Origin of the sequence: Streptomyces sp. NPDC021212, assembly GCF_044332925.1 — a bacterium.
Taxonomy (GTDB): Bacteria; Actinomycetota; Actinomycetes; order Streptomycetales; family Streptomycetaceae; genus Streptomyces.
The window spans coordinates 1-54,031 of sequence record NZ_JBIRPZ010000016.1; the positions used below are offsets into that span (position 1 = coordinate 1).

At 71.0% G+C, this 54,031-nt stretch carries 53 protein-coding genes, 5 pseudogenes and 1 riboswitch (1 of these 59 cut by a window edge); of the genes and pseudogenes, 30 read left to right on the forward strand and 28 right to left on the reverse strand.

What is annotated here, in order from left to right:
• Positions 1–420 (forward strand): annotated as a pseudogene (locus tag ACH4SI_RS34240) (transcriptional regulator); the annotation flags it as partial.
• Here the strand turns inward: ACH4SI_RS34240 and ACH4SI_RS34245 are convergent.
• Positions 401–1,060, reverse strand: coding sequence for an HAD family hydrolase (locus ACH4SI_RS34245; protein WP_398302709.1), 660 nt, complete (start codon positions 1,058–1,060; stop codon positions 401–403). The pseudogene ACH4SI_RS34240 and the gene ACH4SI_RS34245 overlap by 20 nt on opposite strands.
• Before the next feature lie 542 nt (positions 1,061–1,602).
• Between ACH4SI_RS34245 and ACH4SI_RS34250 the strand changes: the two genes are divergently transcribed.
• From ACH4SI_RS34250 to ACH4SI_RS34270, 5 genes are all read left to right on the forward strand, one after another.
• Positions 1,603–2,064 (forward strand): lactococcin 972 family bacteriocin, encoded by a 462-nt coding sequence (locus ACH4SI_RS34250; RefSeq protein WP_398302711.1) that lies wholly within the window; start codon positions 1,603–1,605, stop codon positions 2,062–2,064.
• Positions 2,065–2,240: 176 nt separating this feature from the next.
• On the forward strand, positions 2,241–2,861 hold the full coding sequence (locus tag ACH4SI_RS34255; protein ID WP_398303013.1) for a DUF6518 family protein: 621 nt from the start codon (positions 2,241–2,243) through the stop codon (positions 2,859–2,861).
• Between the two features lie 416 nt (positions 2,862–3,277).
• Positions 3,278–3,556, forward strand: a complete 279-nt coding sequence (locus ACH4SI_RS34260) for a hypothetical protein (protein WP_398303015.1) — start codon at positions 3,278–3,280, stop codon at positions 3,554–3,556.
• A complete protein-coding gene (locus ACH4SI_RS34265; RefSeq protein ID WP_398302713.1) occupies positions 3,553–3,954 on the forward strand; it encodes a type II toxin-antitoxin system VapC family toxin in 402 nt (133 codons plus the stop codon). The genes ACH4SI_RS34260 and ACH4SI_RS34265 overlap by 4 nt, the downstream gene beginning before the upstream one ends.
• Before the next feature lie 62 nt (positions 3,955–4,016).
• On the forward strand, positions 4,017–4,559 hold the full coding sequence (locus ACH4SI_RS34270; RefSeq protein ID WP_398302715.1) for an NUDIX hydrolase: 543 nt from the start codon (positions 4,017–4,019) through the stop codon (positions 4,557–4,559).
• Here the strand turns inward: ACH4SI_RS34270 and ACH4SI_RS34275 are convergent.
• Positions 4,556–5,332, reverse strand: coding sequence for a hypothetical protein (locus ACH4SI_RS34275; RefSeq protein ID WP_398302717.1), 777 nt, complete (start codon positions 5,330–5,332; stop codon positions 4,556–4,558). The genes ACH4SI_RS34270 and ACH4SI_RS34275 overlap by 4 nt on opposite strands.
• 221 nt (positions 5,333–5,553) lie before the next feature.
• Between ACH4SI_RS34275 and ACH4SI_RS34280 the strand changes: the two genes are divergently transcribed.
• Positions 5,554–6,039, forward strand: coding sequence for a MarR family winged helix-turn-helix transcriptional regulator (locus ACH4SI_RS34280; RefSeq protein WP_398302719.1), 486 nt, complete (start codon positions 5,554–5,556; stop codon positions 6,037–6,039).
• A pseudogene (locus ACH4SI_RS34285) lies at positions 5,979–6,223 on the forward strand (GNAT family N-acetyltransferase); the annotation flags it as partial. The gene ACH4SI_RS34280 and the pseudogene ACH4SI_RS34285, both read left to right, overlap by 61 nt.
• Positions 6,224–6,225: 2 nt before the next feature.
• Here the strand turns inward: ACH4SI_RS34285 and ACH4SI_RS34290 are convergent.
• Positions 6,226–6,957: an alpha/beta fold hydrolase gene (locus ACH4SI_RS34290; protein WP_398302721.1), complete on the reverse strand. Its 732-nt coding sequence runs from the start codon at positions 6,955–6,957 to the stop codon at positions 6,226–6,228.
• A 134-nt stretch (positions 6,958–7,091) separates the two neighbouring features.
• Between ACH4SI_RS34290 and ACH4SI_RS34295 the strand changes: the two genes are divergently transcribed.
• Positions 7,092–7,958: a helix-turn-helix domain-containing protein gene (locus tag ACH4SI_RS34295; protein WP_398302723.1), complete on the forward strand. Its 867-nt coding sequence runs from the start codon at positions 7,092–7,094 to the stop codon at positions 7,956–7,958.
• A 14-nt stretch (positions 7,959–7,972) separates the two neighbouring features.
• Here ACH4SI_RS34295 and ACH4SI_RS34300 read toward each other — a convergent pair whose 3' ends face one another.
• From ACH4SI_RS34300 to ACH4SI_RS34310, 3 genes and pseudogenes are all read right to left on the reverse strand, one after another.
• The gene (locus ACH4SI_RS34300; protein ID WP_398303016.1) at positions 7,973–8,683 is read right to left on the reverse strand and encodes a zinc-binding dehydrogenase; all 711 of its coding nucleotides are present in this window, start codon (positions 8,681–8,683) and stop codon (positions 7,973–7,975) included.
• Positions 8,602–8,820 (reverse strand): annotated as a pseudogene (locus ACH4SI_RS34305) (alcohol dehydrogenase catalytic domain-containing protein); the annotation flags it as partial. The gene ACH4SI_RS34300 and the pseudogene ACH4SI_RS34305, both read right to left, overlap by 82 nt.
• A 125-nt stretch (positions 8,821–8,945) precedes the next feature.
• A complete protein-coding gene (locus ACH4SI_RS34310) occupies positions 8,946–9,287 on the reverse strand; it encodes a winged helix-turn-helix transcriptional regulator (RefSeq protein WP_398302726.1) in 342 nt (113 codons plus the stop codon).
• 96 nt (positions 9,288–9,383) lie between these two features.
• Between ACH4SI_RS34310 and ACH4SI_RS34315 the strand changes: the two genes are divergently transcribed.
• A complete protein-coding gene (locus ACH4SI_RS34315) occupies positions 9,384–10,256 on the forward strand; it encodes an NAD(P)-dependent oxidoreductase (protein WP_398302728.1) in 873 nt (290 codons plus the stop codon).
• Between the two features lie 42 nt (positions 10,257–10,298).
• On the opposite strand, the gene ACH4SI_RS34320 is transcribed toward ACH4SI_RS34315, so the two are convergent.
• Positions 10,299–11,534: an acyltransferase family protein gene (locus ACH4SI_RS34320; protein WP_398302730.1), complete on the reverse strand. Its 1,236-nt coding sequence runs from the start codon at positions 11,532–11,534 to the stop codon at positions 10,299–10,301.
• Positions 11,535–11,883: 349 nt separating this feature from the next.
• Here ACH4SI_RS34320 and ACH4SI_RS34325 point away from each other — a divergent pair, with 349 nt between their 5' ends.
• Together ACH4SI_RS34325 and ACH4SI_RS34330 are read left to right on the forward strand one after the other, a co-directional pair.
• Positions 11,884–12,246, forward strand: coding sequence for a DUF6247 family protein (locus ACH4SI_RS34325; protein ID WP_398303018.1), 363 nt, complete (start codon positions 11,884–11,886; stop codon positions 12,244–12,246).
• Positions 12,247–12,384: 138 nt separating this feature from the next.
• Complete coding sequence (locus ACH4SI_RS34330; protein ID WP_398302735.1) at positions 12,385–13,074, forward strand: DUF4142 domain-containing protein; 690 nt, start codon at positions 12,385–12,387, stop codon at positions 13,072–13,074.
• 12 nt (positions 13,075–13,086) lie between these two features.
• Here the strand turns inward: ACH4SI_RS34330 and ACH4SI_RS34335 are convergent.
• The 7 genes and pseudogenes from ACH4SI_RS34335 to ACH4SI_RS34365 all read right to left on the reverse strand — a co-directional run.
• Positions 13,087–13,838: pseudogene (locus ACH4SI_RS34335) on the reverse strand (zinc-binding dehydrogenase); the annotation flags it as partial.
• Positions 13,839–13,955: 117 nt separating this feature from the next.
• A pseudogene (locus ACH4SI_RS34340) lies at positions 13,956–14,210 on the reverse strand (alcohol dehydrogenase catalytic domain-containing protein); the annotation flags it as partial.
• A 110-nt stretch (positions 14,211–14,320) separates the two neighbouring features.
• Positions 14,321–14,818: a hypothetical protein gene (locus ACH4SI_RS34345; RefSeq protein WP_398302737.1), complete on the reverse strand. Its 498-nt coding sequence runs from the start codon at positions 14,816–14,818 to the stop codon at positions 14,321–14,323.
• Between the two features lie 99 nt (positions 14,819–14,917).
• Positions 14,918–15,556: an MBL fold metallo-hydrolase gene (locus ACH4SI_RS34350; protein ID WP_398302739.1), complete on the reverse strand. Its 639-nt coding sequence runs from the start codon at positions 15,554–15,556 to the stop codon at positions 14,918–14,920.
• Between the two features lie 23 nt (positions 15,557–15,579).
• The gene (locus ACH4SI_RS34355) at positions 15,580–16,665 is read right to left on the reverse strand and encodes an S-(hydroxymethyl)mycothiol dehydrogenase (protein WP_398302741.1); all 1,086 of its coding nucleotides are present in this window, start codon (positions 16,663–16,665) and stop codon (positions 15,580–15,582) included.
• Positions 16,666–16,780: 115 nt separating this feature from the next.
• Positions 16,781–18,400, reverse strand: a complete 1,620-nt coding sequence (locus tag ACH4SI_RS34360) for a M4 family metallopeptidase (protein ID WP_398302743.1) — start codon at positions 18,398–18,400, stop codon at positions 16,781–16,783.
• Positions 18,401–18,772: 372 nt separating this feature from the next.
• Positions 18,773–19,348 (reverse strand): TerD family protein, encoded by a 576-nt coding sequence (locus ACH4SI_RS34365; protein WP_398302745.1) that lies wholly within the window; start codon positions 19,346–19,348, stop codon positions 18,773–18,775.
• A gap of 247 nt (positions 19,349–19,595) precedes the next feature.
• Between ACH4SI_RS34365 and arfB the strand changes: the two genes are divergently transcribed.
• A complete protein-coding gene (gene arfB / locus ACH4SI_RS34370) occupies positions 19,596–20,024 on the forward strand; it encodes an alternative ribosome rescue aminoacyl-tRNA hydrolase ArfB (RefSeq protein ID WP_398302747.1) in 429 nt (142 codons plus the stop codon).
• Positions 20,025–20,100: 76 nt separating this feature from the next.
• Here arfB and ACH4SI_RS34375 read toward each other — a convergent pair whose 3' ends face one another.
• Entirely contained in the window at positions 20,101–20,676 is a 576-nt protein-coding gene (locus ACH4SI_RS34375; protein ID WP_398302750.1) for a flavin reductase family protein, read from the reverse strand.
• A 290-nt stretch (positions 20,677–20,966) separates the two neighbouring features.
• Here ACH4SI_RS34375 and cdgB point away from each other — a divergent pair, with 290 nt between their 5' ends.
• Both cdgB and ACH4SI_RS34385 read left to right on the forward strand, forming a co-directional pair.
• A complete protein-coding gene (gene cdgB, locus ACH4SI_RS34380) occupies positions 20,967–22,658 on the forward strand; it encodes a diguanylate cyclase CdgB (protein WP_398302752.1) in 1,692 nt (563 codons plus the stop codon).
• Between the two features lie 221 nt (positions 22,659–22,879).
• Positions 22,880–23,878: a CBM35 domain-containing protein gene (locus ACH4SI_RS34385; protein WP_398302754.1), complete on the forward strand. Its 999-nt coding sequence runs from the start codon at positions 22,880–22,882 to the stop codon at positions 23,876–23,878.
• A 73-nt stretch (positions 23,879–23,951) separates the two neighbouring features.
• On the opposite strand, the gene ACH4SI_RS34390 is transcribed toward ACH4SI_RS34385, so the two are convergent.
• From ACH4SI_RS34390 to ACH4SI_RS34400, 3 genes are all read right to left on the reverse strand, one after another.
• Positions 23,952–24,905: a 1-phosphofructokinase family hexose kinase gene (locus tag ACH4SI_RS34390; protein WP_398302756.1), complete on the reverse strand. Its 954-nt coding sequence runs from the start codon at positions 24,903–24,905 to the stop codon at positions 23,952–23,954.
• Between the two features lie 199 nt (positions 24,906–25,104).
• Positions 25,105–26,298, reverse strand: coding sequence for an N-acetylglucosamine-6-phosphate deacetylase (gene nagA / locus ACH4SI_RS34395; RefSeq protein ID WP_398302758.1), 1,194 nt, complete (start codon positions 26,296–26,298; stop codon positions 25,105–25,107).
• Complete coding sequence (locus tag ACH4SI_RS34400; RefSeq protein ID WP_398302760.1) at positions 26,298–27,281, reverse strand: ROK family protein; 984 nt, start codon at positions 27,279–27,281, stop codon at positions 26,298–26,300. The genes nagA and ACH4SI_RS34400 overlap by 1 nt, the downstream gene beginning before the upstream one ends.
• 315 nt (positions 27,282–27,596) lie before the next feature.
• Between ACH4SI_RS34400 and ACH4SI_RS34405 the strand changes: the two genes are divergently transcribed.
• The 3 genes from ACH4SI_RS34405 (at position 27,597) to otsB (ending at position 29,955) form a co-directional block, all read left to right on the forward strand.
• Complete coding sequence (locus ACH4SI_RS34405) at positions 27,597–28,817, forward strand: extracellular solute-binding protein (protein WP_398302762.1); 1,221 nt, start codon at positions 27,597–27,599, stop codon at positions 28,815–28,817.
• Complete coding sequence (locus ACH4SI_RS34410; protein ID WP_398302764.1) at positions 28,814–29,047, forward strand: DUF3263 domain-containing protein; 234 nt, start codon at positions 28,814–28,816, stop codon at positions 29,045–29,047. Before ACH4SI_RS34405 ends, ACH4SI_RS34410 begins: the two co-directional genes overlap by 4 nt.
• Before the next feature lie 68 nt (positions 29,048–29,115).
• A complete protein-coding gene (gene otsB, locus ACH4SI_RS34415) occupies positions 29,116–29,955 on the forward strand; it encodes a trehalose-phosphatase (protein ID WP_398302766.1) in 840 nt (279 codons plus the stop codon).
• 278 nt (positions 29,956–30,233) lie between these two features.
• On the opposite strand, the gene ACH4SI_RS34420 is transcribed toward otsB, so the two are convergent.
• Both ACH4SI_RS34420 and ACH4SI_RS34425 read right to left on the reverse strand, forming a co-directional pair.
• Positions 30,234–31,700, reverse strand: a complete 1,467-nt coding sequence (locus ACH4SI_RS34420) for a trehalose-6-phosphate synthase (protein WP_398302768.1) — start codon at positions 31,698–31,700, stop codon at positions 30,234–30,236.
• Between the two features lie 74 nt (positions 31,701–31,774).
• On the reverse strand, positions 31,775–32,722 hold the full coding sequence (locus tag ACH4SI_RS34425) for a glucosyl-3-phosphoglycerate synthase (protein WP_398302770.1): 948 nt from the start codon (positions 32,720–32,722) through the stop codon (positions 31,775–31,777).
• A 175-nt stretch (positions 32,723–32,897) separates the two neighbouring features.
• Positions 32,898–33,039, forward strand: a riboswitch (SAM riboswitch).
• A gap of 17 nt (positions 33,040–33,056) precedes the next feature.
• Here ACH4SI_RS34425 and thrC point away from each other — a divergent pair.
• The 4 genes from thrC (at position 33,057) to groL (ending at position 37,218) form a co-directional block, all read left to right on the forward strand.
• A complete protein-coding gene (gene thrC / locus ACH4SI_RS34430) occupies positions 33,057–34,343 on the forward strand; it encodes a threonine synthase (RefSeq protein ID WP_398302772.1) in 1,287 nt (428 codons plus the stop codon).
• Positions 34,340–34,618 (forward strand): MoaD/ThiS family protein, encoded by a 279-nt coding sequence (locus tag ACH4SI_RS34435; protein WP_398302774.1) that lies wholly within the window; start codon positions 34,340–34,342, stop codon positions 34,616–34,618. The genes thrC and ACH4SI_RS34435 overlap by 4 nt, the downstream gene beginning before the upstream one ends.
• Before the next feature lie 408 nt (positions 34,619–35,026).
• A complete protein-coding gene (locus ACH4SI_RS34440; RefSeq protein WP_009716982.1) occupies positions 35,027–35,233 on the forward strand; it encodes a cold-shock protein in 207 nt (68 codons plus the stop codon).
• A gap of 359 nt (positions 35,234–35,592) precedes the next feature.
• The gene (gene groL / locus ACH4SI_RS34445) at positions 35,593–37,218 is read left to right on the forward strand and encodes a chaperonin GroEL (protein WP_179935138.1); all 1,626 of its coding nucleotides are present in this window, start codon (positions 35,593–35,595) and stop codon (positions 37,216–37,218) included.
• 105 nt (positions 37,219–37,323) lie between these two features.
• Here groL and murQ read toward each other — a convergent pair whose 3' ends face one another.
• Both murQ and ACH4SI_RS34455 read right to left on the reverse strand, forming a co-directional pair.
• The gene (gene murQ, locus ACH4SI_RS34450) at positions 37,324–38,274 is read right to left on the reverse strand and encodes an N-acetylmuramic acid 6-phosphate etherase (protein WP_398302777.1); all 951 of its coding nucleotides are present in this window, start codon (positions 38,272–38,274) and stop codon (positions 37,324–37,326) included.
• 98 nt (positions 38,275–38,372) lie between these two features.
• Positions 38,373–39,305 carry a MurR/RpiR family transcriptional regulator gene (locus ACH4SI_RS34455; RefSeq protein WP_361473360.1) on the reverse strand — a complete coding sequence of 311 codons (933 nt, stop codon included), beginning with the start codon at positions 39,303–39,305 and terminating at the stop codon, positions 38,373–38,375.
• 125 nt (positions 39,306–39,430) lie between these two features.
• On the opposite strand from ACH4SI_RS34455, the gene ACH4SI_RS34460 reads away from it, so the two are divergent.
• Entirely contained in the window at positions 39,431–39,787 is a 357-nt protein-coding gene (locus tag ACH4SI_RS34460) for a hypothetical protein (protein WP_123101631.1), read from the forward strand.
• Entirely contained in the window at positions 39,787–40,101 is a 315-nt protein-coding gene (locus ACH4SI_RS34465) for a DUF4031 domain-containing protein (RefSeq protein WP_398302780.1), read from the forward strand. Before ACH4SI_RS34460 ends, ACH4SI_RS34465 begins: the two co-directional genes overlap by 1 nt.
• A gap of 20 nt (positions 40,102–40,121) precedes the next feature.
• Here the strand turns inward: ACH4SI_RS34465 and ACH4SI_RS34470 are convergent, their stop codons facing one another.
• Both ACH4SI_RS34470 and ACH4SI_RS34475 read right to left on the reverse strand, forming a co-directional pair.
• Positions 40,122–41,363, reverse strand: a complete 1,242-nt coding sequence (locus tag ACH4SI_RS34470; RefSeq protein ID WP_398302782.1) for a Cmx/CmrA family chloramphenicol efflux MFS transporter — start codon at positions 41,361–41,363, stop codon at positions 40,122–40,124.
• 202 nt (positions 41,364–41,565) lie between these two features.
• The gene (locus ACH4SI_RS34475) at positions 41,566–42,327 is read right to left on the reverse strand and encodes an XRE family transcriptional regulator (protein ID WP_398302784.1); all 762 of its coding nucleotides are present in this window, start codon (positions 42,325–42,327) and stop codon (positions 41,566–41,568) included.
• A 79-nt stretch (positions 42,328–42,406) separates the two neighbouring features.
• On the opposite strand from ACH4SI_RS34475, the gene ACH4SI_RS34480 reads away from it, so the two are divergent.
• The 3 genes from ACH4SI_RS34480 (at position 42,407) to ACH4SI_RS34490 (ending at position 43,284) form a co-directional block, all read left to right on the forward strand.
• On the forward strand, positions 42,407–42,712 hold the full coding sequence (locus ACH4SI_RS34480; RefSeq protein ID WP_398302786.1) for a hypothetical protein: 306 nt from the start codon (positions 42,407–42,409) through the stop codon (positions 42,710–42,712).
• Positions 42,709–42,957, forward strand: a complete 249-nt coding sequence (locus tag ACH4SI_RS34485) for a hypothetical protein (RefSeq protein WP_398302788.1) — start codon at positions 42,709–42,711, stop codon at positions 42,955–42,957. The genes ACH4SI_RS34480 and ACH4SI_RS34485 overlap by 4 nt, the downstream gene beginning before the upstream one ends.
• Before the next feature lie 102 nt (positions 42,958–43,059).
• On the forward strand, positions 43,060–43,284 hold the full coding sequence (locus tag ACH4SI_RS34490) for a DUF397 domain-containing protein (protein ID WP_398302790.1): 225 nt from the start codon (positions 43,060–43,062) through the stop codon (positions 43,282–43,284).
• A 231-nt stretch (positions 43,285–43,515) separates the two neighbouring features.
• On the opposite strand, the gene ACH4SI_RS34495 is transcribed toward ACH4SI_RS34490, so the two are convergent.
• On the reverse strand, positions 43,516–44,163 hold the full coding sequence (locus ACH4SI_RS34495; RefSeq protein ID WP_398302792.1) for a hypothetical protein: 648 nt from the start codon (positions 44,161–44,163) through the stop codon (positions 43,516–43,518).
• Positions 44,164–44,222: 59 nt separating this feature from the next.
• Between ACH4SI_RS34495 and ACH4SI_RS34500 the strand changes: the two genes are divergently transcribed.
• Entirely contained in the window at positions 44,223–44,951 is a 729-nt protein-coding gene (locus ACH4SI_RS34500) for a copper homeostasis protein CutC (RefSeq protein ID WP_398302794.1), read from the forward strand.
• Between the two features lie 73 nt (positions 44,952–45,024).
• On the opposite strand, the gene ACH4SI_RS34505 is transcribed toward ACH4SI_RS34500, so the two are convergent.
• Complete coding sequence (locus tag ACH4SI_RS34505) at positions 45,025–47,112, reverse strand: HelD family protein (protein ID WP_398302796.1); 2,088 nt, start codon at positions 47,110–47,112, stop codon at positions 45,025–45,027.
• A 201-nt stretch (positions 47,113–47,313) separates the two neighbouring features.
• Positions 47,314–48,963 carry a DNA repair helicase XPB gene (locus ACH4SI_RS34510; protein WP_398302798.1) on the reverse strand — a complete coding sequence of 550 codons (1,650 nt, stop codon included), beginning with the start codon at positions 48,961–48,963 and terminating at the stop codon, positions 47,314–47,316.
• Positions 48,964–49,130: 167 nt separating this feature from the next.
• On the opposite strand from ACH4SI_RS34510, the gene ACH4SI_RS34515 reads away from it, so the two are divergent.
• Positions 49,131–50,003: a VanZ family protein gene (locus ACH4SI_RS34515; RefSeq protein WP_398302800.1), complete on the forward strand. Its 873-nt coding sequence runs from the start codon at positions 49,131–49,133 to the stop codon at positions 50,001–50,003.
• Positions 50,004–50,031: 28 nt separating this feature from the next.
• Here the strand turns inward: ACH4SI_RS34515 and ACH4SI_RS34520 are convergent, their stop codons facing one another.
• On the reverse strand, positions 50,032–52,824 hold the full coding sequence (locus ACH4SI_RS34520) for a helicase-associated domain-containing protein (protein WP_398302802.1): 2,793 nt from the start codon (positions 52,822–52,824) through the stop codon (positions 50,032–50,034).
• A gap of 115 nt (positions 52,825–52,939) precedes the next feature.
• Here ACH4SI_RS34520 and ACH4SI_RS34525 point away from each other — a divergent pair, with 115 nt between their 5' ends.
• Positions 52,940–54,031, forward strand: the 5' portion of a protein-coding gene (locus tag ACH4SI_RS34525) for a hypothetical protein (RefSeq protein ID WP_398302804.1). 144 nt of this gene lie beyond the right edge of the window; 1,092 of the gene's 1,236 nt are visible here — the first part of the coding sequence; its start codon is at positions 52,940–52,942; its stop codon lies off the right edge, out of view.

A 54,031-nucleotide genomic window follows, 5' to 3' on the forward strand; every position in this document is an offset into this window, starting at 1 on the left:
GAAAGCGTGCTGGCCGAGCGCGATGCGGACGAGCCACGCCCAGTGTGGATGGACTGGTTCACCCCGGTCCGCCTCGCCGCCTTCAAGGGCAACACGCAGCTGATCGCCGGACACACAGCCCAGGCCCGAGCCACGCTGCTCGGAGTGCTCGACAACCTACCCGCCGACGACGGCAAGCAGCGGACGATCATCCTCGGCGACCTGGCGGCCGTGGAGGCCGCAGCCGGTAAGCCAGAGGAAGCCTGCCGGTGGGCCAATGAAGCGCTCGATCAGCTCAGCGCTACCTGGTACGCCGCAGGCATGGACCGAATCCGCGACGTCCGCAAGCGGCTCCATGCCTGGCGCAACGAACCGTACGTCCGCGACCTGGACGACCGGATGTACGGATGGGGAACGACCGTCAGCGCTCTTCAGCGTTGAGCCCGGCGACCAGCCCCGGCAACTCGGCGAGGCTGTGCACGCGGAAGGTCGGGACCACGACGGCTTCCGGGTCGTCCCACTGGATGGTGGCCCACGGTCCGCGCCGGATGAGCGCCGTCTTCATGCCCACCTTGTCCGCCGGGCGGATGTCGTTGTCCAGACGGTCACCCACGTAAAGGATCTCCTCGGCCGGGCAGGGAGCTGCGTCCGCCGCGTGGGAGAAGAACGCCGGATCGGGCTTGGATACGCCCCAGTCGTCAGACGTGGCGATGAAGTCGGTCGGGAGGTCGAGCGAGCGCAGTATGCCCCCGGCCCGCACGGTCTGGTTGCCCGCGATACCCACCCACAGACCGGCATCCCGCAGCGCCGTCAGCGACGGCCGGACATCCGAGTACAGGTCACTGTCATCGAAGTGCTCGGGCTGGCCTGCCTGCGCCCGCTTCTCCCGCTCTTCGGACAGGTCGAATCCAGGGCGGAAGACCTGGAACGTCTCGCGGTAATCCCTGCCCTGAGCGATCACAGCACCGAACATCGCCGCGAACGTGTGCCGGGGCACCCCCAGCCAATCCGCCCACGTGCCGTACTCACGAGTCTCGTCGACCAGGCACTCACCGACATCGAAAACCACAGCTCGGATCATGATGAGCAGGGTAGGACACACGGAGCGCGCGTTGCTTGTCGAGCGGTACAGCCGAGGCGGGTACGCCGTCGCCGAGACGCTGACCACCCCGCAAGGGAGACCAATTACGCAGAGGTGCACGCGCTTGCTCCAGTGAGGGAGTGGGCTGAGGACTCATGGCTACCGGTGTGCCATGCCCGTCGGCGATCAGGCGGTCTTCGGATATTGACCGGCCTCGGTCGACCGGCCACGAGCCCGTTGCGCCCCCTTCTGGCATCAATCACGCAGAGGGACGAGTCCAGCCCGACGGCAGCACTCACCTTGTCTCGCACGCGGTGGTCAGGCCAGGACCAGCGGCGTAACAGGCAGCCACCGCTTACCCGTCCCCCAAACGGCAGTCAGTGGTGTCTAATTCGACATGTTACGCCACAGAAAATCCAATAATGTTCAAATTTACAGGCTGAATGGCCTGAAAGTGTCTCAAAAATATTTGCAAAGCGGTGATCCGATAGTGAAAGATGCTGTTGCACTTTTCGCTCGGCAAAAACAAAGGAGGCGCAGTCATGAAGACGCCCGGGAAGATGATCACTTTCGCCGTCATGTCTGTGATGGCGGCAGCTGGGACTCTGGCCACGGCGGGGTCCGCTGTTGCGGAAACTCCGCAGGTCCAGACGCACGCCGTACACAGATCCGTCGCTCCCCCGCCTGAGTTAATCGGCCCGAACGGCGAGAAGCCTACCGAGTGGGGAATGGCTTCCATTTCTCTCGACTCGTCTACGGGTTCGATGGCTCCCACGGCGACCAAGGAAGTCGGCGGCGGGACGTGGAGCTATGGAACCACGGGGACTACCACGAAGGGGTGCTACTCGAACTACATTCACCCGAGCAAGAAGCACTCGGCGAGCATAGCCATTGCCAATGCGAGCGATAAGGACATTCGGGGTAAGGATGTCTGGGCAAAGGCCTATGGCAAGGCAGGTGCTGCCCACACCTGCTACACGTACTGGGGTGTCTACGACGACTAGGAAATAGCGAGACGCCGCGCTGCCGAAGCCCTGGCTACTCCGCAGTTCCGAAGCCTGTGGCCAGGGCTTCGGCGTGTAGCGACCTCTCCTGCAAGATTGGTGACATCGGTTACCGAGGGAGTACGTCATCGCTGTTTTACTTTTCGTGCCCGGTATCACGTAAGGTTGTGTTTTTAGTGCGCTCTCCTTTTCTTGTACTCATGTCTGCCGCAGTTGCTGGTGCGATTGTGGGAATTTGCGGCCCTTTGTTTATTTCGACTGGTGGGCAGCCTGGGCATGTCGTGCATGTGGTATTGAGTGCTGGATGGAGTTGGGCTGCCCTGGCTTTTTGTGTGGGAATGTCAAGCAGGTCGAAGCGGCTATCCGCCGGTGCGGGAGTAATCTCGCTAGTTGTTGCCGTGCTCGCCTATTACCTGACAAAGGCGGGGCAGGGGGAATTTCTTTCGGCAGACCTTAGTGACCCAACTGGGCGGACGACATATTTTTCTTGGGGCGACTTTTTGTCGGGCACTGTGCTGTGGTGCTTTTTTGCCTGCCTCTTGGGGCCGATCTTGGGGGTTTCTGGAAATATTTCAATAAACGGGCCATGGCGTCTTCCTTCTCGGCTTTTGGTCCCGCTTGTGGCTATTGCTGAAACCTCTATGCGACTCACTGACGAAGCTTCGCGGCAAGCGCCGATCGTCTCAACAACGTGGAGCGTCATCCGTGTTGTAGCAGTAATCGCGATCCTAGTCCTAGTGGGTCATGCAGGACTTGACAGCTGGCGTCGACGAACCGCCAAGGTGCATCAAGGATGAAATCAGGTCATCGTTGTATGCCAACCGGGTGACTCTGGATCCTTGCTGGGCCGCGCAGCCCTCAGCGGGCAGAGAGAGTCATTGGTGCAGTTGAGAGCCATGGTCTTCGTCCCAGCTACGGCCCTCTTCATAGTCGTGGTGGCCTGACGGCAGTCGTTGACGGCAACAGGAGTGCACATCGCCGTATCGGCAGACTCGTCCGCGAACTATGCAGGCTAGAGCGAGCCGTTGGCGGGCTGATCACTGCACCAGCGTGACGAACTTGTAAAGCGAAGGTCGTCGGTTCGAACCCGACAGTCGGCTCTGTGCGCGAGCTGCGCGAACGCCCCGGACAGTGCCAGTCCGGGGCGTTTGGCTTCATATCGGACATCACCGAGGGTGCCCAGTATGGCATTGCTGATGCCATACTGGGTTCCATGGCTGATGACAGCGATTTCCTGCCCGGCGACGGTCCCAGCAGCGGGATCTCCGTCACTCTGTCCGCCGGTACGCTGCGGGCGATCCGGGATCGGGTCGGCAAGCGGGGGGTCTCCGCGTATCTGGAGCAGGCGGCGCAACGTCAGATCGAGCGCGACAACCTGGACGAGCTGATCGCGGACTTCGACGAGGCCAATGGTCCTGCCGATCCGGAGGCCGTGGCGGCCAAGCGTGCCAGGCTCATCGCTCCGGCATCCGACGCCGGCGAGGCCGCGTGAGCGGCGCCCTTGTCCTGGACAGTGAGGGGTTGGCCAAAGCGGTCCGGCGCGACCCTGAGGTACACGAGTGGTTGACGGCTGCTCGCGGCGCGGACCTTCCGGTTGTCACCTCCGCCGCGGTCCTGGTCGAGGTCATCCATCCGAAGATCAATGACGCCGCGTTGAAGTGGACCTTGTCCCGCCTCCGCGTGGAACCGGTCACTCAGGCTCTCGCTCAGTCCGCTGCCGATTTGCTGCGGGATGCCGGGCTGCACGGTCACAAGTACGCCATCGACGCGATGCTGTGCGCGACTGCGCTGGCCCAGCCGGGCGGCCGGGTCACGATCCTGACCTCTGACGTGGAAGACGTCGAGATGCTCATGGTGAAGCACCGCCGGGTGGTGGCTGAGAAGGTCTGAGCGCAGGCCGACCGGCGGCGGTGCCATGCTGGACACCGCGTCGGTGAGAGGGAGTTGGCCTCATGAGGTGGACCGTCCATGGCGAGCGGCAGATCTACAGCAACCCCTGGGTGAACCTCTGGCTCGTGGACGTCCAGCAGCCCGACGGCCACCGCTGGGAGCACCACGTCGTGCGCCTGCGCCATCTCGCCGTGGCTGCCGTGGTCGATGATCAGAAGCGGCTGCTGATGATGTGGCGGCACCGTTTTGTGACCGACACCTGGGGTTGGGAGCTGCCCATGGGGCTCATCGAACCCGATGAGACCCCGGAGCAGGCCGCCGCGCGTGAGGTCGAGGAGGAGACCGGCTGGCGGGTGGAGGCGGCGAAGCCACTGGTGTACGCCCAGCCCGCGAACGGCATCACCGACTCCGAGCACCATGTCTTCCGTGCTGACGGCGCCACGTACGTCGGCCCGCCGACCGAGCTGAACGAGTCGGACCGCATCGAGTGGATCCCGCTCTCGGAGATCCGCGGAATGATCGACCGCCGCGAGATCGTCAGCAGCGGCAGCCTGGTCGGCCTGCTGTACCTGCTCCTGGACGAGGCCAACCGGCCCACCGACTAGCGCGGCACCTCACGCATGCGCTGCTCGAACCTGATGACGGGCGTCTCGTGGGCGTATGGAGACAGCCGACGGTGAAACTCGTGGATGTGTCCCACGACCCGGGGTGAATCGATGACGGCGGTGAGGTCGAGCGCGAGCCCCGCGCTGCCGCAGGCGTCGTCGAGTTTGCCCTGCTGGAGCTGAGCGCTGGCCAGCCAGAAAGCATGGAGGGCCCGACCGCGCTGCCGGGACGCCGTCTCTCGACGCGGACCCTCGGCGATCAGAGGCTCGGCCTGGTGGGCCTCGCCGAGCCGGGCCAAAGCGATGCCCGCGTCAACGAGGAGCTTGGCTTCGTCGAAGTAGCGAACCCAGGAGGGCGCTTCGTCTTCACGGCCCCGCGCGAGTTCATATGCGTCACGGGAGCGGCCGATGGCCTCATGACAGGCGGAGCCGTCGCGCAGGGCTGCGTGGCCGAACGCTTCGCGCATGTGGAGCATGGACATCACCAACGGCTGGTCATTGACTGCTCGCGCGACATCATGAGCTTTGCAAGCCAAGGCAACCGCGTCCACTGGGTTGCCGTCATAGGTCGCGTGCAGGCTCATACAGGAGAGCACGTTCGCCATGAAGAGGCGGTCTTCCTGCCCGTGGGAGAGGGCCAGGGCCTCGGTGAAGTAGAGGCGGGCGGTACTGTGCTGGCGCGCATCGAAGTACGCCCAGCCCGCGAGCCGAGCCAGCTCAGCGGCGACGGCGTGAAGGTCTCGGCGTAGGCCGTCGTCGGACGTCCGCATCATCTGAGTGACCTACCTGAGGTGACCCAGGACAGCGGGGCGCAGGGATGTCCCGCCGTGCTCGTCGTCGTGACGCCAGTAATCCTCTACCGCGGAACGCAGCGCGGCGATGGTTGAGGGACTGATCCGTTCGTCGGTCAGAGCCAGGACCTCATCGGTGGACGGCGGCTCGTCGGCACGCGTCGGCTCGGGCTCTGGGTCAGCCGCGGGTGCACGGTGAACCGATGGATCGCGTGGCCCGCATTCAGGCCGACTGGCGCCGCGAGCGCCCCGATGTCGACATCACCCCGCAGGGCGTGATCGGCCGACTGCACCGCCTGGCCGACCGGCTCACCGAGGAACTCTGCCTCGTCTACGGCCGCTACGGCCTTGGCGAGGGAGAGTTCGACGTCCTGTGCGCCCTGCGCCGCGCCGGGGAGCCCTACGAGCGGGCGCCTGGCGAGCTTGCCGCACACACCATGGTCACCACCGGCGCGATGACGAAGAGGATCGACCGCCTGGAGCGGGCCGGATTCGTCACCCGCCGCCGTTCCGGCGACGACCAGCGCGGCCGGATCGTCGCCCTCACCGGACCCGGGCGCGAACTGATCGACCGAGCGTTCACCGACCACATGCGCAATGAGCGTCGCCTGCTGGATCTGCTGACGCACACCGAGGCCGAGCAGCCCTTGCCCTGCCAGGCGTCGATGCCGTGGTCGTGGACCGGGTGATGACGGAGGAGGCCCATCGGCGGCGCGGGCTGGGCGGCTTCGTGATGCGTACGCTCGCCGACCGCGCCCTGGACGGGGCGCGGTCCTCGGCGTGCTCGGGGCGACCGACGCCGGGCGTGCGCTGTACGAGTCGCTGGGCTGGAAGAAGCACACGACGTTGGCGGAGTGCGTCTACCGGCATTGAGGTCAGGTGGAGCCGAGCTTGAGCAGGAGCTCGGTCAGCTCGGTTGGCATGGTGATCATGCAGTCGTGGCCGGTCGGCAATTGCCATACCTGGGCCGGGGTGCCGTTGGGCTGGATCGGGGGGACGGGGCGGCGGGGCCAGCCCTTGGGCTCGTCGACTACGCAGTGGATGTGGGTCCGGGGGATGGTGTTCATGGCCGGGTTGTCCAGCCGGACCGGTTGCTGGAGGCAGCGCACCGACTGGTCCGACAGGGTGGTGCGCAGCCAGGCGGCGTCTGCCGGGTCGGTGACTCCGAACAGGCCGGTGGCTGGCGGCATTTCGAGTAGGGGTGGGACGCGCCAGCCGCTGTCGGATCGGAGGGCGCCGTCGATCAGGTCCTGGGTGATGGGCATGACATCGGCCGCGCTCTCGCCGTCCTGCGGGACCATCGCGTCGAGGTAGACCAGGTGCGCGATCCGGTCCGGGATCCGGTTGGCCGCGGAGGAGATGACCAGCCCGGCGTAGCTGTGGCCGACGAGGATCACGTCGGTGAGGTCCTCGTCGGTGATCAGCCTGACGACGTCGTCGACGTGCGTGTCGAGGCCGACGTCGCGGCTGAGCAGATGTGCCTTGTCGCCGTGGCCGGTGAGGGAGGGCGCGAGGGCCCGGTGTCCGGCCGAGGCGAGTAGCGGGGTCACTCGCTCCCAGCACTGGCCGCTGTGCCAGGCGCCGTGTACCAGCAGATACGTTGACATGGTTGTCGCTCCTCGGGGTGGATCGGCGGGCTGTCCATCACGCTGCCGCCCGGGTTCCGGGCGAGCCAGAGTCCCCGCGATCCTGGGGGTGGCAGGGCCAGGCACGTGCGCGGCGGTGTGATTACCGTCGAGACATGAGCGATGAACCGAACCTGCTGGGCGATTACGTGCGCGCCCGCCGCGAACTCGTCACCCCTGAGCAGGTCGGTATCCCCGCCGTGGGCCTCCGGCGCGTGCCGGGCCTGCGCCGGGAAGAGGTCGCGATGCTCGCGGGCATCAGCGCCGACTACTACCTGCGCCTGGAGCAGGGCCGCGACCGCAACCCCTCCGTGCAGGTCCTGGAGTCCCTCGCCCGCGTGCTGCAGCTCGACGACGAGGCAACGGCGCACCTGTTGCGCCTCGGCGCCGCGAAACCCCGACGGCGCCGGCGGCGGCCCCGGAGGGAGACCGTGCCGCCGGGCATCGCCCAGCTCGTCGCCACGCTTCCGCTCCCCGCACACGTCGAGGGCCGCTACTTCGACGTCCTCGCCGCCAACGCCCTGGCGACCGCCCTGTCACCGCGGCTCGCGGTGGGAGCCAACCGCATGCGCGACCTGTTTCTCGACCCCGCCGAGCATGCGCTGCACCCGGACTGGGAGAGCGCCACCGTGGATCTGGTCGCCGGTTTCCGTGAGTCCGTCGGCACCGATTTGGACGACCCCCGCTTCATCGAGCTCGTCGGCGAACTCTCTCTCGCCAGCCCCCGCTTCAGCCGCCTCTGGGCCCGACACGACGTACGGACGTGCACGGGGGCGTCCATGCGCCTCGAGCACCCCCAGGTCGGTGGCCTGCAACTGAAAGTGGAGCGGCTGGGTGTCAGTGCCGCGCCCGGTCAGGTGCTCGTCATCCACCACCCGGGCCCCGGCACGGACACCGCCGACAAACTGGCGCTCCTCGCCTCCGCCACCCAGCCACCGACCGCGTCCCAGGCGGCACGAAGGGATGCCCACCTCGGTGGATGAGTCCGACGGCCGCGTCAGGGGCGCAGCGTGATCTTCCCGAACACGGGGCTCGATTCGAGGCGTTCGTGCGCACGCCAGGCGTCAGTGAGAGGGATCTGTTCATCGATGATCGCCCGCAGGTCACCTCGGGCCGCCTGGCCGAAGAGCTCGGCCGCTGCCGCCCCGGCCGTGTCGGCGTCGACGGAGTTGAGACTGAGGGCGAGGAGGGTTGGCGAGTTGTGGTACGTGGTCAGGATGCTGCCGAAGGCGTCCGGCGCCGGTGCGCCTCCAGCGGCTCCGACCAGCACGTACCGGCCGTTGGGCCGCAACCTCTCGATGTAGCGGCCGAGATCCGGACCGGCGACCGGGTCGACGACGATGTCGTACGTGTCCGCGCTGCCGTCCTGGCCTGTCGTGCGGTCCTGGACGCGCGCGACGCCGAGGTCCCGGAGGCGGTCCGCTCGGGCGAGGAAGTGACCGCGGTCATTGTGGCCCCGGACAAGGTGGCCAGCTGCGCGGCCATCAGCCCGATACCCCCGCCGGCGCCCCTGACCAGCACCCGCTCGCCTTCTTTGACGCTCGCCCTCTTCAGGCCCAGGCTCGCGACCAGCGCGTTCACGCCGAGTGCGACCGCGTCGGCGGCGCTGAGGCCCTCCGGCAGGCGCACGACATCGCGGGCGTCGGCGACGACCCGCTCGGCGTAGGCCCCGCGTCCGGTCAGCGCGAAGACCCGCTGACCGAGCCACTGCTCATCCACTCCGTCACCGACAGCGGCGACGGTGCCCCCCGCCTCTATGCCGGGGACGAAGTCGGGCTCGGAGAGCGGCTGGTAGTCGCCGTTGCGGGCCATGACATCGACGTAGCCGACCCCTGCGGCTTCCACCTGGAAATGTCACTGAATAGCGAAAGCCTATAAGGGGCAGCTCGCTTTGTGGGGTGACGTGGAGGAGGCCACCAAGCCCACCGATCAGCGGTATCGGCGGAGGGGCGCGTCGGCTCGGGGCGGGGTCAGGAGTGGGGGACGTTGCCGAGGATGTTCTCGCGGCCCCAGGCGCCGAGTGGGGACAGGGCCTGGTTGAGCGAGGTGCCGAGCGGCGTCAGCGAGTACTCGACGCGGGGTGGCACCTCGTCGTACACCTCGCGGTGCACGATGCCGTCCAGCTCCAGTTCCCGTAGCTGATCGGTGAGGACCTTCTCGGTCACCCCGGGCAACTCCCTGCGCAGCTCGCCGAAGCGGTGGGGGCGGACGTGGAGCGCCCAGAGGATCAGCACCTTCCACTTGCCGCCGATCACGTCCATCGCCGCGTCGATCCCGCATACGTACGAGCCCGGTCGGCGCGTGGTCCGCATGGCTGTCCCCCTCCACCTCGTCGCTTACGAAAGGGTAACCACCCACTTCGAAGTGGGTACTTGAGCGCTCGGCGTGCGGCGACGAGCCTGGGCGGCATGAGAGAGGACACGAAGAAGATCAGCGTGCTCGGCCTCGGTGCGATGGGCACCGCGATCGCTCGGGCGTGGCGGGGCGCGGGGTATGGGGTGACGGTGTGGAACCGTACCGTGGGGCGTGCCGAGGCGCTCGTCGGCGAGGGGGCGGAGGTCGCGGGGACGGCCGGTGAGGCGGTGGCCGCGAGTGGTCTCGTGGTCGTCTGCCTGCTCGATGACGCATCGGTCGGCGAGGTTCTGGCAGACGCCGACCTGATGGGCAGGGACCTGGTCAACGTCACGACGAGCACGCCCGGCCAGGCGCGCCGGCGTGCCGACTGGGCGGGCGCGCGCGGCGCCCGTTATCTGGACGGGGGGATCATGGCCGTTCCGCCGATGATCGGGGTCCCGGATTCGGGTGCGTACGTCTTCTACAGCGGGTCGCCGGAACTGTTCGCGGACCACCGCGACGCGCTGGCCGTCCCGGCGGGCACCAGGTATGTCGGTGAGGACGCGGGCTCGGCCGCTTTGCATGATGCGGCGTTGCTGAGCGCCATGACCGGCATGTTCGCCGGGGTGTCACACGCCTTCGCGCTCATGCGCGGGTCGGAGGCCGCTCCGCGGGAGTTCGCGGCCCTGCTCGTCGAATGGCTCACCGCCATGGCCCCCTCCGCGAACGGGGTCGCCACGCACCTGGAGACCGGCGACTACACCCTCGGTGTGACGTCGAACCTCGTCATGATGGTGGAGGGCAACGGGACGCTGCTGCGGACCGCCGAGGAACAGGGCATCAGCCCGGAGTTGCTCAGCCCGTTCATGGCGCTGATGGAACGCCGTCTCGCCGGGGGACATGGAGATGAGGGCACTACGGGGGTGATCGATCTCCTGCTTCGGTGAGACGGCTGCCGGCTGCCCGACTGCCGCCCGCCGACCGCCGACTCAGGCCGCGCGGCCGAAGGAGCGGAGCCGGGTGAAGGAGGAATCCAGGCCGCGCTTCAGCAGGCGCGCCGCCGGCCGTTCCACGAAACGGTGCACCAGCCAGCTCAGGACCAGGAAGCCGGCGATGACGAGGGCGATGAGCAGCCGGGGGTCCATGGTGCCGTGCAGACGGCTGATCAGCGACGTTCCGGCGACGTAGTGCATCAGGTAGAGCGGGTACGTCAGACAGCCCGCGGTGACCAGCCACTTCCAGCGGATGCGGTCGGTGTAGCCGAGCGCGACGGCCACCATGACGAGCAGGAACACCGTGAAGATCAGAACGGAACCGCGCCAGCTGGAGACGTCTTCGTACGCGACCCGCATCGCCAGCTCGCGCTGGCCCATCAGCCACGCCATGGCGAGGATGCCCCAGAGCAGCAGGTCCTGGCCGAAGCGGTGCATGAGGTAGAGGGCGAGGCCGGCGATGAAGTACCAGGCGCCGCTCGGGTCGGCCGCCAGGACCAGCAGCGGGAACTTGGACACGGGGGCGAGCATCGCGGCCGCGCCCCATACACAGCAGAAGACGACGACCCTGCGGTAGGTCAGGCCCATGGCGACCACGACCATGAAGAGCAGGTAGAACCGCAGCTCCGACCAGAGGGTCCAGTAGACGATGTCGACGTCCGGCACGTCGGAGCCCGACTGGAGCATGGTGAAGTTGAGCAGGATGTCCCGCCCCTGGGGCCGTTCCCATACGCCCGGCAGGGCGATCATGGCGGCGGTGGTGAAGGCCACGCCGACCCAGTACGCGGGGTAGAGGCGGATCACGCGGGAGACGAAGAAGTCCTTCGGGGTGCGGCCCCAGCACGACATACAGATGACGAAGCCGCTGATCACGAAGAAGATCTCCACGCCGATCCAGCCGAAGGAGGCGAAGTGGAACAGCGTGGGCATGATCTCGGATGAGGGACGGTCCCAGATCGCGTTGCCCGGCTGGTTGGCGCGGTTGGTGCCGACGTAGTGGTGCACGGCCACCATGAGCGCGGCGACGAGGCGGATGCCGTCGATGACGTACAGCCGGGGCCGGGCCCGCCCGACGGTGACGACCTTACGTGCCGGGGCCGCGGGGGCCGTGGGGGCTGTCGGGACCGTCGGAGCGCCGGAGGCCGCTCGCGGCGGCGGTTCGACTACGGCGACGCCGCCGCGTCCGAGCGAGTCGACGGCCGGGGGAAGCGGCTGCTGAAACCTGCCCTGCATCAGACCTGCGTCATCCTCACGAGGGGGAAACGGCGGAACCTTGTGCGCGTGCGCGGCCTTGGCACAACGGCCACGGGCGGCTCACGCTACGTCCCTTGGAGCCTGCTCAGCCCGGACAGACGACAGCAAATCGGACAGCGCGGAGGCGTCGTTCCGGAAACGCTCCTGGATGTGCCGTGCACTGTTCTCCATCACTTCACCCACAAAGGCCGTCCGGGGCGTTCAACTTCGGCCGCTCGAGCGTGGGGAAACGATCAATAGGGGTCAGGGCCGGGTGGTGGGTGAGACGCGGGTTTAGGCTCGCGGCGGCGTTCGTGCGAGGTGTTCAGGAGGTGCAGTGATGACCGAGCTGACCGAGCAGTCCTCCGCCCAGGACGGGCCCCTGATCCCGATGCCGGTCCTCACCCCGTCTGCGTTGCGGGCGGCGGTCGCCAGCATCGCTCCCGGGGAGTTGCCCGCCTTCGTCGAGCATCTGGACCGGGCGGTCGAGCAGGCCGCCCGTAACGGCACGATCGCTCCGTTGCGTACCTTCCTCCAGTGGTGGGGCGAGTTCGTCGCGATTCAGCGGTATCCGGCGCGGGCCGCGCGGCTGCGGGAGTTGGAGGTCGTGGCGGAGGAGGCGACGGACCGGAAGGCGCTGGGGTCGGCGCTGGCCGAGATGCGGCAGATCATGGACGCGGCGCATCGGGAGACGCCCGCGGTAGGGCGATAGCCGCGTCGTGTCGGCGGGAGTGTAGGGGGAATCCGGGGGCGGGGCAGGGGCTTTTGTGCACTCCTGACGAACGCAGTTTTTTGCAGCAGGCAAAGTTTAGTGTTTCGCGTACTCCAGCACCCCCCACCAGGAGGCACGATGACCACTCATGGGCGCGGCAGTCGCGCAGCATCGAACCGCAGCCGCATGATCGCCGTCGGTGTCGCCTTCGCGGCGGTGGTCGCGGGAGCGGGGATCTGGGTCTCCCAGGCGGATGACGGGGGGAGCCAGTCGGTGACGGACAGCGGCATGCCGTCCGCGCACGGTGGCGCCGGGGCGGCGGCCGCGTCGGGGGCGGGGGCCGCCAACTCCGGGCCGTTGAGCGAGCTGGACAAAACGTTTCTGGTCAAGGTCCGGCAGGCCGGGCTGTGGGAGATCCCCGCCGGGCGGATGGCGCAGAGCCAGGCGTCGAGCGAGGCGATCAAGCGGGCCGGGACGCATCTGCTCGACGGGCACAGCAAGCTCGACCAGCTGGTGCGCGAGGACGCGAAGGCGTTGTCGGCGCCGATACCGGACGATGCCTCGGCCGAACAGCATCAGTGGGTGGAGCAGTTGAAGGCTGCCGACGGCGAGAAGTTCGACCAGCTCTTCGTGGATCTGCTGCGCGCCTCGCACGGGAAGATCTTCATCACCATCGGCGAGGTCCGCGCCGCCACCAAGAACCATATGATCCGGCGGCTGGCCCAGGTGACCAACGACACCGTGATGGACCACATGACGGTGTTGGAGGACACCGGGTTGGTGACGGACGCGGTGCTGGATGACGTCGGCGCCAGCGTGCCGAAGTAGTCCAGAAGTGGTTCAGGGGATCAGTACGACCTTCCCCATCGTCGCCCGCGTCTCCAGCGCCCGGTGCGCCGCGGCCGCCTCGGCGAGGGGGAAGCGGTGGACGGACGGTACGAGACGGCCGGATGCCGCCTCCGCCATCGAGCGCTCCTCCAGGGTGCGCATCGGGTCCGGACCGCCCGCCTTCTCCAGCATCGGCGGGCCGAGGACGGACCGCGAGGTGATGCCGCGCGCCGCGAGCTGCGCCTCGGTGAACTCCAGCGGTCCGCCGCTGTGCGGCCCGCCCGACGACCAGCCGAAGACGGGATGGCGGCCGCCGGGGGCGAGCAGGTCCACGGCCGCGCGGGCCGGTTCTCCGCCCACCCCGTCGAAGACGACGGTGGCCGGACGGTCCGCTCCGAGTGCGGCGCGGACCCGCTGTGGCCAGGCCGGGTCGTCGTAGTCGACGGCGAGATCCGCGCCCAGTTCGCCTGACGCGCCAGCTTCGCCGGGCCGCCCGCGAGACCCACGACGGTGGCGCCCGCGTGCTTCGCGTACTGGACCAGGAGCTGGCCGATGCCGCCCGCCGCCGAGGTCACCAGGGCGACGTCGTCGGCCGTCAGCTCCGCGAACTGGAGGATGCCCAGGGCCGTACGCCCCGTACCGATCATGGCGATGGCCCGTGCCGCGTCCAGCGCGTCCGGTATGTCGTGCAGTTTGGCGGCCGGGGCCACGGCCAGTTCGGCGTAGCCGCCGGGGGCCATGCCGAGGTGGGCGACGACGCGTCTGCGTAGGGGGTGGCTTCCGGATCAGGCCGGATCAGGGAGCGGGGTCAGGGGGCACCTCCCAGCGGTAGCTGGGGGAGCGTGCCAGGGCCCGCGAGCCCGGCATGATCCGGAAGCCACCCCCTGGCCATGCCGGGTCGGTGCCCTCGCCCAGGGCGTCGACCGTGCCCGCGACCTCGCGGCCGGGGATGGTGGGCAGCTCGGGGGCGGTGTGGACGGCGGTGGTCAGGCCCTCGCGCAGCACGGTGTCCAGCAGATGCACCCCCGCGGCGGCGACCGCGATCCGTACCTGGCCGGGGCCGGGCTCGGGGTCGCCGGTCTCCTCGTACGTCAGGTCCCGGCGGGGCCGAAGGCGTGCAGGCGTACGGCGTGCATGGCGTCTCCCAAGGGCTTGAGGCGCACCGTGCGGTGGTGGTGCGCGACCATGCCGTCAGCCTCCGACTTCAACCAAGGTTCACGTCAAGGGAGGCAAGGGAAACAAGGGATCAGACGCGGGGGTAGCGGGCCTGGAGGTCCCAGATCGCCGGGTTGTCGCCCAGCCCTTCGTGCATGTCGACGAGATCGGCGATCAGATCCTGGAGGAAGTCGCGGGCCTCGCGGCGCAGCGCCGAGTGCTGGAAGGTCAGCGGCGCCTCTTCGAGCGGCACCCAGTCGGCGGTGATGTCGACCCAGCCGAAGCGGCGCTCGAAGAGCATGCGGTCGGCCGATTCGGTGAAGTCCAGTTCCTCGTGGATGCGCCGGGCGGACCGGCTGCCGCGCGGGTCGCGGTCCAGCCGTTCCACGATGTCGCAGAGCGCCCAGGCGAAGTCGAGCACCGGAACCCATCCCCAGGCTGTGGACAGTTCGCGGTCGGCCACGGTGTCGGCGAGATAGACGTCGCCGCAGAAGAGATCGTGGCGCAGCGCGTGGGTGTCCGCGCTCCGGTAGTCCGTCTGCGGCGGGTCCGGGAAGCGGCGGGAGAGGGAGTAGCCCAGGTCGATCACGGGGTTGATGGTGTCATGGGGGATCCGGCCGGCACGGGGGCAGGGGCGCCCTGGGCGGCGGGCCCGGGCGCCCTCCGTGCCGTCCCTTCAGCCATCCCTTCAGTGCCCGCGCGCGATCCACTCCTCCAGGTGCGGCGCCTCGTCCGCGATCAGCGTCGGGTCGCCGTGCCCGGTGCGGACGACGGTCTGCGGCGGCAGGGCGAACAGCCGCTCCCGGATCGACTCGATGATCGTCTCGAACGAGGAGTACGAGCGCCCGGTGGCGCCGGGACCGCCCTGGAAGAGGGTGTCCCCGGAGAACACGGTGGTCAGGGCGGGGGCGTGCAGGCAGACCGCGCCGGGGGAGTGGCCGGGGGTGTGCAGGACGCGCAGCTGCGTACCGCCGACGGTGAGCACGTCGCCGTCGGCCAGCGACTTGTCCGGCGCGCGGTCGGGGTGGCGCATCCGCCACAGCACCTCGTCGTCCGGGTGCAGCAGGATCGGGGCGCCGGTGCGGTCGGCGACGTCCGGGGCCGCGTCGATGTGGTCGTCGTGGCCGTGCGTACAGATGACGCCGAGCAGCCGGCGGTCGCCGATGGCCTCGACGATCGCGTCCGCGTCGTGGGCGGCGTCGATGACGTACACCTCGTGGTCGTCGCCGACGAGCCAGACGTTGTTGTCGACGTCCCAGGTGCCGCCGTCCAGCGAGAAGGTGCCGGACGTGACCAGATGGTCGATGCGTACGGGCGGAGGGGGCATCGCGTTGTCACCACCAGGCATCATCAGAGCGTCACCACCGAGCGCAGCACGTCGCCGCGGTGCATCTTGTCGAACGCCGCCTCGATGTCGTCGAGCCCGATGGTCTCGCTCACGAAGGCGTCCAGGTCGAGGCGTCCCTGCTGGTAGAGGTCGATCAGCAGGGGGAAGTCGCGGGACGGCAGACAGTCTCCGTACCAGGAGGACTTGAGGGCGCCGCCGCGTCCGAAGACGTCGATCAGCGGCAGTTCGAGCTTCATCTCCGGGGTGGGCACGCCGACCAGGACGACGGTCCCGGCCAGGTCGCGGGCGTAGAAGGCCTGCTGGTACGTCTCGGGGCGGCCGACCGCCTCGATCACCACGTCCGCGCCGTTGCCGTCGGTCAGTTCGCGGATGGTCTCGACCACGTCGGCGGATCGGCCGTTGACGGTGTGGGTGGCGCCGAGGGAGCGGGCCTGCTCCAGCTTCCGGTCCTCCACGTCCACCGCGATGACCTTCGCGGCCCCGGCGAGCCGGGATCCGGCGATCGCGGCGCCGCCGACCCCGCCGCAGCCGATGACCGCGACCGCGTCGCCGCGCCCGACGTTGCCGGTGTTGATGGCGGCGCCGATGCCGGCCATCACGCCGCAGCCGAGCAGCCCGGCGGCGGCCGGGGAGGCGGACGGGTCGACCTTGGTGCACTGGCCCGCCGCGACGAGCGTCTTCTCGGCGAAGGCGCCGATGCCGAGGGCCGGGGTCAGGGCGGTGCCGTCGGTGAGCGTCATGGGCTGCGACGCGTTGTGGGTGTCGAAGCAGTACCAGGGGCGGCCGCGGCGGCAGGCCCGGCACTGGCCGCACACGGCGCGCCAGTTGAGGATGACGAAGTCGCCGGGGGCCACCTCGGTGACTCCGTCGCCCACGGACTCCACGACGCCCGCCGCCTCGTGTCCGAGGAGGAACGGGAAGTCGTCGTTGATGCCGCCTTCCCGGTAGTGCAGATCGGTGTGGCAGACGCCGCACGCCTGGACCTTCACCACCGCCTCGCCGGGGCCGGGATCCGGCACCACGATCGTTTCGATTCGGACCCGTTCGCCTTTGCCGGCGGCCACCACGCCGCGTACGTGTTGAGTCATGGAAGCAGCGTAAGGGCCGATCAGCGGCTGCGACAGGAACTCAGGGTGACCGCATCGGGCCGCACCGACATCGCCGGTGCGGCCCGTTCCGCTTACTTCACTTCACGCGCTTGCTTCACTTCACGTTGATCGCGGTCCAGGCGGCGGCGACCGCCTTGTACTCGGTGCTGTTCGCCCCGTAGAGGTCGGTGGCGGCACTGAGGGTGGCGGTGCGGGCCTGGGCGTACTTGCTGGTGGAGGTCAGGTACGTGGTCAGGGCCTTGTACCAGATCTTGATGGCCTTGTCGCGGCCGATGCCGGTGACGGTCGAGCCGTCGTACGTCGGGCTGTTGTAGCTCACGCCGTTGATGGTCTTCGCGCCGCTGCCCTCGGACAGCAGGTAGAAGAAGTGGTTGGCGGGCCCGGAGGAGTAGTGGACGTCGAGGTTGCCGAGCGTCGAGGACCAGTAGTCCTTGGACGCGCCGTCCTTGCTCGGCTTGTCCTGGTAGCGCAGCGGGGTGCCGTCGCCGTTGATGTCGATCTTCTCGCCGATGAGGTAGTCACCGACGTCGGAGGAGTTGGCCGCGTAGAACTCCACCGCGGTGGCGAAGATGTCGGAGGTGGCCTCGTTGAGGCCGCCGGGCTCGCCGCTGTAGTTGAGCTTGGCGGTGGCGGCGGTGACGCCGTGGGACATCTCGTGGGCGGCCACGTCGATGGAGGTGAGCGCGTTGGCGTTGCCCGAGCCGTCGCCGTACGTCATGCAGAAGCAGGAGTCCTGCCAGAACGCGTTGACGTAGTTGTTGCCGTAGTGGACGCGGGAGTACGAGCCCACGCCGTTGTTCTTGATGCCGTTGCGGCCCAGGAAATTCTTGTAGAAGTCCCAGGTCTCGGCGGCGCCGTAGTGCGCGTCGACACCAGCGGTCTGGCGGCCGCCGCCCCAGACGTCGTCGGCGTCGGTGAAGAGCGTGCCGGTGCCCGACGTCCCCTGGTTGAGGTCGTAGGTCTTGTGGCTGCCGCGCGTGCCGTCGGTGAGGTTGTACGTGGAGCCGCTCTTGGTGGTGCCGAGGGTGACCGTGCCGCTGTACTTGCTGGTGCCGGTGCCGGTCTCGACGGCCTCGTTCTCGGCCAGCTTCTTGCCGGTGGCGGCGTCGGTGATGACGTGCAGCTCGCTGGGCGTGCCGTCCTTCTGGGTGCCGGTGACGACGGTCTCCCAGGCCAGCACCGGCTTGCCATTCGCGGCCCAGACCACCTTGCGCGGCGACTTGGCCTTCTCGCCGGAGTCGGCGGCGGTCGCGGCCTTCAGCGCCGTCTTGGAGGCGGCGGAGGCGGACACCGCGGCGTCCGTGCCGGGCACGGTTATCTTCGCGCCGGTCGCCTTGGTGACGCTGCGGGCGCCGCTGGGCTTCTCGTGGACGACCAGGTCGCCGCCGAGGACGGGCAGCCCGTCGTAGGTGCGCTCGTAGCGGGTGTGCACGGTTCCGTCGGCGTCCTTGATGACGTCGCGGACGAGGAGCTTCTCCTTGGCCCCGAGCCCCAGGTGGTCGGCCTGGGCGGAGGCATCGGCCTGCGCCGCCTTGATGGAGGCGGTGCGCTCCGCGGGGGACAGCTGCAGCGCGGTCGCGCCGGCCTCCCGGGAGTTGTCCGGCTGGGCGCTGGCCGAGCCGGTCTGGACGCCGATGACGACCATGGCGGCGGAGGCGACGAGCGCCGCCGCGCGGATGGTCTTCTTGCGGGGGGAGGAAGCGTGAGGTCTCACTCGGTCTCCTTGCTGAGAGGCCGCGGGATCGCGGCCCGTGTAGGGGGTGCGGACAGCCGTGGGTGGACTGCCCGGTCGAGCAGGAGTGGTGCGTGAGTGCACGTCGAACCAGGGCTTACCGCCCAGGACTTACCGAGCGGTCAGGATCGACGCGCGGCGAGCCGAGCAGAGATTGTCATCGAATGATTCGTTCTGACAGGTGCGTAACAAGAATTTGACCGTTCGTTATTCAAGCAGGGCAAATTTCGGTCAGTCAGGCATAGCGGAGGAATGGTCTGGTTGGTTCGAACTTGTCATGAAAAACGGCGAGGGCCGCCCCCTCCGGTGGGGGCGGCCCTCGCCGCGTGGAGCGCTGGAGGCTCCGGCGTTGACTCAGACGTTGACGCCGAAGTCCTGCGCGATGCCGACCAGGCCCGAGGCGTAGCCCTGGCCGACGGCGCGGAACTTCCACTCGGCGCCGTTCCGGTACAGCTCGCCGAAGACCATGGCGGTCTCGGTGGCGGCGTCCTCGCTCAGGTCGTAGCGGGCGATCTCGGTGCCACCGGTCTGGTTGACGATGCGGATGAACGCGTTCCGCACCTGGCCGAAGTTCTGGCTGCGCGACTCGGCGTCGTAGATCGAGACCGGGAAGACGATCTTGTCGATGTCGGCCGGCAGACCCGCCAGGTTGACGTTGATCTGCTCGTCGTCGCCCTCGCCCTGACCGGTCACGTTGTCACCGGTGTGGACGATGGTCTGGTCCGGGGTGGCCTTGTTGTTGAAGAACACGAAGTGCTGGTCGGAGTAGACCTTGCCGTTCGCGTTCACGGCGATGGCGCTCGCGTCCAGGTCGAAGTCGGTGCCCGTGGTGGTGCGGACGTCCCAGCCGAGGCCGACCGTGACGGCGGTCAGGCCCGGTGCCTCCTTGGTGAGCGAGACGTTGCCGCCCTTGGACAGGCTTACAGCCATGGGGAGTCCCTTTCGTGGTCTCGATGGTCCGAGTCGGCGGACTTCGTCCTTCTTGCTTCTGGTTCCTTGCTCCGGGCGAAGTCGCCGTCATCCTCCACAACGCCATCAGGGCACCGACAGGTTCCAGGTAGCTTTACTTTCTTTGCCAAACCCTGATGGGTGCCTCCGACGGCTGTCCGCGGCGGCCCGCGCCGGGCCCCGTCAAAACGGGATGACGCGGCGGGGGTCGGCAGGTGACCATGGAGCCATGTCCGGCCCCTATGTCATCCGCGGTTCGGTCTCCCTGCCGGAGGCCGAGCTGATGTGGCGTTTCTCCCGGTCGTCCGGGCCCGGCGGACAGCACGTCAATACGAGTGACTCCTCCGTCGAGCTGCGCTTCGACCTCGCCACCACCGACGCGCTGCCACCCGTATGGAAGGAGCGCGCGCTGGAGCGGCTGGCCGGACGGCTGGCCGACGGGGTGCTGACCGTACGGGCGTCCGAGCACCGTTCCCAGTGGCGCAACCGCGAGACGGCCGCCGTCCGGCTCGCCTCGCTGCTCGCGGAGGCGAGCGCGCCGCCGCCCAAGCCGCGCCGCCCGACCCGGATCCCGCGCGGGATCAACGAGCGGCGGCTGCGGGAGAAGAAGCGGCGGAGCGACACCAAGCGCGGGCGCTCGGGACGCGACTGGGGCTGAGGGGTGTGCCCGGCGCGGGGAGGGGCGTACGGCTGGGTGGCGTACCGCCGGTTGGCGTAACGCTGCGGGCCGGATCTCAGTCCAGTGTGCGGTAGCGCCCCCGGAAGTACATCAGAGGTCCGCCCTCCGCGCTCGGCGTCGTCGCCGACAGCACCCGGCCGACCACCAGGGTGTGGTCCCCGGCCGTCATCCGCTGCTCGGTGCGGCACTCGAGCGTCGCCAGCGCCCCGGAGACCAGTGGAGCGCCCGACTCCGCGCCGCGCGTCACCGCCATGTCCGCGAACAGCAGCCGGTCGCTGATGCGCCCCTTCATGGCGAATCGTCCCGCTGTGGTCCGTTGACTCTCCGACAGCACCGACACCGCCCAGAGCGGCTGTCGTTCGAGCAGCTCGTCGACCCGGGAGCCGTTGCGAACGCTCACCATCACGAGCGGCGGGTCAAGTGACACCGACATGAACGCGGTGGCCGTCATGCCGACGTCCTCACCGCTCGGCCCCTCTTCCGGGTCGTGCGCGGTCACCAGCACCACACCGGCCGCCAGTCGCGACAGGGCGGCGCGGAAGTCGTCCTCACTCACCCCACCAGCATGCGGGACGGCGGGCCCGGTCGGGGTGGAGGGAGGGGCGGGAGCGGAAGGCGTCGTCTGGAACACGTTCTACACGCTAGTCGTGTCGCGCCGCCCCGCGCATCGGGCCACCGGACCACTGCGGACTAGGTCTCGGGCCGTAGGCGGCCCCTTGTGGAATTTGCTTATCGAAAAAGTAGGAGCGCTCCCACGCGGTTCTGGTGGGGCGCGAACACGGTCTGTGACATGAGTCACAGCAGCCAGTAATTGTTGACCCTGTGTACCGGGTGGGCAGCTCGCTGTGATTCAGTGGCCGTGGCAATCGGACGACAAAGGAAGCCAGGAGTTGCTGTCGAGGTCTCGGGGGAGTGCGAGCGATGGAGGCCGAGTCGGAGCCCTATATCCGCCTTGCGACCCTGCGGCAGCTGCATCAGGTGGTCGCCGACCTGAACACCGCGCGCAGCCTCGCCGACACCCTGCAGACCGTCGCCGACGGCGTCATAGCCGGGCTCGGCTACGAGCTGTCGGCCGTCAATCTGGTCCGTCCGGACGGTGACCTCGTGGTCGCCGCCGTGGGCGGCAGTGCGGGCGCCGAGGCGCTGATGGCCGGGCGGGTCGGCTCCCGCGAGTCCTGGGACCGCCGGCTGTCGATGGGTGACCGCTGGGGCGATCTGCGCTTCATCCCGCATACCGAGGGCTGGGTCCTCGACGATGACGACGTGCCGCAGTGGCACACCCCCGGGCCCGCGCCCCGCTTCGCCGACGAGTGGCACCCCATGGACCGCCTGTTCGCCCCCCTGTACGCGGCGGGCGCCTCCGGCGGCGAGCTGATCGGCATCCTGTCCGTCGACAAACCGCGCAACGGGCGCCGCCCCGGCGCATGGGGGCGCGAGGCGCTGCAGATGTACGCCTTCCATGCCGCCATCGCCATCGGGAACGCCCGGCTGCGCGGCAACATGCAGCGCGCCCTGCTGCGCCTGGAGCGCGAGCAGCAGGCCCTGCGGGCCAGTGAGGAATCCTTCCGTCAGGCGTTCGAGTACGCCCCCAGCGGCATGGCCATCGCCGAGATGGGCGGCGATCAGCACGGCCATCTGCTGCGCACCAACGACGCCCTGTGCCGGCTGCTGGGCCGCCCCGCCTCGGCGATGCGCCGCTACTCGTTCGCCGACCTCGTCCACCCCGAGGACATCGGCACCCTGCTGCGCACCTCCCACGAAGGCGGCCGCTCCGAGCTGCGGCTGGCCCGCCGCGACGGCACGTACGTCTGGGTGTCGCTCCGCAACTCGGTGGTCGCCGACGCCGCCGACGGCCCGCGCTTCCTGCTCACCCACGTCGAGGACATCGAGGAGCGCAAACGCCATGAGCTGGCCCTCGCCCACCGCGCCAGCCATGACTCGCTGACCGGCCTGCCCAACAGCGCCGAGCTGCGGACCCGCCTCGGCAGCAGGCTGTGCGCCCATCCGCCGCAGGGCGGCCGGGCGGAGTTCACCGACGGGCCGCCGGGGGCGGACGGCGAGGAGGGGCCGATGCCGGCCGCGGGCGGCTTCCCGCACGGCTTCGACGAGTTCGAGAGCTACGGCGCCCCGCCCCCGTTCAGCACGGGCGGCGTGCCGTTCGACCACCATGTGCACACCTTCGCGCCCAACGAGGACGGTGACATCGACGACGGCCACAAGGGGCTCGCGGTCCTCTTCTGCGACCTCGACGGCTTCAAGTCGATCAACGACCGGTTCGGCCACCACGCGGGGGACGCGGTCCTCATCGAGGTCGCCCGCCGGCTCACCAGCGGGGTGCGGGACGGCGACACCGTCGCCCGGCTCGGCGGTGACGAGTTCGTCGTCCTCGCCGACGGCCTCGGCCGGGCGGACGCCCAGGACCTGGCCGTCCGGCTGCGCAACGCGATCCTGCCGCCCATCCGGGTCGACGGCCGTGCGGTGCGCGTGGGGGCCAGTTTCGGGATCGGCTGGGCGGGCTGCGGCATGTCGGCCGAGGAGGTTCTGCACTCCGCCGACCAGCGCATGTACGTGGAGAAGCGGTCCCGCTCGAAAGAGCGCAGACGAGCCGGGTGAGAGCCGGGCGGTCCGCGGCCGGGGCGGGCGGCAGCCCGGCCCGCTCCGATCGAGGTACGCTGCGTCGATGCGGCCCTGCCGCCGACAGTGAACCGATCATGAATATTGGCCATCCGGACAGCCCACGCCCTTCCTAGGCCCTGTCGGCCCTGATATGAGCTGTCGTGGCGCGTACGCACACCTGAGCGCCGATGGCCATATGCATAGGGGAGTGACCAGGGATGACGGCCGGCAACAACGGCTCGGACACACCGGAGAACGATGACCCGTTCGCCTATCTGTACCGCTCGGAGGGCGATGAGGGTGGGCAGGGTGGCCAGTCGGGCCAGCCGGGTTCCGCCCGCACCGGTGGGTACGGCTACCCCGGGCCGGCCGCCCGGCAGCAGCCGGGGGTGCCCCGCACCTCGTACAACCACGTCCGCGCGGTCGGCGAACGCCAATACGGCCAGCAGAACTACGGCCAGCAGATCCCGAACCAGCAGCCGCAGGGCTACGGGCAGCAGGGCCAGCAGGGCTACGGGCAGCAGAACGCCCACTACGCCGCCCCCGAGACGCTGCCCGGCGGCGGCAGCCCCCGCCAGCCCGCCGCCCCGCGCGGTGGCGGCCGCGGCCCCAACAACCGGGGGCTGCTGATCGGTGCCATCGCCGTGGTCGCGGTGGTGGTCGTCGGCATCGGCGTCGCCATGATCACCAACGGTGACGACGAGAAGGGCGACCAGGGCAACCAGGCGGGCGGCAAGCCCACGGCGGGGTCCAGCGTCGAGCCCAGCGAGCAGCCGAAGTCCCCCAAGAAGCGCGTCGGCAAGCTGCCCAAGGAGGACGCGGCCAAGATGTCGCTCGGCGGCGGCGCGGCCCCGGCGAGTGACATCAAGGGTGCCAACGCCGAGGGCGGCACGTACGTCGGCGGATTCAACAACCCCGGCGCCTCGGCGACCTGGAACGTGGACGTCGACCGGGCCAAGTCGTACCGGCTGTACGTGCACTACGGGGTGCCCGGCGAGGACCAGAGCATGTCGCTGACGGTCAACGGCAAGAAGTCGCCCCGGCCGATCAGCATGAAGAACTTCTCGAACGCGCCCAAGGGCGACTACGAGAAGGGCTGGACGACCTCGTGGTCCATCGTGCAGCTCAGCCAGGGCAGCAACACGATCACCCTGTCCTGCGGCGACGGCGACAAGTGCGACGTCAACCTCGACCAGATGTGGCTGAAGAGGGGCTGACGGCATGCGCGGGGCGGACGGGGGGCGCGGCGGGTCCGCCGCCCTGGCCGCCCCGCCGCCTCCGCTCCTCGCCTCAGGCCGTCGGGTGCTCGGTGACCTCGATCCGGTCCAGCAGCTCCGCGTAGACCGCCCGGTCGAACTCGCCCGCCGCCGGTGCCCGTACGGCCGCCGCCGACAGGGCCACCGCGCGCGCCATCCGCTCGGGCCAGGGCGCCTCGTCCACCAGCCCGGACAGCAGCCCCGCCACCGCCGCGTCCCCCGCGCCCGTCGGATTGCCCGTCAGGCGCTCCGGCGGGGCCGCGCGCCACGCGCCCTGGGCGGTGATCGCGAGCAGTCCGTCCGCGCCGAGCGAGGCGGCCACCGCGCGCGCCCCGCGCCGCCGGGCGTCGCGCGCGGCGCGCAGCGGTTCGGTGGAGCCGGTGAGCCCGGCCAGTTCCTCGGCGTTGGGCTTGACGATGTCGGGGCGGGCGGCGACGCCGCGGCGCAGCGGTTCGCCGCCGGTGTCCAGCAGGGTGGGGACGCCCGCGGCCCGGGCCTCGCGGATGAGCTGGGCGTACGTACCGACCGGCACGCCGGGCGGCAGGCTGCCGCACAGCGCGACCGCCGAGGCCCCGCGCAGCAGCCGGACGTAGGCGTCCATGAAGGCGGCCCACTCGGTGGCGGTGACGGCCGGTCCGGTCTCGTTGAGCTGGGTGGTGTCGCCCGACGTGGTGTCGACGACGCCGAGGGTGCGCCGGGTGGTACCGGCGATCGGCACCAGCGCGTCGGTGATCCGCCCGCCGCCGGTGTCCGCGTACGCGGCCGTGTCCGTGGCCAGCAGCTCGCGGACCACCGTGCCGGTCACCCCGCCGGCGAAGCCGGTGACGGTGGTGTGGCGGCCGAGCGCGGCGAGGACGCGCGCGACGTTGATGCCCTTGCCGCCGGGCCGTTCGGTGACCTCGGTCACGCGGTGGCTGGCGTGGGGGCGCAGCCTGGGCACCCGGTAGGTGATGTCGAGGGCGGTGTTGAGCGTGACCGTCAGGATCACCCGGCATCCCCTCTCCCGTCCCCCCGCCGGACGGAGATTCCTGTGCTGAAGCATGTGGCTGGGTGCCGAAGCGGCGCCCGCGCGTGAGCGATCATGCCAAAGGCTCGGCGCCCGGCCCAGCCTTTTGAAGTGACCGGGACGCCCAATCATGGTGCGGAATCGGCCAATTCAGGGTCAGCGGGGCGGTGGTGCCGGGGGTTCAGCGGGGGTCGACCACCCAGCCGCCGCGCCGCATCACGCCCCGCAGCCGGAAGTCGGCGTCCAGAACGACGAGATCCGCGTCCTTGCCGGCTTCCAGCGACCCCACCCGGTCGTCAAGACCCAGCACCTTCGCGGGGGTCGCGGACAGCGCCCGGACCGCCTGGTCCACGCCGAGCCCGTCGACGGTGACGGCCCGCCGGAAGGCGTGGTCGAGGGTGAGGGTGGAGCCCGCGATGGACCCGGCCGTGGGCCCGTCGCTGATCCGCGCCACACCGTCCTTGACCTCGACCTCCATCGGGCCGAGCGGATAGCGCCCGTCGCTCATGCCCGCCGCGCCCATCGCGTCGGTGATGAAGGCGACCCGGTCCGCGCCCGCGCGCCGGAAGGCCAGTTGCAGCACGGCGGGGTGCAGATGGGTCCCGTCGTTGATCAGCTCGACGGTGATCCGCTCGTCCTCCAGCAGCGCGGCCACCGGGCCGGGCTCGCGGTGCAGCAGCGACGGCATCGCGTTGAACAGGTGGGTCGCCACGGTCGCGCCCGCCTCCACGGCGTCCCGGGTCGCCTCGTACGTCGAGTCGGTGTGGCCGACCGCCGCCAGGACGCCGCTGTCGGCCAGCAGCCGTACGGACTCCAGCCCGCCCGGCAGCTCGGGCGCGAGCGTCATCATGCGCGCGGTGCCGCGCGCCGCGTCGATGAGCTTGCGCACGTCCGCCGGGTCGGGGTCGCGCAGCAGCGACGGCTGGTGGGCGCCGCAGCGGTGCGGGGAGATGAACGGCCCCTCGAAGTGGACGCCCGCCAGCTCGCCGTCCTCGGCCAGCTCGGAGAGCACCGCCGCCTGCCGGGCGAGGTCGTCCAGATCGCCGGTGACGGTGGAGGCGAGCATCGTGGTGGTGCCGTGCGCGCGGTGCGTCCCGATGACGGTCAGCGCCTCCTCGGCGGTGCCCGAGGAGAACGAGGCGCCGCCGCCGCCGTGGAGGTGCAGATCGACGAAGCCGGGGACGATCCAGCAGCCGGACAGGTCCCGTACGGCCTCGCCCGCGGCCTCTCCCGCGCCCACGGCCTCACCCAGGGGCGCGCCGTCACCGGCGGCCGTCCCGGCGATCCGGGTGCCCTCGATCGTCAGCCGTCCGTCCGTGACCACGCCGGTCGGCAGCACCACCCGGGCGCCGTTGAGAACCGTTCGCTGGACCATCAGCCGGATACCTCCGTGGACTGCGCGGGCTGCGCGGATGACTGTGTGTGGGGTGTGGGCGACTGCGCGGCGACGAGGTCCCAGGCGAGCAGGCCCGCGCCCAGGCAGCCGGCGGCGTCGCCGAGGGCCGCGGGGACGATGCGGGGAAGTGTCTGGAAGGTGATCCGCTCCTCGATCGCCGCGCGCAGCGGGGTGAGCAGCGTCTCCCCGGCCTCGGCGAGCCCGCCGCCGATGATCAGCAGCTCGGGGTCCAGCAGGGTGAGGCCGGTCACCAGGCCGTCGGCGAGCGCGCCGGTCGCTTCCCGCCACACCGCCGCGGCCCGCGGGTCGCCGGACTCGACGGCCTTGGCGCAGTCGGCCGCGTCCGCGCCGGGCCCGCCCCCGGCCGCCGCCCAGGCGCGGCCCACCGCGGCGGCCGAGGCCAGCGTCTCCAGGCAGCCGGACTGGCCGCAGCCGCACGGGGGGCCGCCGGGTCGTACGACGATGTGGCCGATCTCGCCGGAGTCGCCGTGGGCCCCCGGTTCGAGGCGGCCCTCGATGCCGATGGCGCCCGCGATCCCGGTGCCCACCGACACGAACAGGAACCGGTCGGCGCCCCGTCCCGCCCCGAGCCGCCCCTCGGCCAGCCCGCCCGTCCGTACGTCGTGGCCGAGGGCGACCGGCACGCCGCCCAGCCGCTCGGACAGCAGCGCGCGCAGCGGTACGTCGCGCCAGCCGAGGTTGGCGGCGAAGACGGCGACGCCGCGGTCCTGGTCCAGCACGCCGGGCACGCCGACCCCGGCGGCCGCGGCCGGTTCGCCGAACCGCCGCTCGCCGATGGCGCGCAGCTCGGCGGCGAAGCCGAGGATCGCGGCGACCACGGCCTCGGGCCCGTGCTCCCGGCCGGTGGGCCGCCTGGCCTCGTGCAGGAGTGTCCGGTCCGCCCCGACCAGGGCGGCCTTCATGCCGGTGCCGCCCACATCGAGGGCGATGACGTGTTTCACAAGGGACAGTCTCCCGCGATCCACCACGAGAGGTCTAGTCCACTCGCCGGGCGGTTCTTCGTCGCAGGTAAGCGAATTGTGACGACGTGACACATCCCACGTGGTGGTGTGCGTTACGCCTGACCTGGCAAGGAGAGGTCCGATACCGAAGCGATACGCCCATGGTGTAGACCTTGTGGAGGTTTGCAAGGCAGACTCGCTCGACCTTCGCGAGAGGCATCGTGGAGGATGAATCAAGCCATAGGGTGGGAAACAGCAGTGCAGCGGCGACGGTTCTTGAGTCTGACGACGGCTGGGGCCGCTACGGCGGCGGTCATGCCCGCGCTGTCAGCGTGCGGCAGCGACAGCGGATCGGACGGGAACGTCCTGAAGGTGATCGCGGCGGACTACGGCGACAGCGCCGAGAACACCTCCCAGAAGTACTGGGACAAGCTGGCCCGGGCCTTCGAGGCCAAGCACAGCGGCATCACGGTCGACGTCAAGGTCTACAGCTGGACCGACGTCGACAAAAAGGTCGCCGACATGGTCAAGGACGGCGACAGCCCGGACATCGCGCAGATCGGCGCGTACGCCGACTACGCCGCCGCGGGCAAGCTCTACCGCGCCGACCAGATGCTCTCCATTCCCACCCAGGCCGCGTTCATCGCCTCGATCGCCCAGGCGGGCGAGGTCAGCCGGGTGCTGTACGGGCTGCCCTTCGTCTCCAGCGCCCGGCTGCTCTTCTACAACAAGAAGCTGTTCGACGAGGCGGGCATATCCTCCGCCCCCACCAGCTGGGCGGAACTGAAGGACGCCGCGCGGCAGCTCAAGTCGGCCGGCGTGAAGATCCCGTACGGGCTCCCGCTCGGCCCCGAGGAGTCGCAGGCCGAGGCCATGATCTGGATGCTGAGCGGCGGGGGCGGCTACACCGACTCCAACGGCAGCTACACCATCGACTCCGACGCCAACATCGAGACGTTCGAATGGCTGCGGGACGAGCTGGTCGGCGCCGGCCTCACCGGTTCGGGCTCCCCGGCCCGCACCAACCGGCAGGACGTCTTCAACGCCTTCACCCGTGGCGAGGTCGGCATGCTCAACGGCCACCCCACCCTGATGCAGCAGGCGTCCGGCCACGACATCGACTACGCCACCGCCCCGCTGCCGGGCCGCACCGGCAAGTCCACCTCGACGATGGGCGTCGCCGACTGGCTCATGGCGTTCAAGGCGAACGGCAAGCGGAAGCAGATCGGCGACTTCCTCAACTTCGTCTACCAGGAAAAGAACGTGCTGGACTTCGCCGACCAGTACGACCTGCTGCCGGTCACCACGTCCGTCTCCTCCACGATGCGCCACGAGAAGGACCACAAGAAGCTGTGGCGCTTCCTCGACCAGATGGACAGAGCCCAGTTCTACCCGGCGGACAAGACCTCGTGGCCGGCCATCAGCAAGATGGTCAAGGAGAAGATCGGCTCGACGGTGACCAGCGGCGGCGACCCGGCGAGCGTCCTCGGCGAGATCCAGCGGGCCGCCGACGCCATGGAGACGACCAAGCCGTGACCGCCGAGGAACTCTCCGAACAGGACCTGGCCGTGCTCGCCGTGGAGCGGACCGGCTGGCCGGGTCCTGGCGCCAAGGAGCGGGCCATACGGGAGCGGCTCGGCATCACCCCGACCCGCTACTACCAGCTGCTCAACGCCCTGCTGGACGACCCCCGCGCGCTGGAGCACGACCCGGTGACCATCAACCGGCTGCGCCGCGTGCGCGATCAGCGGCGCGAACGCCGCTGAGGCCGCCCGCGCCCGGCCGGTGGCCGGTGTTACGGGTGCCGGTGGGCGGGGGCGGGTAGGGTCGCCGCATGGGCAGCCACCCCCTTCCCGTCCCCGTCACCGCCGCCGGCCGCGAGGGTCTCGCGGCCCTCCTGGAACGGCCCGACCGAGCCGTCGTCGGGGTCGACTTCGACGGCACCCTCGCCGACATCGTCCCCGACCCCGACCAGGCCCGCGCCCACCCCGGCGCCGTCCCGGCCCTCGCCGCGCTGGGCCCCCGGCTGCGCTCCCTCGCGGTGATCACCGGCCGCCCGGCCGAAGTCGCCGTCCGCCACGGCGGCTTCGGGGACAGCGGCGCCCCGGCCAACCTCGTCGTCCTCGGCCTCTACGGCGCCGAGCGCTGGGACGCGTCCACCCGTACCGTCCAGGCCCCCGAGCCCCACCCGGGCATCGCCGCCGTCCGCTCCGAACTGCCGGGCGTCCTGGAGGCGAACGGCGCCTGGCACGGCACCTGGACCGAGGACAAGGGCCGTGCCGTCGCGGTCCACACCCGCCGCACCGAGGACCCCCAGGCCGCCTTCGACCAGCTGCGCGCCCCGCTGCACGCGCTGGCCGAGCGCCACGGCCTGATCGTCGAACCGGGCCGCCTGGTCCTGGAACTGCGCCCGCCCGGCATGGACAAGGGCGTCGCGCTGCTGGAGTACGTCCGGGAGACGTCCGCGGGCGCGGTGCTCTACGCGGGCGACGACCTCGGTGACCTGGCCGCGTTCGCGGCCGTGGAGCGGTTGCGGAAGGAAGGCGTGCCGGGGCTGCTGGTGTGCAGCGGCAGCACGGAGGTGACGGCCCTGGCGGAGCGCGCCGACCTGGTGGTCGAAGGACCGGCCGGGGTGGTGGCCCTGCTGGAGGCCCTGGCGGCGGCGATGCGCTGATTGTTCCCCACCCCACCCCGCCCCTTCCCGAACCGGGGGCAAGCCCCGGACCGCGCCCGCGTGTGATGTGCCCCCCGGCGGTGCCCCTGCGGGTCGGGACGCGGGAGAGCGACGCTGCGCCGGTGGGTCTGCGCAGCGGTGCCCGGCTGTGGCGGCGCACCCGGCCGACCGTGGGTCGGGGCTGAGCCCGCGAGCGGTGCTCGGGTGTGGTGGTGCTCCGGCCCCGGCCGGGGTGCCGGGGTGCCGGGGGCGGAGCCCCGGGGTGAGGGGGCGCGGGGCTAGGGGGTGTCCTCCAGCGCGTGCAACTGGGCCAGGAACCAGTCGCGGGGTGGGAGGGCCGTCGCGGCGGCGGCCAGGCGTTTCGTACGGTCCGCGCGCTCGCCCTCCGGCGTCCGCAGCGCCTCGTCCAGCGCTCGCGCCGTGCCCTCCACGTCGTACGGATTCACCACCACCGCGTCCGCGCCCAGCTCCTCGTACGCCCCCGCCTCCCGCGACAGCACCAGCGCGCAGCCGCGTTCGGAGACGACCGGGACCTCCTTGGCGACCAGGTTCATCCCGTCCCGGATCGGGTTGACGAGGGCCACGTCGGCCAGCCGGTAGGCGGCCAGGGAGCGCGCGAAGTCGTCCTTCACATGGAGCGCGACCGGCTGCCAGCCCTCCGTCCCGTACTCCGCGTTGATCTCCTCGGCGAGCACCCGCACCCGCTCGGTGTAGTCGCGGTAGACGGCGAGGTCCTGGCGCGACGGGTAGGCGAAGGCCACGTGGACCACGCGCTCGCGCCACTCGGGACGGGTCTCCAGCAGGCGGCGGTAGGCCAGCAGCCCGCGCACGATGTTCTTGGACAGCTCGGTGCGATCCACCCGGACGATCGTCTTCCGCCCCGGGCCGATCTGCTCGCGCAGCGCCGCCAGCCGTTCGTCCACGTCGGCCGCCCGCGACCGCTCCCGCAGGAAGGTGGCGTCGGCGCCGAGGCCGTGCACCCCGAGCCGGGTCTCCCGGCCCTCGAAGCGCACGGCGGCCGCCGAGCCGTCCGTCCCCCGGACGACCTCCGCGCCCAGCACCGCCGCACAGCAGTCGGCGAACGACGCGGCCCAGCGCCCGGTGAGGAAGGCGGCACGGTCGCCGCCGAGGATGCCGCGCAGCACGCCCGCCGCGACATCGTCCGGCAGCAGCCGGTAGTAGTCCGGGGGCGCCCAGGGCGTGTGCGAGAAGTGGCCGATCCGCAGGTCGGGGCGGCGCGCCCGGAGCAGCCCGGGGACCAGCGCCAGGTGGTAGTCCTGCACCAGCACGACCGCGCCCTCGGCCGCCTCCTGGGCGAGCGCGTCGGCGAAGGCCGCGTTGTACGTCTCGTACGCCGCCCACTGCGCGCGGAACTCCGCGTCGAAGACCGGCTCGACCGGGGTCTGGTAGAGCAGGTGGTGGACGAACCACAGCACCGAGTTCGCGACGCCGTTGTACGCCGCGGCGAAGACATCCGGCGCGATGTCCAGCATCCGCACCTGCTGCCCGCCGGTGTGGTCCGCGTCCAGGTGGCCGGTCCCGGCGCGGCGCGCCGCCTCGCGGTCGCCGTCGCCGAGCGCGGCGCACACCCACACGGCCCCGGCGTCGGGCCCGATCGCGCTCAGGCCGGAGACCAGCCCGCCGCCCCCGCGCTTGGGGGTGAGCGAACCGTCCTCGCCCAGCGCGTACGAGACAGGGCCGCGGTTGGACGCGACGAGGATCGGTGCGCTGCGTTCAACGGCCATGTCGCGAGCCTAGCCATCGGACACCCGGCGCAAACGTACGTACGGTTTCTTGTGCCCGGGAGAGTTAGGCGAAGCTATGCCGCGCGCCGCTCCTGGTACTCCGGGATCTCGATCATCGGCGGCCGCTCCTCCGTGTCCACCGCCGTGGTGCGCGGCTCGAAGCCGTTCTCACCGCGCTCGAACTGGGTCAGCCGCGGCCGCACCAGATGGCCGCGGGCCAGCCGCAGCTGGGCGGTGCGGTAGATCGCCGCGGCCATCCGGCCGAGCGCCTTGCCGTCCTGGTGGCGGTGTTTGCGCACGCCGATGTCGACCTGGGCGAGGGCGTCGAGCCCGACCGTGTGCAGCGCGTCGACCAGCAGGCCCAGCTCGACCCCGTACCCGACGGGGAACGGCAGCCGCTCCAGCAGCGAGCGCCGGGCCGCGTACTCGCCGCCCAGCGGCTGGACGAAACCGGCCAGCTGCGGCCAGTGCAGGTTCAGCAGCGGCCGCGCGACCAGCTCGGTGACCCGGCCGCCCTGGCCGGCGGCGTCCCGCAGCGGACGGTCGTACATGCCCTTGACCAGCTGCACCCCGGGGTCGGTGAGCAGCGGCCCGACGATCCCGGAGACGAAGCGCGCGTCGAATTCGCGCAGGTCGGCGTCGATGAAGCAGACGATGTCGCCGCTGGTCGCCAGCAGTGACCGCCACAGCACCTCGCCCTTGCCGGGCAGCGCGGGCAGGCGCGGCAGCAGCGCGTCGCGGTGGACCACCCTCGCGCCGGCCGCCGCGGCGACCTCGGCGGTGCGGTCCGTGGAACCGGAATCCAGCACCACCAGCTCGTCGACGAGCGGCACGGCCTCGGTCATCAGCTCGCGGCGGATCGCGGCGGCGATCTCGCCGACGGTCGCCTCCTCGTTCAGCGCGGGCAGCACCACGCTGACGCTCGTCGCCGTGTGGCGCTTCGCGGCCAGCAGGCGGTCCAGCGGACGGTCGTCGGCCGACCAGGAGCGGTGCTCCAGCCAGCGCTCCACCTCATCCAGCACCTGTTTTGTCTCCCTGCTGTGATCGCTCGGGCGTGATGGTTGTGATCCATCTCGCGGTTCGGACGTCTGGCTCAACCCTCCGGGCCGTCGGTTACAGTCTTGAACAACGCACGTGACCTTCGTATGTCGGGGGCACGGTGTGACAAACGCCCCGGGTCCGGCCCGGTGGCCATACCGCTCATCCAGAGGGGCAGAGGGAACGGCCCGTTGAAGCCCCGGCAACCCTCCAGCTGGTCTCGCGTCCTGTAGCGAGGCTCCCAGCTCGGGAAGGTGCCAATTCCGTCTCGTGGCGAAATGCGTCCCGAGGAAGATGAGGAGAAAGGGCCTCGCCTCCATGGCTGTGCAATCCGTCGAAAGCTCAACCACTTCCGCTGCCGCTTTCGGCCCCGCCGTCGCCCTGTCCTGCCGCGAGTGCGGTGAGCGCTTCGACCTCGGCCCGATCTTCGCGTGCGGGTCGTGTTTCGGGCCGCTCGAGGTGGCGTACGAGCTGCCGAGCGGCGACCCGGAGGCCCTGCGGAAGCAGATCGAGGCCGGTCCGGACAACATCTGGCGCTACGCGCCGCTGCTGCCCGTCCCCACGGACGTGGCCACGCTCCCCAGCCTGAGCCCGGGCTTCACCCAGCTCGTCAAGGCCGACCGGCTCGCCCGTGAGCTGGGCGTCACCGGCGAGCTGCACGTCAAGGACGACTCCGGCAACCCGACCCACTCCTTCAAGGACCGGGTCGTCGCCATCGCCGTCCAGGCGGCCCGCACCTTCGGCTTCACCACCCTGTCCTGCTCCTCCACCGGCAACCTGGCCGGCGCGGTGGGCGCCGCGGCCGCCCGTTCCGGCTTCCGCTCGTGCGTCTTCATCCCGCACGACCTGGAGGCGGGCAAGGTCGTCATGGCCGCTGTCTACGGCGGTGACCTGGTCGGCATCGAGGGTACGTACGACGACGTCAACCGCTTCTGCAGCGAGCTGATCGGCGACCCCGTGGGCGAGGGCTGGGGCTTCGTCAACGTCAACCTGCGGCCGTACTACGGCGAGGGCTCCAAGACCCTGGCGTACGAGATCTGCGAGCAGCTCGGCTGGCGGCTGCCGGACCAGATCGTCATCCCGATCGCCTCCGGCTCCCAGCTCACCAAGATCGACAAGGGGCTCAAGGAGCTGATCAAGCTCGGTCTGGTCGAGGACAAGCCGTACAAGATCTTCGGCGCGCAGGCCGAGGGCTGCTCCCCGGTCTCCACCGCCTTCAAGGCGGGCCACGACGTGGTGCGCCCGCAGAAGCCGAACACCATCGCCAAGTCGCTGGCCATCGGCAACCCGGCGGACGGCCCGTACGTCCTCGACATCGCGCGCCGCACCGGCGGGGCGGTGGAGGACGTCACCGACGAGCAGGTGGTCGACGCGATCAAGCTGCTCGCCCGCACCGAGGGGATCTTCGCGGAGACCGCGGGCGGCGTGACCGTCGGCGTGACGAAGAAGCTGATCGAGGACGGTCTGCTCGACCCGTCCCTGACGACCGTCGTCCTCAACACCGGCGACGGCCTCAAGACCCTCGACGCGGTGGCCCCCACCACGGGCCCCTCCGCCATCATCCGCCCCACCCTTGACTCGTTCCGAGAGGCTGGCCTCGCATGAGCGTCAACGTCCGAATCCCGACCATCCTGCGTACCTACACCGGCGGCCAGGCCGAGGTCAGCGCCGAGGGCGCGACCCTCGCCGAGGTTCTGGCGGACCTGGAGAAGAACCACGCGGGCATCGCGGCCCGCGTCCTGGACGACACCGGCAAGCTGCGCCGCTTCGTGAACGTCTACGTCAACGACGATGACGTGCGGTTCGCCGAGGGCCTGGCCACGGCCACGCCGGACGGCGCCGGAGTGTCCATCATCCCCGCGGTCGCGGGTGGCTGCTGACGCTCCATCACCCCTCTCACCTCTGGAAATCGCCCCGTCCGGGAAGAAACGGACGGGGCGATTCCGTGTGTTGAATCGCGATACAGTTGCCCCGCCTCCCCAGCGGCCCCGGCGCCACCACATATGAGAACTCGTCAACTTGTGCGCAAAGTGTGTGCGCGATTTGTCGGGTTGATGCCCTATGTCCCGCCAGGTTTGCCCGAACTTCACAGGAATTCTCCACTTATTCCCGATCGGCCGCGCCCAGAATTCTCGTCCAATTGACCTGTTGCAGAGGGCGTTGGGACGGATACATTCAGCGGCGGTCGACGCGTTCCGGCGCACACCCCCCTCGACTCGGGGGGTGAGGTCTGACCCGGGTCCGCGGAGTGCGGTCCTGCGCAAGGGCCAGCAATAGGGGAGTTAGGAATGGCTCAGGGCACCGTCAAGTGGTTCAACGCGGAGAAGGGGTACGGCTTCATCGCGGTCGACGGTGGTGCGGACGTGTTCGTCCACTACAGTGCGATCCAGATGGACGGTTACCGCACCCTCGAGGAAGGCCAGCGGGTCGAGTTCGAGATCTCGCAGGGCCAGAAGGGCCCGCAGGCGGACATGGTCCGCGTGGCCGTAGGCTGACGCGCCGAACGCGAGGCAGCTGACTGAAGTCCGGAGGGCCCGTACCCCGCGAGGGGACGGGCCCTCTGGCATGTCCCGGGTCGCCCGTACCTCGCGAGGGGGTGGGCCCTCTGGCATGTCCCGGGCCCCGCCGCTCATCTCTCCCGGCGCCTCTTGACGCCCATCGGGCGCTTGCACTCTCATGGGTCGAGTGCTAATTATTGCGTTAGCACTCTGAAGGTGAGAGTGACAGAAGGATCGGGTCGGTGAGGCAAGCCGACGCCGCGCGGGGCAAGGAACCGCACGGCAGGCAGGCCGTCCGTCGCGGGCGCCAGGCGCGGTCCGGAGCAATCCACCCCGTCTTGGGAGGACCACTTCACATGGCCAAGATCATCGCGTTCGACGAGGAGGCGCGGCGCGGCCTCGAGCGCGGGATGAACCAGCTCGCCGACGCCGTCAAGGTCACCCTCGGCCCCAAGGGCCGTAACGTCGTCCTCGAGAAGAAGTGGGGCGCCCCCACGATCACCAACGATGGTGTGTCCATCGCCAAGGAGATCGAACTCGAGGACGCGTACGAGAAGATCGGCGCCGAGCTGGTCAAGGAGGTCGCGAAGAAGACGGACGACGTCGCCGGTGACGGCACGACGACCGCGACCGTCCTCGCCCAGGCGCTGGTCAAGGAGGGCCTGCGGAACGTTGCCGCGGGCGCCAACCCGATGGCCCTCAAGCGCGGCATCGAGAAGGCCGTCGAGGCCGTCTCCGCCCAGCTGCTCGAGCAGGCCAAGGACGTGGAGACCAAGGAGCAGATCGCCTCCACCGCCTCCATCTCCGCCGCCGACACCCAGATCGGCGAGCTGATCGCCGAGGCCATGGACAAGGTCGGCAAGGAAGGCGTCATCACCGTCGAGGAGTCGCAGACCTTCGGGCTCGAGCTCGAGCTCACCGAGGGCATGCGCTTCGACAAGGGCTACATCTCCCCGTACTTCGCGACGGACATGGAGCGTATGGAGGCGTCGCTCGACGACCCGTACATCCTGATCGTCAACTCGAAGATCACCAGCGTGAAGGACCTCCTCCCGCTGCTCGAGAAGGTCATGCAGTCCGGCAAGCCGCTGCTGATCATCGCCGAGGACATCGAGGGCGAGGCGCTGGCGACCCTGGTCGTCAACAAGATCCGTGGCACCTTCAAGTCCGTCGCCGTCAAGGCCCCGGGCTTCGGTGACCGCCGCAAGGCCATGCTCGGCGACATCGCCATCCTCACCGGTGGCACCGTCATCTCCGAGGAGGTCGGCCTCAAGCTGGAGAACGCGGGCATCGACCTGCTCGGCCGCGCCCGCAAGGTCACCGTCACCAAGGACGAGACCACCATCGTGGACGGCGCCGGCGACACCGACCAGGTGCAGGGCCGCGTCAACCAGATCCGCGCCGAGATCGAGTCCTCCGACTCGGACTACGACCGCGAGAAGCTCCAGGAGCGCCTGGCGAAGCTGGCCGGCGGCGTGGCCGTCATCAAGGCCGGTGCCGCGACCGAGGTCGAGCTGAAGGAGCGCAAGCACCGCATCGAGGACGCGGTGCGCAACGCCAAGGCCGCCGTCGAGGAGGGCATCGTCGCCGGTGGTGGCGTGGCCCTGCTCCAGACCGTCTCGGTCTTCGAGAAGCTGGAGCTCGAGGGCGACGAGGCCACCGGTGCCCAGGCCGTGCGCCTGGCCCTGGAGGCCCCGCTGAAGCAGATCGCCGTCAACGCCGGCCTCGAGGGCGGCGTCGTGGTGGAGAAGGTGCGCAACCTGACCCCGGGCCACGGCCTCAACGCCGCGACCGGTGAGTACATCGACCTGATCGCCGAGGGCATCATCGACCCGGCCAAGGTCACGCGCTCCGCGCTGCAGAACGCCGCGTCGATCGCCGCGCTGTTCCTCACCACCGAGGCCGTCATCGCCGACAAGCCCGAGAAGGCCGCTCCGGCGGGCGCCCCGGGCGGCATGCCGGGCGGTGACATGGACTTCTGATCGGCTTCGGCGCCCCGCGCGCCGGTCGGTCACACCGTCCACAGACGACGGCGGGGCGGCACCCTTTCTCCCAGGGGTGCCGCCCCGCCGCCGTGCTGTGTGCCGTTATGCTCCCGCCGCTTCGAGGGCCGCCCGGAGGTGTCCGTTCGCCTCGGCGAGCAGCTTCTCGGCGGTGGGCGCGTCCACGCCGCCGAGGATGGTCAGGATGGCGTTCTTGGCCTCCCAGTCGGTGGCCGTCAGCGCGCTCTCGATCCGCTCGTCCGTGGCGCCGGTCGCCAGCGAGACGATACGACGCGTGCGCGCCCGCAGCTTCTCGTTCGAGGCGCGCACGTCGACCATCAGATTCCCGAAGGTCTTGCCCAGCCGGATCATGGTGATGGTCGAGATCATGTTGAGCACGAGCTTCTGCGCCGTACCCGCCTTGAGCCGGGTGGAGCCGGTGAGCAGCTCCGGTCCGACGACGACCTCGACGCCGTGGTCGGCGGCCGCGGCGAGCGCCGAACCCGCGTTGCACGACAGCCCGACCGTGAGCGCCCCGCGGCGGCGGGCGTGCTCGACGGCGCCCACGGCGTACGGGGTGCGGCCGGAGGCCGAGACGCCCACGACCGCGTCGTCCGGGCCGATCCCGATCCGGTCCAGGTCCTCGGCGGCCACCTCCGCGCTGTCCTCCGCCCCTTCCACGGACGACATCACTGCGGTCTCCCCGCCCGCGATCAGGCCGACCACCCGGTCCGGCCGGGCGTTGAAGGTGGGCGGGCACTCGCTCGCGTCGAGCACCCCGAGCCGCCCGGCGGTGCCCGCGCCCGCGTACACCAGCCGTCCGCCGCCCGCCATGCGCGCGGCGATGCCGTCGATGGCGGCGGCGATCCGGGGGAGCTGGGCGGCGACGGCGGCGGGGACCCCGGCGTCCTCGGCGTTCATGATGCGGGCGATCTCGACGGTGTCGAGCCGGTCGATCTCGGCGAGTTCGGGGCGGAACGCCTCGGTGGTGAGGGTCTCCAGCTGGGCGCGGAGCTGTCGCTGTTGCTGCTGTTGCTGATCGGCGGCGGAAGTCATGGCGAAGCGGCTCTTTCCCTGTCTCAGCGTGATGGTGGGGGGTGGTGGTGGCGGTGCGGCGGCCTTGGCCACCCGGTCCCAGCGGTGGCGGGCCGGTCTCAGCGGTGGCGGGGGCGGGGGTCGTGCCGGTGCGCGAGGGCCTCGTACGAGGCGGACAGGGCGGGCGCCGCGCTCTCGTACGTGCGCTGCGCCACGCCTATGAACAGGCAGTCCACCACCAGCAGCTGGCTGGTGCGGCTGGACATGGCCGCCGGGCGCAGCTCGCTCTCGCGCGCGGTGGAGGTGGTGAGGACGAGATCCGCGTACTGCGCGATCTCGCCGTCCGGGCGGCCGGTGATCGCGATGGTGGTCGCCCCGCGCTCGAAGGCGACGCGCAGTGGCTCGATGACGTCCGTCGTGCGGCCCGAATGGGTGATCGCGAGCGCGACGTCGCGGGAGTGCAGCTGTACGGCGTTGGTGACGGCCAGGTGCGGATCGGCGTGCGCGTGCGCGATCAGGCCGATCCGCAGCAGCTTCTGCACCAGGTCCTGGGCGACCAGGTTCGACGCGCCGATGCCGTACACGTCGATTCGGCGGGCGGCGGCGACCGCGGCGACCGCGGCCTCGACCTGGCCGGTGTCGAGCCCGGCGGCGGTGTCGGCCAGGCACTGCTGCTCCTCCTGCGCGAGCTTGGCGATCACGTCGCCGATCGGGTCGTCGACCGCGATGTCCGCCGTGACGGCCGGCGCTCGCCCTGCCGCCTGCTGCGCGGCGAGTGCGGCGAGCGCGAGGCGCAGATCGCGGTATCCGGGGTAGCCGAGCAGCCGGGAGGTGCGTACGACGGTGGCCTCGCTGGTACCGGTGCGCTCCGCGAGGCCGGTGACGGTGAGCGCCGCGCAGCCCGCCGGATCGCCCGCGACGGCCTCGGCGACGCGCTGCATCGAGCGGGTCATGGAGGGGCCAAGGGTGCGGACCTTCGCCGCGAGGGCGGAGGGGGCGGGCACGGCGGGGTCGGTGAGGGGAGTGAAAGTTTCCTTCAACTTGCTACTCACATCTGAAAACTATTTCCGGCCACGAGGCCCGTCAAGACCGCGCGCGGAGGCCGTTACCATGCGCTTCCCTGGGCGGAACCTGTGCTGGAGGGCGGCCCGACGAAGCAAAGGTGACAATGGGACCCATGAAGCTCGAACATGCACTGCACGCGGCACGGGCGCTCGTCCTGGCCGACCTCGCGGCGGGAGACGTCGCCCACGCCGACATCGTCTCGCTCGTCGAGGACGCCATCGCGCACCGCCGCTGGTGGGTCGAGCAATGGCCGGAAGGCGTGGCATACGTCGCCGGTCTGGTCGCCCAGGACGTCCAGGACTCCCTGCTGGAACGCTACGGACGCTGGCCCCTGTGCCCCGTCTGCACCACGGGCGGCGACCTCCACGCCCTCGACGTGGAACCCGAACTGGGCCCCGACCCGCACTGGGTCTGCGGCAAGACGGCGGTCGCGGTGGCCCCCGTGGGCTCGCTGGGGACCACTCTCTGATGGCCGTACTGATCGACCCGCCCTCGTGGCCGGGCCACGGCCGCATGTGGTCACACCTCGTGAGCGACGTTTCGTACGACGAACTCCACGCCTTCGCCACCCGCATCGGCGCCCCGCGCCGCGGCTTCGACCGCGACCACTACGACGTCCCGAGCGACCTCTACGCGCGGGCGGTCCGCGCGGGGGCGGAGGAGGTCGGCAGCAAGGAGCTGCTGCGGCGGCTCACGGCGGCGGGGCTGCGGCGCCGTAAGGTGCCTGCGGCGCGGGCGTCTGCGGGCCGGGGGCGTGCGGCGCGGGGGTCTGCGAGCGGCTGAGGGCCGGGGCTGAGGGCTTACTACTGAACTCGCCCCGCTTCCCACGCCGCCTCCACCTCGTGCGCGGCCGCCGGCGTCTGCCCGGTGGCGATCACGCGCGACGCCGGCCCCTCCGCCCGGTGCAGCCGCGCCGCGATCGCCGTGGTCACGATGCCCGTACCGGCGAGGGCCGCGCCCGTCCAGGCGACCGCCGGGTAGCCCCAGCCCGCGTCGATGACCAGGCCGCCGAGCCAGGGGCCCACCGTGTTGCCGATGTTGAAGGCGGACGTGGTGGTCGCACCCGCGAGCGTCGGGGCGGCGTTCGCGACGTTGAACATGCGGGCGTTGAGCGCGGGCGCGGTGAAGAAGGCGGTGAAGCCGAGAAGCAGCGCCAGGCCCACGGCCGCGACCGGGCTGTGCGCGGTCAGCGCCAGGACGCTCAGCACCACCGTCGAGGCGGTGATGCCGCCGTACATCGTCCCGAACAGGTGCGCGTCCGCGATCCGCCCGCCGACCGCCGTACCGATCAGCGCGCCGACCCCGAACAGCGCCAGCACCGTCGGCACCCAGCCCTCGTCCAGCCCCGCCACGTCCGTGAGCAGCGGCCCGAGGTACGAGAACAGGCAGAAGACCGCGCCCCCGCTCAGCGCGGTCGTGACCAGCGCGAGCCAGACCTGCCGGTCCCGGTAGATCCGCAACTCGCTCCGCAGCCGCGGCCGGTCCTCTCCGGTCGGCACCTCCGTACGCGGTACGAGCGCGATCACCCCGATGAGCCCGACCACCGACAGCCCGGCCACGGCCCAGAAGGCCGCCCGCCATCCCGCGTGCTGCCCGAGGAAGGCCCCGGCCGGAACGCCCACGACGTTCGCGACGCTGAGTCCGCCGACCATCACCGCCATGGCCCGCGCCCGCGCGTTCACCGGTACCAACGACACGGCCACCGCCGCCCCCACGGCCCAGAACCCGGCACACGCGAGCGCGCTCACCACCCGCGACGCGAACAACACCCCGTACGACGGCGCCACCGCCCCCGCGACCTGCCCGAGCCCGAAGACGGCGAGCAGCGCGATCAACGTCGTCCGGCGCGGCAGCCGCAGGGTGGCCGCCGCCAGCACCGGCGCCCCGACCACCATCCCGATCGCGAACGCCGATATGAGCAGCCCGGCTGTGGGGATCGTCACCCCCATGTCTGCCGCTACGGGTTGCAGCAGCCCGGACAGCATGAACTCCGAGGTTCCTAGGGCGAAGACGGACAGGCCAAGTACATAAACGGCGATGGGCATGCCGACGTCAACGCCCGCAGCTGGCCCGCCATTCCTCGGCTGGCGCGGTCCGCATCTCCCGAACGTTCACTCGAAATGGTGGTGCGGTGGCTGCGACCTGGTGTCATCACGGAGAGTGATAGAGGATTGAGAGGCGAACCCGCCGAGGGGAGGCGGGCCTTGCGGCATCACGGGGGGAGTGATCGTCATGGCCGAAGTCTCGCTACCGCGAGTGATGCTGAGGAATGGGCGTACCGCCGGACCCCCACAGCTCTTCCGCGTGCTCGGCGAAACGGGAGAACATCCCGCCATCACCGCGCCGCCGCAGATGCATCAGCGGCGAATCATGGCCGACGAGCCTGGCCAGGTGGGGAGTGACGAGTGCCTGGTCGTCGAAGCGGAAGACCGAGAGCGAGACGTGGTTCATGGCGTCGGCTGCCGCCGAGAACCGAGCCTCAAGCCCGCCCACGGTGCCCATCTTGGCCAACTGCTCCAGGGTCATGTTGATGCGCGTGGAGACCGTCAATGCGACGTCTTCGATCTCTTCCCGCTGCCGGGTCACCGGCCCGGTGGGGTCGCCGAGCAGAAAGCGGACCCGGCAGCCGCTCTCCGCCTTTCGCCGCAGCGTCTCGGAGAGGGCGGGCACCTGGGTCCACAGGAAGTAGGAGGTGTAACCAGCGAAGAAGAGTTCTTCCTTCGCGTTGGTGATGAGATCGCCCCAGAGCGTAGACGGGCATGCGGACCTGTACGGATAGCTCTGAATGATCTCTTGGTCGCCCTCGGACTTGAGCCGGTTCCGCACCGACTTCGGCCACAGCATCGCTGCTTCCACTCCCAACGTCTCAGAGGCATCCGACCGGTTTCTGGAGTGCGGGATGAGTTCTTCGTCCGCGATCCACCGCTCAACGGTCTTGCCGGAAACACCCACCCGGACAGCGAGCTGTCGGGGCGACAGCCCAGCGGACTCCATAGCCGGCGCGATCATTCGGTCGATCCCGGGGCGTGCCCACCAGCTGAACGGAGCTGATGACGTGATCGACCCTAGCCCCTCTACTCCCGAACAGATGAGTCCACATTTCGTCTCCCCGCCGCCCGCCCCGCGACTGCTTCCTTGGCGCACCGCGAACGGCAAGCCGTGTTACCTGATCTCGGACACCGACCAGAGCCCGCTGAACGCAAGGGCGGACGACGTCGAGGCCCTGCAACTGGAGATGGGGGCCGGGCTGCTCGGCCACGCGAGCGAATTGCTGGCTGACCGCAAGGCGACCGTGAGTGAGCTTCGGTTTCTGGCCAACCGGTTGTGCGAGGCGCTGAACGACGTATTGCGGATCGCCCGTAGCAGGGCCGGAAGCGGGCGGGAGTCGTCATGATGGATTTGCGGATCAGTCACGCCCCGGAGTGGAAGGTGCGCCGCTTGGATGACGGCGGTCTCGCTCTCCCGCTCCAGATCAGCCGAGGCGGCCAACTCCTCGGCACGGCCGAGCTGCGGTTGACCCTCACCGCGGCGGAGCACCTGCACGCGACCCTGTGCTACGCGCTCGACGGTCAGTCGCCACCCACCGCCGCCCCGGACTGCCGCAAGCCGATCCGCTACCCGGGCCGCCGTTCGGGATGAACCGGAGTCGCACGACGGTGCTGTCCAGCGGGACCTGGGTAGGAGGGAGGACACAGAACTAGCCAACGGCCTGATCAAGACCCTGGCGAAGGAGTACCGCGCATGGGCGCTGACTTGAATCTCACCGCCGCCGAGTGGACCAAGTCCTCCTACAGTGACGCCAACGGTGGCCAATGCGTCGAGTTCTCCCGCACCTTCGCCCAGACCCACGGCACGGTCCCGGTCCGCGACTCCAAGGACCCCCACGGCCCGGCGCTGCTCGTCTCCACAGACGGCTGGTCGTCGTTCGTCTCCGCTCTCATACGCGGAGCGTTTGCCGCCGCTTGACCCACCCGGTTTGTCAGGAAAATTCGGCGTCGGTCGGCGTTTGGTTCATGTGGCGACGGCGGGCCGCCACGGTCGTTGCGACTCGGACGAAGGCCTCGATGTGCCGTGCGGGAGCGGTCGGTGGCCACGTGACGACCAGAGCGCTGGGGGCCGCGTCGAGGACGGGCGCGCGTACGAGGTCGGCTACTAGGGAACAGACCGTGCCGTGGTGAGTGCCGCGAACGGTACATATTACGCGCCCAGCAGCTCCAGCTCCGTGGTCATGTTGCGGCGGGCCGCAGGCTCCCAGCGGTCGTGGCCGACCGGCGTGCGGAACAGGCAGGGCAGGCCCAGCAGGTGGCGGAGGACGTTCGCGCGGCCCTCGCGGAAGGCGTCGTCGGGGACGAAGGCGTACTCCTCGCGGACCGCCGCCGCGTAGGCGCTGTACTCGTCGGGAGAGCCCGCCAGTACGGCCAGGTCGGCGTCGCAGAGGACTTCGCCGTTGGTGTCGCCCTCGGCGGGGTCGTGGTCGGTGGTGAGGCGGACGAGGCGGGCGGTTTCGGTGACGCGGGCCTCCGGGACGCCCGCTTCCGGGAGGGCACGTTCGGCGAGGCGGGCGCTGCGGTCCTCGTTGTTCGAGCGGTCGGGCAGGTAGACCGCGTCGTGGAACCAGGCGGCCAGGCGGATCGCGTCGGGGTCGGGGGCCTCGGTGTGCTCCAGCAGCTCGTCTACGCGGTCCAGTACCGCGATCAGGTGGTCGGTGGTGTGGTAACGGCGCTGGGGTTCGGCCCAGCGGGAGAGGAGGTCGCGGCCGTATGGGGCGGGGTCGGGGGTGGTGGTGTCGCGGGCGCTGTTGAGGAGGAGCGCCCAGCGGTTGAGGAGCGCGGGGTGGTCGGACATGGGCCCATTGTGAAGGGGCGTGGGTTGCGGCGGACCGGCGGTATGGCAAGCTGTACGGCATGTCTAGACCAATTCTCGAGGTTATCGCCCTCCATCCGGAGGACGCGATCGCGGCAGAGGCCGGAGGGGCGGACCGTCTTGAGCTGGTCACCGACATGGCCGCCGATGGGCTGACGCCCTCCCGGGAGACCTTCGCCGCCGTCCGTTCGGCGGTGGATCTGCCGGTGCGGGTGATGCTCCGGGCCTGCGACGGATTCGCGGCGGGGGACGCCGCGGCCGTCGACGCGCTCTGCCGCAAGGCCGCCGCGCTCCACGCGGAGGGGGCGGACGAGTTCGTGCTGGGCTTCCTCGCCTCCGACGGTCTGGCGGACCTGACCGCCGTCGCCGCGCTGATCGAGGTCGTCGGCGCCGGGCCGGGGGTGGACGAGAGTCGCTGGACCTTCCACCGGGCCATCGACCGCGCCGCCGACCGCGACGTGCTCCGTCGGCAGCTGGCCGGGCTTCCGGGCCTGGACACGTACCTCACCGCCGGCTCGGCCCACGGCGTCGACCACGGTCTGCCGACCCTCCGGGGCGAGGTCGCCCGTGCCGGTGCGCCGGGGTACGAGGCGCGGATCATGGTCGGCGGGGGCCTTCGCCTCGACCACCTTCCCGAGCTGCGCGCCGCGGGCGTCACCGCCTTCCACATCGGCAGCGCGGCCCGGCCCGGCGGATGGCACGGCTCGGTGGACGCGGCGGCCGTGGAGGAGTGGCGTATCGCGCTCGACGCCCCGGTGCCGGTGGGCTGAGGACTGTGGAGCATGGGGGTCGGGATCGCTCCCGCCCCCCATCACACTCACCGGTTGCGCCCACCGGCAGGTGCTACGACGCCAGCCGCTCCGGCAGTGGGGCCGCGTGCACCACCGTCAGGCCCGAGACGGCTCGGGTCAGGGCCACGTACAGGCGGCGCAGGCCCGTGCGTTCGTCGGGTTCGCCGTCGACCACGGCGGCCGGTTCGTCCAGGACCACGTAGTCGTACTCCAGACCCTTGGCCAGCGTCGCGGGCACCAGGGTCAGCCGGGCGTCGGGGCTGGTCTCCTCGCCGGGGGAGAGGTGGGTCAGGCCCGCCGCGTCGAGGGCGGAGGCCAGGGCGGGGATGCGGGCTTCGGCCGCGATCAGGCCGATCGAGCCCTCGTGGGACAGGGCTTCGTGGCAGGCGGTGATGACGGCCGCGTCCAGGTCGGCGGCCGCCACGGCCCGTACGGCGAAGTCGCCCGCCGCCTCGCGGATCGAGGTGGCCTCCGACAGGCCGGGCGCGATGGCGGGCAGCAGGCGCGACGCGTACGCGATCACCTCGCGCGGCACCCGGAAGCCCTGGGTCAGCTCCTCGACGGCGGAGCCGGGTTTGCCGAGGTGGGTGAGGGCCTCGTCCCAGTTGTCCGTGGCCCAGGGGGTGGTGCCCTGGGCGAGGTCGCCGAGGATGGTGGCGGAGCCGGTGGTGCAGCGCCGGCCGACGGCGCGGTACTGCATGGGGGACAGGTCCTGTGCCTCGTCCAGGACCACATGGCCGAGGGAATGCGTGCGTTCGATGAGGTCGGTGGCCTCGTCGACGAGCACGGCGTCCGGCGGGGACCACTTCGCGGACTTCACGCTGCGCGGCGGCTTGGCCCACAGGATGGTCTTCTGTTCGTCGGCGGTGAGGATGCCGTCGGCGTGAGCGGCCAGGAAGTCGGCGTCGGAGAGCAACCGCAGCACGAGTTTGGCGGGGTCGACGGGCGGCCAGATGGCCTTGACGGCCGCCTTCACGGCGGGGTTACGGGCCACCGCGTCCTGGACGCGGTCGTCGGGGGCCTCGCCCGCCTGCTCCATGCGGACGAGCACGGCGTGCGCGATGCGCTGCGGCAGGGCGTCGCGGGCCGCGCCGTAACGGATGTCGCGGGCGAGCAGTTCCGCCACGGTCTCCTCGATCTCGTACGCCGGAACCCGCCAGCGGCGCGAGCCGCGGACCACGACGCACGGTTCGGTGGGCGGGGTGACGTGCGAGCGCAGGGCCCGGCGCAGCACCTCGGCCATGCGGGCGTCGCCCTTGATACGGGCCACGTCGGCGGAGTCGGCGCCGCGCACCTCGACGCCCGTGGCGGGGCGCGCCACCAGGTCCTCGACGGTGGCCTGGGCGACCTGCAACTCACCCAGCGCGGGCAGGACTTGCTCGATGTAGTGGAGGAAGGAGCGGTTCGGGCCGATGACGAGGGTGCCGGAGCGGGCCAGCCGCTCGCGGTGGGCGTAGAGGAGATAGGCGACGCGGTGCAGGCCGACGGCCGTCTTCCCGGTGCCCGGCGCCCCCTGGACGCAGACGGTGCCGCCGATTCCGGCGCGGACGATCTCGTCCTGCTCGGGCTGGATCGTCGCGACGATGTCCCGCATGGGGCCGACGCGCGGCCGCTCGATCTCGGACTGGAGCAGCTTGCTGGTCTGCTCCGCCTCGCTGGGATCGCTGAGCTTTTCGTCCTCGTACGCGGTCAGCTCGCCGCCGGTGTAACCGAAGCGGCGGCGCAGTTCGACATCCATGGGCGCCTTCTTGGACGCCTGGTAGAAGGGCTGCGAGACGGGGGCGCGCCAGTCGATGACCATGGGGTCGCCGTCGGCGTCGTGCACATGGCGGCGGCCGATGTAGAAGGATTCGCCCTCGGCTCCCTCCGCGGCTTCCGCGCCCGGCGCGTGCAGATAGTCGAGGCGGCCGAAGAAGAGCGGGGTGTGGGAGAGGTCGGCGAGTGCCTTGATGCGCTCGCTGACCTGGTGGTGCAGGGCTTCGGCGTTGACCCAGTTGGCGGCGACGTCCCGGAGGTCGAGGGCCTCCGCGTCGGCGCGCATGGCGCGCAGGGCGGCGCGGGAGGCGGCGAGGTGGGCGCGTTCCCGCGCGAGCGGGTCCGGCAGCGGGGATTCTGAGCGGTCAGGGGCGTGCGAGGGCACGGCGGGGCCTCCGGCGGGTACACGAAGCAGAGTTGCGGTACGTACGAGATGCCAGCCGGTTTCCGTCCGGCCGACGGCTCTCCCGAGCGGGAGGCGGCAAGACGGAGGATTGTAGCCACGGCGCGGACGGGCCGCGAATGATTTACGTCGGCTTCGGTTCGTGCCCTGTTCAGGTGGAGTTGGCCGGGGTCCGGGCCGGCGTCAGACGTCCTCGTCCGCGAGCAGCGCGCTCGCGTCCACGATCCGGTACGCGTACCCCTGCTCGGCCAGGAATCGCTGGCGGTGCGCCGCGAAGTCCTGGTCGATGGTGTCGCGCGCCACGACCGAGTAGAAGACCGCGGGGTGGCCGTCGGCCTTCGGCCGCAGCACCCGGCCGAGCCGCTGGGCCTCCTCCTGCCGCGATCCGAACGTGCCGGAGACCTGGATGGCGACGGTGGCCTCGGGGAGGTCGATGGAGAAGTTGGCGACCTTCGAGACGACGAGGACGGACAGCTCGCCCTCCCGGAAGGCGTCGAACAGCTTCTCGCGCTGCGCGTTGGTCGTCTCGCCCTTGATGACGGGCGCGTCCAGATGCTCGCCCAGCTCGTCCAGCTGGTCGATGTACTGGCCGATGACCAGCGTCTGCTGCCCCTTGTGCTTGGCCACCAGCGCCTCGGTGATCCGCTGCTTGGAGGCGGTGGTGGCGCAGTAGCGGTACTTCTCCTCGGTCTCGGCGGTCGCGTACGCCAGCCGCTCGGTCTCGGTGAGGTTGACGCGGACCTCGACGCAGTCGGCGGGCGCGATGTAGCCCTGCGCCTCGATCTCTTTCCAGGGCGCGTCGAAGCGCTTGGGGCCGATGAGCGAGAAGACGTCGGACTCGCGGCCGTCCTCCCGTACGAGCGTGGCGGTCAGGCCGAGGCGGCGGCGGGCCTGGAGGTCCGCCGTGAACTTGAAGACCGGCGCGGGCAGCAGATGCACCTCGTCGTAGATGATCAGGCCCCAGTCGCGGGAGTCGAACAGCTCCAGGTGCGGGTAGATGCCCTTCCGCTTGGTGGTGAGCACCTGGTACGTGGCGATGGTGATCGGGCGGATCTCCTTCCGCGTACCGCTGTACTCGCCGATCTCCTCCTCGGTGAGGGAGGTGCGGCGCACCAGCTCGTGCTTCCACTGGCGGGCCGAGACGGTGTTGGTGACCAGGATCAGCGTGGTCGACTTCGCGGTGGCCATCGCACCCGCCCCGACCAGCGTCTTTCCGGCCCCGCAGGGCAGGACGACGACGCCCGAGCCGCCGTGCCAGAACCCCTCGACGGCCTGCTTCTGGTACGGGCGCAGCGCCCAGCCGTCCTCGTGCAGGTCGATGGCATGCGCCTCGCCGTCCACGTAACCGGCCAGGTCCTCGGCGGGCCAGCCCAGCTTGAGCAGCGTCTGCTTGATCTGGCCGCGCTCGGAGGGGTGGACGACGACCGTGTCCGGGTCGATACGGGCCCCGACCAGCGGCTGGACCCGCTTCGACCGCAGGATCTCCTCCAGCACGGGACGGTCGCTGGTCTCCAGGACCAGCCCGTGCGTGGGGTGCTTGAGGAGGCGCAGCCGCCCGTAGCGGGCCATCGTCTCGGCGACGTCGACCAGCAGGGCGTGCGGTACGGGGTAGCGCGAGAACTCCACGAGCGCGTCCACGACCTGCTCGGCGTCATGCCCGGCGGCGCGCGCGTTCCACAGGCCGAGCGGGGTCACCCGGTAGGTGTGGATGTGCTCGGGGGCGCGCTCCAGCTCGGCGAAGGGAGCGATGGCGCGGCGGCACGCTTCCGCCTGCTCGTGGTCGACCTCGAGCAGGAGCGTCTTGTCGCTCTGGACGATGAGCGGTCCGTTCACGCGCCTGAGTCCTTTCGTACTGCCGACCTCGGCCACACCGGCTGGGGGCCAAAGACCCAGTGTCCCTCATCGGCCGGGCGTGGCGGAGGGCCACAGGGATACTCCGCACGGCGAGGGGCAAGCGGGGACACAAGGAGGGCCGGAACGAGGCTGGGAGGTAGGTCCCTGTGTTCAGCATCGCTGGGTGGGAGATCCGGCGGACGGTGAAGGGCGCGTCGGCGAAGAAGGCGCCGCCGAAGAGCGCGAAGGGCACGAAGGGCACGACGGGCGGGAAGAGCACGAAGGGCACGACGGGCGCGAAGAGTACGGCGAGCGCGGCGAAGGGGAAGGCCGGGTCGTCGGCGTCCGGGCGGGCGAAGACGGCCGGCGCGGCCAAGAAGCCGGTGGCCGGGTCGGCGAGGAAGAAGCCGTCCGGCGTGGCGGCCAAGAAGACCGGTGCGGCGCGGAAGGCGGCCGGCGCGGTGGCCGCGAAGGCGGCGGCCGCCCGGAAACCGCAGGGCTCACCCGCGCCCGCGGCGCCCGCGGAGCCCTCCGGGTCTCCGCCCCTGCAACGGGATTCGTTCGGCTCCCGCGCCGGGCGGGTGCTGGTGCTGCTGCTGGCGTTCGTCTGCATGGTCGGGTTCGCGGCGGCGCTCGCCAAGGCCACGCTCGTGCCGCAGCCGGGATCCAGCGCTCTCGTGCACACCAACCTGCGCCCGGGCGATTCCCTGCGTGCCTACATCGACCAGCCCGCCATCCGGGACACGGTGAAGCAGATCGGCGGCAATGTGCTGCTCGGCGCGCCCTTCGGAGTGCTGCTGCCGATGCTCGTGCCGAAGGCGCGGGGCGCGGTGCGGGTGGTGCTGGTGACGTCGCTGGTGATGGTGCTGGTCGAGGTCGCCCAGGGCGCGATCGTCGAGGGCCGGGCCTTCGACATCGACGACGTCATCCTGAACACGTCGGGCGCCCTGCTCGGCTACGTCCTGATCGGCCGCCGCCTCGGGCATGCCCTCCACCCGCGGCGCCACCACTGGTGGCAGCGGCGGAGCAGTTCCGCCTGAGCCACCTGAGCCGCCCAGGACGGGTCGCTCAGCCCGCCTCGTCGGCAAGTTCCGCGACGCCCGTGATGCGGTGGAGGGGGTACGTGCGGATCTCGTCGGCGGTGTGGTCGTACGCGGTGACGTAGCCGCCCTCGACGCGGACCGGGGCGATGACGCGCTGGCTGGCGGCGCCGTCGGCGTTGACGTAGCCGATCCAGACGGCGGAGCCGGTGAGGGCCGCGGCCTGCATGGTGGCGAGGGTGTCGGCGGACGTGGTGCGGGGGAGACGGTCGCCGGTTGCGGCGACGGCGGTGGCTCCCCCGGTGGCGGCCCCGGTGGCGGTGGCCGGGGGCTTGTGGGGCGCGGTCGCGGCGAGGTCGCCGGCGCGGATGGCACGTACCGCCGCGCCCAGCAGGGTGGCGTCGGGAACGGGCGGGCCGTCCGGGACCGGCGCGGGGGGTGTGCGGGGCGGGGTGCGCTGGGCCTCGGCCCGGGTGATCAGGACGTCGCCCTCGGCGGATTCGGCGGCCGGTGCGTATCCCATGGCGCGCAGGCCCTCCAGCAGCGCGTCCGGCGGCGCCTGGGCGGCCAGCACGGTGGGGGCGAGACGGCGCAGGCGCAGCCCCGCGGAGCGGCGGTCGGCGAGGATCTCGGCGAGCAGGGTCTCGTCGTCGCAGCGCAGATAGGCGGAGGCCGCGCCGATGCGGAGGTGGCCGTGCTTACGGGCGATGTCGTCGATCAGGTACGTGAGGGGCTGCGGAACCGGGGTGCGGGAGTGCGCGGCGAGGAAGGTGTGCAGGTCGTCGGCGGCCTGCCCGGCGTCGAGCGCGCGGCGTACGGAGGCGGGGGTGAAGCGGTAGACGGTCGCGCCGCCCTTGGACTCGACCTCGGCGAGGATCCCGAGCGCTTCGGCGAGCGGCCGTTCCAGCGGGCCGGGGGCGACGGCGGTCAGGTCGGCCTGGAGGAGTACGTGGTCGAGGGGTTCGGGGAGGAGCGGGGCGAGGAGCCGTCCGGCCTCGGCGGCGAGCACGGCGGCCTCGGTGGGTGTCGTGGCGGCCTCGGCGAACGCCTCGGCCGACTCCGCAGCACTGGTCGTGGCACTGGTCGTAGCTCCGGCTGTCGCCCTGGCCGCCGCGCTTGCCGCCGGGCCCAGGAGCGCGCGGCCGTGGGCCGAGAGCGCGGCGCGGCCCGTGATGCCGAGCAGTTCGGCCTCGCCGAGGGTCCAGCGCGCCAGCCGTGACCGCAGGTCGTCCCTCCTGGCCCCTTCGGAGTCCGCTGCTCCCATGGGGCCTCGGTGGGCCGGGCGTTCCCACCGGAGGCGGGTCAGCAGGGTGTCGGGGTCGGGTGCGGCGCCGGGCGGGAGGGTGGCGAGGAGTTCGAGGACGCGGCGGCGGACCTCGGGGGCCGGGGAGCGGTCCAGGTCGGGGCCGAGGGCGGAGAGCGTGCGGCCCCGGTTGTCACGGCCGCCGACCAGGCCCGACGTACGGGTCGCGGCGAGCCAGGCGGTGGCGAGCGCGGCCCAGCGCTCCTCGGTGGGCAGCCGCAGCCAGTCGTCGTAGGCGGGGGTGGGTGCGTACCGCTCGTCGGTCTCGCCGTCGGAGGCCATCAGCCCGGCCGCGTACGCCAGCTCGATCCAGAAGGCGGCCACCGGCTCGGAGACGTCGAGCGCGACGGCGGTCCGCTTGAGGTCGCGCACGCTCAGCCCGCCCGCGCGCAGCACGGGTGGCCCGGCGCTCTCCCATTCCCCCAGCAGCTCCTCGATGGTGGCCAGGGCCGTGAACGCCTGCCCGGCCGCCGCTTTGTCCACAGCCTGTGGATCGTGCTGCGCGGTGAACGCCAGCGGCGGGGCCACCGGCTCGGGCGCCCGGTGGGCACGGCCGCCGCGCAGATGCAGGGCGACCTCGCGGGGGAGGACGACGTTGCGCGGCCCGGACGGCAGCAGCAGACCGCGGTCCAGCAGCCAGGCGACGGGCGGCGTGGGGGAGGCGACGGACACCTCCCCGTACGGCGGCCCCCAGGTCAGCTTGGCGAGCACGGCGGCCGCGCCGTCGGGCGCCCCGGCGAGCAGCGCCGCCATCCGGTCGCGGTCGTTGAACAGCTCGGTCAACGCGGCGACGGCCGTCACCGGATCGTGGGTGGCCGACAGCCCGGCCGCCGCCAGCAGCTCCTGCAACCGCCCCGGCGACATCCCCGTCGTGGCCTCGTGCACGGTGGGCCCGAGCCCGGTCGGGGACGCCGAGGTGGGCGAGGGCGCCAGCAGCTCCCGCGCGGTACGGACGAGCCGCAGCCGGTCGTCCCCGCCCCAGACCAGCGCCTGCGCGCGCAGCGTGGCGACGGCGCGCGGCAGCTCGGCGGCGACCCGTTCGCGGAGCGCGGCGGCGTCGGTCGACGCGTCGGTCAAGGCGTCGGTCGAGGCGTCGGTCGCGAGGGCGTCAGCCGTGGGGACGACGGAGGCGCGCGTGCCCCGGTCGGTGTCCTGGTCGTCGCCGTGGTCGGTGTCCTGAGCGGCGGCGGGGGCGTCCCCCGTCATCAGGGCGCTCAACGTCTCGTACGGGCACGGGTCCGGCGCGACCGCCAGGGCCTCGGCGGTCTGGAGGGCGAAGCGGTCGAGCCGTTCCACCGCCCGTACGACCGAGGCGCGGGTGCCCGCCCGGGTGGCGAGCTGGGTGAGGTCGCCCGGGACGGGGGACAGCAGGTCGGGGCGGGCGCGCAGCAGGGCGGTGAGGGCCGCGTCGGGGCGCGTGCGCAGCTCCTCGGCCAGCGTGCGGGGTGCCGCGCGGCCGCTGGCGTCTGGGCCGGTCCCTGCGGTCACGCATGCCTCCCGATTACGCGAGCTGCTCATTCGATCCACAGTACCCGGGGGTGCCGAGCGCCCGGGGGTGCGGCGGAATCCAGCCTCCGCACGGTACCGTCGGTGCCGTCCGACACGCCGACCATGCGCATTCTCAGGGGTCTTGGTGGGGATCGAGAGCGAAAAGCTCGTCTACGACTATCTGAGCCGCGTCGGGGACCTGGCTCAGCAGCAGGGTCTGCCGTCCGGTGAACGGATGCGGCTGGTGTCCGGGCTGCGGGCCGACATCGACCATCGCCGGTCGACGGGCGGTACGGACAGCCCGGCCGGGGTGAAGCGCATTCTGGCCAAGCTGGGCACGCCCGCCGAGGTGGTCGCCGCGGCGGGCGGTCGGCCGTCCGGCGGGGATGACGCGCCGGGCGGGTCCGGCGGGTCCGGCGGCTCCAGCGGGGCCGACGGCACCGGGGAGAGTACCCGTACGTCGGGCGCGGCCCGGGCGGCCCGCGACAAGCTGGCCGGGCTCGCCGAGCGCACCGGGCTCAGCAACAAGGTGCCCTTGCCGCGCGACCCCAACGGCACGGGCGGTGACCCCCCGCTCTCCCTCGCCAAACACACGCCCGTACCGGAGGCGCCCGAGACGCCCAGGACTCCTGGACCTCGCTCGTCCGCCGCCGCGTCCCCGCCGCATCTGGCGGGCCAGGACGAGCTGGGCCCGGGCGAGTCCAACCCCGACTGGTGGCACGTGGAGCCGGGCCCGTTCGCCCAGCCCGAGCATCCGGACGGCCGGCTCGGCTTCGTCGAGGGCTTCGTCGGCGGCATCGAGCTGCCCGAACTGCTCGGCAACGGCAAGACGGTCGAGCAGGAGCGGCAAGAGAAGCGGGACGCCGAGAAGCGGGCGGCGGAGGAGGAGGCGGCCGAGGCCGAAGCCGCCGGAGCGGTCGAAGCGGACACCGGCGGAAAGGGAGCGCGTCGGCGTGGCCTGCTGCGCCGCGCACTGCTCGGCTCCGGCAAGTCCGCGGGCGCGGAGGGCGACAAGGGCACGGCGGGCGCCCGGGCCGGTTGGGCGGCGGGGCTCAGCCCGGTGCTGCTGCTCGCGATCGTGCTGCTCGTCGCGGGCGCCGTGATGGGCAACATCGTCCTGCTCGGCTTCGGCTGGGTGCTCACGTACAGCACCGGCAAGCTGTCCCGCGCCGAGGCGAAGTGGGCGGTGATGGGCATGCCCGGCCTGGTGGCGGCCGGGGCGATGGTCTGGCTGTGG

Coding starts and splice junctions, on each gene's coding strand:
- ACH4SI_RS34245 (WP_398302709.1), bottom strand. CDS start 1,060: ATGATCCGAGCTGTGGTTTTCGATGTCGGTGAGTGCCTGGTCGACGAG.
- ACH4SI_RS34250 (WP_398302711.1), top strand. CDS start 1,603: ATGAAGACGCCCGGGAAGATGATCACTTTCGCCGTCATGTCTGTGATG.
- ACH4SI_RS34260 (WP_398303015.1), top strand. CDS start 3,278: ATGGCTGATGACAGCGATTTCCTGCCCGGCGACGGTCCCAGCAGCGGG.
- ACH4SI_RS34270 (WP_398302715.1), top strand. CDS start 4,017: ATGAGGTGGACCGTCCATGGCGAGCGGCAGATCTACAGCAACCCCTGG.
- ACH4SI_RS34275 (WP_398302717.1), bottom strand. CDS start 5,332: ATGATGCGGACGTCCGACGACGGCCTACGCCGAGACCTTCACGCCGTC.
- ACH4SI_RS34280 (WP_398302719.1), top strand. CDS start 5,554: ATGGATCGCGTGGCCCGCATTCAGGCCGACTGGCGCCGCGAGCGCCCC.
- ACH4SI_RS34290 (WP_398302721.1), bottom strand. CDS start 6,957: ATGTCAACGTATCTGCTGGTACACGGCGCCTGGCACAGCGGCCAGTGC.
- ACH4SI_RS34295 (WP_398302723.1), top strand. CDS start 7,092: ATGAGCGATGAACCGAACCTGCTGGGCGATTACGTGCGCGCCCGCCGC.
- ACH4SI_RS34310 (WP_398302726.1), bottom strand. CDS start 9,287: ATGCGGACCACGCGCCGACCGGGCTCGTACGTATGCGGGATCGACGCG.
- ACH4SI_RS34315 (WP_398302728.1), top strand. CDS start 9,384: ATGAGAGAGGACACGAAGAAGATCAGCGTGCTCGGCCTCGGTGCGATG.
- ACH4SI_RS34320 (WP_398302730.1), bottom strand. CDS start 11,534: ATGCAGGGCAGGTTTCAGCAGCCGCTTCCCCCGGCCGTCGACTCGCTC.
- ACH4SI_RS34330 (WP_398302735.1), top strand. CDS start 12,385: ATGACCACTCATGGGCGCGGCAGTCGCGCAGCATCGAACCGCAGCCGC.
- ACH4SI_RS34350 (WP_398302739.1), bottom strand. CDS start 15,556: ATGCCCCCTCCGCCCGTACGCATCGACCATCTGGTCACGTCCGGCACC.
- ACH4SI_RS34355 (WP_398302741.1), bottom strand. CDS start 16,665: ATGACTCAACACGTACGCGGCGTGGTGGCCGCCGGCAAAGGCGAACGG.
- ACH4SI_RS34365 (WP_398302745.1), bottom strand. CDS start 19,348: ATGGCTGTAAGCCTGTCCAAGGGCGGCAACGTCTCGCTCACCAAGGAG.
- arfB (WP_398302747.1), top strand. CDS start 19,596: ATGTCCGGCCCCTATGTCATCCGCGGTTCGGTCTCCCTGCCGGAGGCC.
- cdgB (WP_398302752.1), top strand. CDS start 20,967: ATGGAGGCCGAGTCGGAGCCCTATATCCGCCTTGCGACCCTGCGGCAG.
- ACH4SI_RS34385 (WP_398302754.1), top strand. CDS start 22,880: ATGACGGCCGGCAACAACGGCTCGGACACACCGGAGAACGATGACCCG.
- nagA (WP_398302758.1), bottom strand. CDS start 26,298: ATGGTCCAGCGAACGGTTCTCAACGGCGCCCGGGTGGTGCTGCCGACC.
- ACH4SI_RS34405 (WP_398302762.1), top strand. CDS start 27,597: ATGCCCGCGCTGTCAGCGTGCGGCAGCGACAGCGGATCGGACGGGAAC.
- otsB (WP_398302766.1), top strand. CDS start 29,116: ATGGGCAGCCACCCCCTTCCCGTCCCCGTCACCGCCGCCGGCCGCGAG.
- ACH4SI_RS34420 (WP_398302768.1), bottom strand. CDS start 31,700: ATGGCCGTTGAACGCAGCGCACCGATCCTCGTCGCGTCCAACCGCGGC.
- thrC (WP_398302772.1), top strand. CDS start 33,057: ATGGCTGTGCAATCCGTCGAAAGCTCAACCACTTCCGCTGCCGCTTTC.
- ACH4SI_RS34435 (WP_398302774.1), top strand. CDS start 34,340: ATGAGCGTCAACGTCCGAATCCCGACCATCCTGCGTACCTACACCGGC.
- ACH4SI_RS34440 (WP_009716982.1), top strand. CDS start 35,027: ATGGCTCAGGGCACCGTCAAGTGGTTCAACGCGGAGAAGGGGTACGGC.
- groL (WP_179935138.1), top strand. CDS start 35,593: ATGGCCAAGATCATCGCGTTCGACGAGGAGGCGCGGCGCGGCCTCGAG.
- murQ (WP_398302777.1), bottom strand. CDS start 38,274: ATGACTTCCGCCGCCGATCAGCAACAGCAGCAACAGCGACAGCTCCGC.
- ACH4SI_RS34460 (WP_123101631.1), top strand. CDS start 39,431: ATGAAGCTCGAACATGCACTGCACGCGGCACGGGCGCTCGTCCTGGCC.
- ACH4SI_RS34465 (WP_398302780.1), top strand. CDS start 39,787: ATGGCCGTACTGATCGACCCGCCCTCGTGGCCGGGCCACGGCCGCATG.
- ACH4SI_RS34470 (WP_398302782.1), bottom strand. CDS start 41,363: ATGCCCATCGCCGTTTATGTACTTGGCCTGTCCGTCTTCGCCCTAGGA.
- ACH4SI_RS34475 (WP_398302784.1), bottom strand. CDS start 42,327: ATGATCGCGCCGGCTATGGAGTCCGCTGGGCTGTCGCCCCGACAGCTC.
- ACH4SI_RS34480 (WP_398302786.1), top strand. CDS start 42,407: ATGAGTCCACATTTCGTCTCCCCGCCGCCCGCCCCGCGACTGCTTCCT.
- ACH4SI_RS34485 (WP_398302788.1), top strand. CDS start 42,709: ATGATGGATTTGCGGATCAGTCACGCCCCGGAGTGGAAGGTGCGCCGC.
- ACH4SI_RS34490 (WP_398302790.1), top strand. CDS start 43,060: ATGGGCGCTGACTTGAATCTCACCGCCGCCGAGTGGACCAAGTCCTCC.
- ACH4SI_RS34495 (WP_398302792.1), bottom strand. CDS start 44,163: ATGTCCGACCACCCCGCGCTCCTCAACCGCTGGGCGCTCCTCCTCAAC.
- ACH4SI_RS34500 (WP_398302794.1), top strand. CDS start 44,223: ATGTCTAGACCAATTCTCGAGGTTATCGCCCTCCATCCGGAGGACGCG.
- ACH4SI_RS34520 (WP_398302802.1), bottom strand. CDS start 52,824: ATGAGCAGCTCGCGTAATCGGGAGGCATGCGTGACCGCAGGGACCGGC.